Origin of the sequence: uncultured Algoriphagus sp. (assembly GCF_963974835.1) — a bacterium.
GTDB lineage: Bacteria > Bacteroidota > Bacteroidia > Cytophagales > Cyclobacteriaceae > Algoriphagus.
On sequence record NZ_CAXBET010000004.1, the window covers coordinates 57672 to 115342 of the forward strand.

The 57671-nt window shown below is 39.9% G+C and carries 48 protein-coding genes (2 of these 48 cut by a window edge); 28 read left to right on the top strand and 20 right to left on the bottom strand.

Annotated features, from left to right (window positions below):
- Positions 1 to 773 carry the 5' portion of a cystathionine gamma-synthase gene (locus AACZ73_RS10250; protein ID WP_339877561.1) on the bottom strand. Its footprint begins 373 nt before the window's first position, so 773 of the gene's 1146 nt are visible here — the first part of the coding sequence; its start codon is at positions 771 to 773; its stop codon lies beyond the left edge, outside the window.
- Positions 774 to 900: 127 nt separating this feature from the next.
- On the opposite strand from AACZ73_RS10250, the gene AACZ73_RS10255 reads away from it, so the two are divergent.
- Positions 901 to 1596, top strand: a complete 696-nt coding sequence (locus tag AACZ73_RS10255) for a VTT domain-containing protein (protein WP_339877562.1) — start codon at positions 901 to 903, stop codon at positions 1594 to 1596.
- Between the two features lie 201 nt (positions 1597 to 1797).
- Here the strand turns inward: AACZ73_RS10255 and AACZ73_RS10260 are convergent, their stop codons facing one another.
- A complete protein-coding gene (locus tag AACZ73_RS10260; RefSeq protein WP_339877563.1) occupies positions 1798 to 2547 on the bottom strand; it encodes a DeoR/GlpR family DNA-binding transcription regulator in 750 nt (249 codons plus the stop codon).
- Positions 2548 to 2733: 186 nt separating this feature from the next.
- Here AACZ73_RS10260 and AACZ73_RS10265 point away from each other — a divergent pair, with 186 nt between their 5' ends.
- The 5 genes from AACZ73_RS10265 (at position 2734) to AACZ73_RS10285 (ending at position 8455) form a co-directional block, all read left to right on the top strand.
- Positions 2734 to 3417: a peptidoglycan recognition family protein gene (locus AACZ73_RS10265; protein WP_339877564.1), complete on the top strand. Its 684-nt coding sequence runs from the start codon at positions 2734 to 2736 to the stop codon at positions 3415 to 3417.
- A gap of 10 nt (positions 3418 to 3427) precedes the next feature.
- Positions 3428 to 5059 carry a family 10 glycosylhydrolase gene (locus tag AACZ73_RS10270; RefSeq protein ID WP_339877566.1) on the top strand — a complete coding sequence of 544 codons (1632 nt, stop codon included), beginning with the start codon at positions 3428 to 3430 and terminating at the stop codon, positions 5057 to 5059.
- 10 nt (positions 5060 to 5069) lie between these two features.
- The gene (locus tag AACZ73_RS10275; protein WP_339877568.1) at positions 5070 to 5549 is read left to right on the top strand and encodes a GNAT family N-acetyltransferase; all 480 of its coding nucleotides are present in this window, start codon (positions 5070 to 5072) and stop codon (positions 5547 to 5549) included.
- Complete coding sequence (locus AACZ73_RS10280; RefSeq protein ID WP_339877570.1) at positions 5546 to 6811, top strand: MFS transporter; 1266 nt, start codon at positions 5546 to 5548, stop codon at positions 6809 to 6811. The genes AACZ73_RS10275 and AACZ73_RS10280 overlap by 4 nt, the downstream gene beginning before the upstream one ends.
- Positions 6812 to 6946: 135 nt before the next feature.
- A complete protein-coding gene (locus tag AACZ73_RS10285; RefSeq protein ID WP_339877572.1) occupies positions 6947 to 8455 on the top strand; it encodes a glycoside hydrolase family 3 N-terminal domain-containing protein in 1509 nt (502 codons plus the stop codon).
- Positions 8456 to 8702: 247 nt separating this feature from the next.
- Here the strand turns inward: AACZ73_RS10285 and AACZ73_RS10290 are convergent, their stop codons facing one another.
- From AACZ73_RS10290 to AACZ73_RS10305, 4 genes are all read right to left on the bottom strand, one after another.
- A complete protein-coding gene (locus tag AACZ73_RS10290) occupies positions 8703 to 9293 on the bottom strand; it encodes a DUF4142 domain-containing protein (protein ID WP_339877574.1) in 591 nt (196 codons plus the stop codon).
- 555 nt (positions 9294 to 9848) lie between these two features.
- Positions 9849 to 10913 (bottom strand): aldose epimerase family protein, encoded by a 1065-nt coding sequence (locus tag AACZ73_RS10295; protein ID WP_339877576.1) that lies wholly within the window; start codon positions 10911 to 10913, stop codon positions 9849 to 9851.
- Positions 10914 to 11020: 107 nt separating this feature from the next.
- The gene (locus tag AACZ73_RS10300) at positions 11021 to 12391 is read right to left on the bottom strand and encodes an amidohydrolase family protein (RefSeq protein WP_339877578.1); all 1371 of its coding nucleotides are present in this window, start codon (positions 12389 to 12391) and stop codon (positions 11021 to 11023) included.
- Positions 12392 to 12529: 138 nt separating this feature from the next.
- Positions 12530 to 13024 (bottom strand): gluconokinase, encoded by a 495-nt coding sequence (locus AACZ73_RS10305; protein ID WP_339877579.1) that lies wholly within the window; start codon positions 13022 to 13024, stop codon positions 12530 to 12532.
- Between the two features lie 409 nt (positions 13025 to 13433).
- Between AACZ73_RS10305 and AACZ73_RS10310 the strand changes: the two genes are divergently transcribed.
- Positions 13434 to 15761, top strand: a complete 2328-nt coding sequence (locus AACZ73_RS10310) for a glucosamine-6-phosphate isomerase (RefSeq protein WP_339877580.1) — start codon at positions 13434 to 13436, stop codon at positions 15759 to 15761.
- 90 nt (positions 15762 to 15851) lie between these two features.
- Positions 15852 to 16718 carry an ROK family protein gene (locus AACZ73_RS10315; protein WP_339877581.1) on the top strand — a complete coding sequence of 289 codons (867 nt, stop codon included), beginning with the start codon at positions 15852 to 15854 and terminating at the stop codon, positions 16716 to 16718.
- 231 nt (positions 16719 to 16949) lie between these two features.
- On the opposite strand, the gene AACZ73_RS10320 is transcribed toward AACZ73_RS10315, so the two are convergent.
- Positions 16950 to 17600 carry a bifunctional 4-hydroxy-2-oxoglutarate aldolase/2-dehydro-3-deoxy-phosphogluconate aldolase gene (locus AACZ73_RS10320; protein WP_339877582.1) on the bottom strand — a complete coding sequence of 217 codons (651 nt, stop codon included), beginning with the start codon at positions 17598 to 17600 and terminating at the stop codon, positions 16950 to 16952.
- 206 nt (positions 17601 to 17806) lie between these two features.
- Positions 17807 to 20284 carry a DPP IV N-terminal domain-containing protein gene (locus AACZ73_RS10325; protein ID WP_339877584.1) on the bottom strand — a complete coding sequence of 826 codons (2478 nt, stop codon included), beginning with the start codon at positions 20282 to 20284 and terminating at the stop codon, positions 17807 to 17809.
- Between the two features lie 265 nt (positions 20285 to 20549).
- On the opposite strand from AACZ73_RS10325, the gene AACZ73_RS10330 reads away from it, so the two are divergent.
- Entirely contained in the window at positions 20550 to 21425 is an 876-nt protein-coding gene (locus tag AACZ73_RS10330) for a UDP-2,3-diacylglucosamine diphosphatase (protein WP_339877585.1), read from the top strand.
- 5 nt (positions 21426 to 21430) lie between these two features.
- Positions 21431 to 22546 (top strand): glycosyltransferase family protein, encoded by a 1116-nt coding sequence (locus AACZ73_RS10335; protein WP_339877586.1) that lies wholly within the window; start codon positions 21431 to 21433, stop codon positions 22544 to 22546.
- 167 nt (positions 22547 to 22713) lie between these two features.
- Here AACZ73_RS10335 and AACZ73_RS10340 read toward each other — a convergent pair whose 3' ends face one another.
- Together AACZ73_RS10340 and AACZ73_RS10345 are read right to left on the bottom strand one after the other, a co-directional pair.
- Positions 22714 to 25101: a M56 family metallopeptidase gene (locus AACZ73_RS10340; protein WP_339877587.1), complete on the bottom strand. Its 2388-nt coding sequence runs from the start codon at positions 25099 to 25101 to the stop codon at positions 22714 to 22716.
- Positions 25098 to 25466: a BlaI/MecI/CopY family transcriptional regulator gene (locus AACZ73_RS10345; RefSeq protein WP_339877588.1), complete on the bottom strand. Its 369-nt coding sequence runs from the start codon at positions 25464 to 25466 to the stop codon at positions 25098 to 25100. The genes AACZ73_RS10340 and AACZ73_RS10345 overlap by 4 nt, the downstream gene beginning before the upstream one ends.
- Positions 25467 to 25772: 306 nt before the next feature.
- Between AACZ73_RS10345 and AACZ73_RS10350 the strand changes: the two genes are divergently transcribed.
- The 4 genes from AACZ73_RS10350 to AACZ73_RS10365 all read left to right on the top strand — a co-directional run bounded on the left by AACZ73_RS10350 (position 25773) and on the right by AACZ73_RS10365 (position 31544).
- Positions 25773 to 28448, top strand: coding sequence for a glucosidase (locus tag AACZ73_RS10350; RefSeq protein ID WP_339877590.1), 2676 nt, complete (start codon positions 25773 to 25775; stop codon positions 28446 to 28448).
- The gene (locus tag AACZ73_RS10355) at positions 28420 to 29022 is read left to right on the top strand and encodes a ribonuclease HII (protein WP_339877591.1); all 603 of its coding nucleotides are present in this window, start codon (positions 28420 to 28422) and stop codon (positions 29020 to 29022) included. The genes AACZ73_RS10350 and AACZ73_RS10355 overlap by 29 nt, the downstream gene beginning before the upstream one ends.
- Before the next feature lie 107 nt (positions 29023 to 29129).
- On the top strand, positions 29130 to 30992 hold the full coding sequence (locus AACZ73_RS10360) for an Nramp family divalent metal transporter (RefSeq protein ID WP_339877593.1): 1863 nt from the start codon (positions 29130 to 29132) through the stop codon (positions 30990 to 30992).
- A gap of 222 nt (positions 30993 to 31214) precedes the next feature.
- The gene (locus tag AACZ73_RS10365; RefSeq protein ID WP_339877595.1) at positions 31215 to 31544 is read left to right on the top strand and encodes a multidrug efflux SMR transporter; all 330 of its coding nucleotides are present in this window, start codon (positions 31215 to 31217) and stop codon (positions 31542 to 31544) included.
- On the opposite strand, the gene AACZ73_RS10370 is transcribed toward AACZ73_RS10365, so the two are convergent.
- From AACZ73_RS10370 to tsaD, 7 genes are all read right to left on the bottom strand, one after another.
- Positions 31536 to 32267, bottom strand: a complete 732-nt coding sequence (locus AACZ73_RS10370) for a DUF502 domain-containing protein (RefSeq protein ID WP_339877597.1) — start codon at positions 32265 to 32267, stop codon at positions 31536 to 31538. The two genes, AACZ73_RS10365 and AACZ73_RS10370, sit on opposite strands and share 9 nt — an antisense overlap.
- Positions 32268 to 32358: 91 nt before the next feature.
- Positions 32359 to 32523: a DUF1328 family protein gene (locus AACZ73_RS10375; RefSeq protein WP_339877598.1), complete on the bottom strand. Its 165-nt coding sequence runs from the start codon at positions 32521 to 32523 to the stop codon at positions 32359 to 32361.
- Between the two features lie 345 nt (positions 32524 to 32868).
- A complete protein-coding gene (locus tag AACZ73_RS10380; RefSeq protein ID WP_339877599.1) occupies positions 32869 to 33303 on the bottom strand; it encodes a hypothetical protein in 435 nt (144 codons plus the stop codon).
- Between the two features lie 89 nt (positions 33304 to 33392).
- On the bottom strand, positions 33393 to 33902 hold the full coding sequence (locus tag AACZ73_RS10385; protein ID WP_339877601.1) for an HNH endonuclease: 510 nt from the start codon (positions 33900 to 33902) through the stop codon (positions 33393 to 33395).
- 3 nt (positions 33903 to 33905) lie between these two features.
- Complete coding sequence (locus AACZ73_RS10390) at positions 33906 to 34703, bottom strand: hypothetical protein (RefSeq protein ID WP_339877602.1); 798 nt, start codon at positions 34701 to 34703, stop codon at positions 33906 to 33908.
- The gene (smpB, locus tag AACZ73_RS10395) at positions 34666 to 35133 is read right to left on the bottom strand and encodes an SsrA-binding protein SmpB (protein ID WP_339877604.1); all 468 of its coding nucleotides are present in this window, start codon (positions 35131 to 35133) and stop codon (positions 34666 to 34668) included. Before smpB ends, AACZ73_RS10390 begins: the two co-directional genes overlap by 38 nt.
- A gap of 2 nt (positions 35134 to 35135) precedes the next feature.
- Positions 35136 to 36149, bottom strand: coding sequence for a tRNA (adenosine(37)-N6)-threonylcarbamoyltransferase complex transferase subunit TsaD (tsaD, locus tag AACZ73_RS10400; protein WP_339877606.1), 1014 nt, complete (start codon positions 36147 to 36149; stop codon positions 35136 to 35138).
- A gap of 77 nt (positions 36150 to 36226) precedes the next feature.
- Between tsaD and AACZ73_RS10405 the strand changes: the two genes are divergently transcribed.
- From AACZ73_RS10405 to AACZ73_RS10430, 6 genes are all read left to right on the top strand, one after another.
- The gene (locus AACZ73_RS10405) at positions 36227 to 40753 is read left to right on the top strand and encodes a translocation/assembly module TamB domain-containing protein (RefSeq protein WP_339877608.1); all 4527 of its coding nucleotides are present in this window, start codon (positions 36227 to 36229) and stop codon (positions 40751 to 40753) included.
- Between the two features lie 39 nt (positions 40754 to 40792).
- Entirely contained in the window at positions 40793 to 42091 is a 1299-nt protein-coding gene (locus AACZ73_RS10410) for a deoxyribodipyrimidine photo-lyase (RefSeq protein ID WP_339877610.1), read from the top strand.
- Complete coding sequence (locus AACZ73_RS10415; RefSeq protein WP_339877612.1) at positions 42088 to 43038, top strand: Smr/MutS family protein; 951 nt, start codon at positions 42088 to 42090, stop codon at positions 43036 to 43038. Before AACZ73_RS10410 ends, AACZ73_RS10415 begins: the two co-directional genes overlap by 4 nt.
- A gap of 3 nt (positions 43039 to 43041) precedes the next feature.
- Positions 43042 to 43875 carry a hypothetical protein gene (locus AACZ73_RS10420; protein ID WP_339877614.1) on the top strand — a complete coding sequence of 278 codons (834 nt, stop codon included), beginning with the start codon at positions 43042 to 43044 and terminating at the stop codon, positions 43873 to 43875.
- A 38-nt stretch (positions 43876 to 43913) separates the two neighbouring features.
- Positions 43914 to 44243 (top strand): PIN domain-containing protein, encoded by a 330-nt coding sequence (locus AACZ73_RS10425; protein ID WP_339877917.1) that lies wholly within the window; start codon positions 43914 to 43916, stop codon positions 44241 to 44243.
- A gap of 162 nt (positions 44244 to 44405) precedes the next feature.
- The gene (locus AACZ73_RS10430; protein ID WP_339877616.1) at positions 44406 to 45041 is read left to right on the top strand and encodes an MOSC domain-containing protein; all 636 of its coding nucleotides are present in this window, start codon (positions 44406 to 44408) and stop codon (positions 45039 to 45041) included.
- A gap of 109 nt (positions 45042 to 45150) precedes the next feature.
- Here AACZ73_RS10430 and AACZ73_RS10435 read toward each other — a convergent pair whose 3' ends face one another.
- Positions 45151 to 46947 carry a right-handed parallel beta-helix repeat-containing protein gene (locus AACZ73_RS10435; protein WP_339877618.1) on the bottom strand — a complete coding sequence of 599 codons (1797 nt, stop codon included), beginning with the start codon at positions 46945 to 46947 and terminating at the stop codon, positions 45151 to 45153.
- 181 nt (positions 46948 to 47128) lie between these two features.
- On the opposite strand from AACZ73_RS10435, the gene AACZ73_RS10440 reads away from it, so the two are divergent.
- The 5 genes from AACZ73_RS10440 (at position 47129) to AACZ73_RS10460 (ending at position 52145) form a co-directional block, all read left to right on the top strand.
- Positions 47129 to 47605 carry an acyl-CoA thioesterase gene (locus AACZ73_RS10440; protein ID WP_339877619.1) on the top strand — a complete coding sequence of 159 codons (477 nt, stop codon included), beginning with the start codon at positions 47129 to 47131 and terminating at the stop codon, positions 47603 to 47605.
- Positions 47606 to 47885: 280 nt separating this feature from the next.
- The gene (locus AACZ73_RS10445) at positions 47886 to 49217 is read left to right on the top strand and encodes a GntP family permease (RefSeq protein ID WP_339877621.1); all 1332 of its coding nucleotides are present in this window, start codon (positions 47886 to 47888) and stop codon (positions 49215 to 49217) included.
- A gap of 99 nt (positions 49218 to 49316) precedes the next feature.
- Positions 49317 to 50102: a polysaccharide deacetylase family protein gene (locus tag AACZ73_RS10450; protein WP_339877622.1), complete on the top strand. Its 786-nt coding sequence runs from the start codon at positions 49317 to 49319 to the stop codon at positions 50100 to 50102.
- 177 nt (positions 50103 to 50279) lie between these two features.
- On the top strand, positions 50280 to 50903 hold the full coding sequence (locus AACZ73_RS10455) for a 2OG-Fe(II) oxygenase (protein ID WP_339877623.1): 624 nt from the start codon (positions 50280 to 50282) through the stop codon (positions 50901 to 50903).
- A gap of 252 nt (positions 50904 to 51155) precedes the next feature.
- Positions 51156 to 52145 carry a hypothetical protein gene (locus AACZ73_RS10460; RefSeq protein ID WP_339877625.1) on the top strand — a complete coding sequence of 330 codons (990 nt, stop codon included), beginning with the start codon at positions 51156 to 51158 and terminating at the stop codon, positions 52143 to 52145.
- 157 nt (positions 52146 to 52302) lie between these two features.
- Here the strand turns inward: AACZ73_RS10460 and katG are convergent, their stop codons facing one another.
- Complete coding sequence (gene katG, locus AACZ73_RS10465) at positions 52303 to 54567, bottom strand: catalase/peroxidase HPI (RefSeq protein WP_339877627.1); 2265 nt, start codon at positions 54565 to 54567, stop codon at positions 52303 to 52305.
- A 555-nt stretch (positions 54568 to 55122) separates the two neighbouring features.
- Here katG and AACZ73_RS10470 point away from each other — a divergent pair.
- From AACZ73_RS10470 to AACZ73_RS10480, 3 genes are all read left to right on the top strand, one after another.
- Positions 55123 to 55641, top strand: coding sequence for a DUF1648 domain-containing protein (locus AACZ73_RS10470; protein WP_339877628.1), 519 nt, complete (start codon positions 55123 to 55125; stop codon positions 55639 to 55641).
- Between the two features lie 37 nt (positions 55642 to 55678).
- Entirely contained in the window at positions 55679 to 56344 is a 666-nt protein-coding gene (locus AACZ73_RS10475) for a hypothetical protein (RefSeq protein WP_339877629.1), read from the top strand.
- Between the two features lie 63 nt (positions 56345 to 56407).
- Entirely contained in the window at positions 56408 to 56941 is a 534-nt protein-coding gene (locus AACZ73_RS10480; RefSeq protein ID WP_339877631.1) for a dihydrofolate reductase family protein, read from the top strand.
- Positions 56942 to 56943: 2 nt separating this feature from the next.
- Here the strand turns inward: AACZ73_RS10480 and AACZ73_RS10485 are convergent, their stop codons facing one another.
- Positions 56944 to 57671, bottom strand: partial view of a 3-oxoacyl-ACP reductase family protein gene (locus tag AACZ73_RS10485; RefSeq protein WP_339877632.1) — the 3' portion only. It continues 55 nt past the right edge of the window; only the last 728 of its 783 coding nucleotides appear in the window; its start codon lies off the right edge, out of view — the gene reads right to left on this strand; the stop codon is at positions 56944 to 56946.

Below are 57671 nucleotides of genomic sequence, written 5' to 3' on the forward strand. Positions count from 1 at the left end.
GTTTTACCATTTTGGGAATGGCGCTCCATTCTTAGGTGAAGTGTTTTTATTCCTCTTATTACTAAGAAACAGTCCTGGGGACCTGGAGTAGCACCTGAAGCATTTTGAATAAAAACCAACTTTTCAGCCAGCTCATCATCATTTACTACCAATGCTCCCATCACTACATCAGAGTGTCCACCAAGATACTTAGTCACGGAGTGCATTACGATATCTGCTCCCAGATCCAGTGGAGTCTGCAAATAAGGAGATGCAAAGGTGTTATCCACTGCTAGGATAATCTTATTTCCCGAGCTCAACTTTGCCACAGCAGCAATATCAATGATATTCATCATTGGATTTGTAGGCGTCTCCACCCAGATCATCTTCGTATTTTCAGTGATATGATCTGCGATAGAAGAAGCGTCTGCCATAGGCACAAACTTAAACTTGATACCGTACCGCTCATATACTTTCGTGAATAGACGATAGGTGCCACCGTAAAGATCGTTGGTGCTGATGATTTCATCACCAGGATTGAAAAGTTTGATCACTGCGTCAATGGCTCCCAAGCCAGATGAAAAACATATTCCATGTTTACCATTTTCCAGTGCAGCGAGATTATTCTGTAATGCAGTGCGGGTAGGATTATGGGTTCTGGAATATTCATATCCTTTGTGCACTCCAGGTGATTTCTGTACATAAGTGGAAGTCTGGTAAATCGGAGTCATGATTGCACCTGTGGTAGGGTCAGGCACTATTCCAGCATGTATGGCTTTTGTTCCAAATTTCATTCGTAATTGTTTTAGGTTTTTTGGCTCGTCAGAAAATAAAAATCAGTTTAGATTTTCAGGGTTATTTTAAGCTGTGCATGTTAAACTTGCAGACATTTCCAATGAATCAATGTAAGATGAACCAAATATGACAAAAAAGGGCAGGATTTTCAAAACTATCCGTTCCTACTTCGGTAAGCATCCCTCAGGTATATTTGCGTGGCTTTGGGTTACCGTTTTGCCATTTGTTGGAAGTTTGGTCTTTGCGGCTTACTATGATTTCCTTGAAGCCTACCAATTGCATACTGGTATGGATTTTTTTATTTATACAATAATAGGGGCATTATTGATGGGTTTGGCGATACTTCCCACCACACTTATTGCGCTGGCTTCGGGGTTTTACTTTGGGTGGCCATCACTTCCATTTTTGATATTGGGATATTCTTTAGCTTCAGCAATCGGTTATATATTGGGCAAAATCACCAATATGGGCCTGACTGAGAAACTCTTTAAAAAAAATCCAAAGTTTCATGCAGCCCTGGAATCACGGAAGGAAAAGGAAGGTTCATTGGTGTTCTTTGTGCGAATCTCACCAGTTGTTCCCTTCGCTGTATCCAACTTCCTATTTGCAAATCTTAATATCAAACTCTGGAAGGTACTGGTGTATGGGATTCCAGGAATGCTGACCCGTACTGTTATCGCCTTTGCTGCTGGCGTCGCTGCAAGTTCTTATATAGCTGCCAAAGAATCCATGAACACTCCATTGCAATGGGGAATCGGAATTGCGTTGTTGGTGATCGGAGTGGGAGGAATTTATAGATATGTGAAAAAGTCAAGAACCTAGTCAGAGAAAAATTGGACAATAGTCAGGTTGAAAAAATCTCCCAGATTAGATCAAGTTTAAATTTCACTTAAATATTAATTTCGAATTAATGTAATCGAATAGTGATGTTTAGCCCAATATTCAAATCAATTTCCACTTGATCAAAAACTGAATTTGCAAACACACCATGGTAACCCAGCGATCAGATTACTTTTCATGGGATTATACCAACACCAATTCAAACGGCCTAAAGGAATCAAGCAACGGATCGGATGGATCAAGTTCCGTTACCAGCGTATGGACAGCAGTCATATCACAAGTCTTATATTTCTGCACTGAGTGAAGCTTGTCGGATACAGTTAAAATCACAGTTTTTTTTGCTGCACGAATCATTGCCTGCTTGACTTGAATAACTTCCCAATCGAATTCTGTCAACCCAAACTGCGCATCCAGATAACCTGTTCCCAGAATGCACATATCCACTCGAAGTTGAGAAAGCGCATTCACAACTGTCCCACCTACCGCAAATTTTGCATCGTGCAAGAGTTTACCTCCTAAGAAAATCACCTCCACATTCTCGTGATCCAGCAATGCCATTGCTACATGAAGACTTGGAGTAAATACCGTTAGCACCAATTTCTTTGGAATCAACTTCACTACTTCCATATTGGTGGTTCCTCCACTCATCAGAATGACCTGCCCGTCCGAGAGCAGGGAAACGGTTTTCTCCGCAATGGATATTTTCTTCGACTTCAGATAGATATTCCCGTCATCCTTTGTGAAAGTCATAAAGCCAAAAGAAGTAGCACCACCATGTACTTTCTTGAGCTTTTTTTCCTTATCCAATTCCTTTACATCCCGTCTCACCGTGTCTATTGAGACGTTTAAGGAATCTGATAAATCATTCAATAAAACCCGGTGATGAAGATGAACTTGATCTAAAATATACTTCTGTCTTTCTTCTTTTAGCATTGGATAAAAGTGGTTGAGTTTGGGAAACTAACGAAAACAGCAAAAACTTGCAAAAGTTTTAAGTGTTTGAAATTTCTGGCAAAAAATAGCTGGGCATCATTCCTTATCCTGCAATTTTCTGGGTAGTTTAGCTGTGAAAATCAAATTTGAAACCATTGCATCTGCAGTTCAAATTCGCCCAAGCCCATGAAGTTCAGACCATTAAAAAGTTCTTATTACCTGGCAGGACTCGTATTTTTATCCTTTTGGCTATTTTCCTGCAGCCCTGAATCCACCTTCAGAATAATCGATAAACCAATCACTTGGAATCAGGAGCGAGAGGATCTTTCCATTCAATACCTCAAAACCCGTCATGGTCTAGACCAAAAAACCGCTTCCATTGACCCCAAGATGGTAGTTGTTCACTGGACAGCTATAGATAATATCGAGGTAACTTTTGATGTATTCAACCCACCCACTATAGCCGGAAGAGCTGATCTGACTGAAGCAAGCAACTTAAATGTCTCGAGCCAGTTTCTGATTGATCGGGACGGCACGATTTTTAGACTATTGCCAGACACTACTTTTGCCAGACATACTATAGGGTTGAATTATTTGGCAATTGGGGTCGAAAACATCGGAAGCGATGAAATGCCTTTGACTAAGAAGCAGCTGAAAGCCAATGAAGAACTTGTACGATACCTGGAGAGAAAGTATGAAATCGATTATGTGATCGGTCACCATGAATACCAAAATTTCCAGAGTACAGATCTTTGGAAAGAAGCTGATCCTGACTATCGCACCGTCAAAACCGACCCCGGAGATGCCTTTATGAATAAACTCCGAAAAAATCTGGAAGACTTAAACTTGAAACCTGTACCAAAGCTCTGATTACCCATTTATGCAATTCCTTTCTAGGTATCTCTTTCTCTTTTTGGCCTTTTGCCTCCTACTTTCTGCCTGTAAAACTCAAAAACCTACCACTACTGGAACCAGACCTTCCGGTACGATCGGTACTAAACCGAATACTTCCAACGGTGCCAATCTTCCTGTCAAATCTTTACCGATGACCCCAGTGGCTTTGCAGCCTCTAACCTACCAAATGCAGGAAATGCCTCGGGAATTCCGTGGAGTTTGGATCGCAACTGTAGCAAATATCGATTGGCCGATTTCTCCGGATGACACCTACACCAAGCAAAAGCAGGATTTTATCAACCTATTGGATTATTACAAAAACCTGAACTTCAACGCCGTAATCGTCCAAGTCAGGACAGCGGGTGATGCTTTTTACCCGAGTAATCTAGCTCCATGGTCAAAATATCTGACCGGAAAGCAAGGACAAGCTCCAAAAACTGATGAAAATCCGCTCACATGGATGATTCAGGAATCCCATGCCCGAGGTTTGGAATTTCACGCTTGGCTGAATCCATATCGGGCTACTATGAACCTGAGCACGGAAGGACTCAGTCCAGACCATGCTTATAACCTTCATCGTAACTGGATGCTGAAATATGGCACTCAATACTATTTCAATCCTGGACTGCCTGAGGTAAAAGCTCATTTGTTGGCTGTAATCAAAGAAATCGTGGACAATTATGACATAGACGCGATCCACTTTGATGATTATTTTTACCCGTATAAAATCGCAAAACAGGACTTCCCGGATAAGGCCACCTATGACAAATACAAGAAGCCTGGTCAATCTCAGGCTGACTGGAGACGGGACAATGTCAATCAATTAATATTGGCGCTAAACCAAACCATCAAGCAAAGTAAGCCTTGGGTACAGTTTGGGATTTCACCATTCGGAGTGTGGCGAAATCAAAGTATGGATCCAAATGGCTCACCTACTAGGGCAGGACAGACAAACTATGACGACCTTTACGCGGATGTCTTGCTATGGATGAAAAATGGATGGGTGGACTACATGATCCCTCAGCTCTATTGGAGCATGGACCACAAACTTGCTTCACATAGAATACTAAATGACTGGTGGGCAAGAAACCACTACAACACTAATATTTATATAGGAAATGGTCCATATAAAATCCGTGAGGATTCGGATGCTGCGTGGGACAATCCCCGCGAGATAAACACACAGATCTCCTATACCCGGACGCTACCGACTATTCAGGGAAATGCATTTTTCTCAGCAAAATCGATGAAGATCAAGAATCAGGATGTAGCTCAGTTGCTGAAAAGTGAATTGTATAACGAACCTACTTTGCCTCCGGCATTCCAACCTAAAAGCCCATCAATCATAGATACTCCAGTTGTATTTAGTGTGGAAGCCAATTCAGAAATGACTACCATTCGCATGGCCAATCCTCTGGATCCTGCTATTCGCTATGCCTTGATTCAGGGGGCTAATGAACTGGGCCAACTTGCAGACTCAGAAATCCATCCGGTTTGGGTAGGTGGCCTACGAGCAAGAACTTTGGAAGTAAAAAGTGTAAATACTGAATATCTTGCCATTCGGTGGATCGACCATTATGGTAGAATCGTCCAAACTCAAGTTTATAAGATCCCTTAAGTCAGAACTTATGCAAGACATGCTAGTCCGATTGATCGGTTTGCCGGATATTTCTCTCGAAGAAGCGCGCCTTTTAAAAAAGGAGAAAATTGTCTTTAGAAGGTCTATCGTTCCAGAGAAGCACCTGATCAGTTCATGGGTATTGGAGAATTTCGGAGAATACTGGCAATCAGAAGTGGAAGTAGCTTTCAGCAGACAGCCAGTTGCCTGTTGGCTGGCGCAAAGAGAAAATGAAATCCTGGGATTTGCCTGTTACGAAACCACTTATAGAAATTTCTTTGGGCCCACAGGTACATTAGAATCGGAGCGTGGAAAAGGAATTGGTAAAATCCTCCTGATAAAATCACTCCAATCCATGAGGGAAATGGGCTATGCATATGCAATTATTGGAGGTGTCGGGCCGGCGGAATTTTATGAAAAAACAGTCAGCGCAAAAATTATAGATGGATCAGAGGTAAGTATTTACAAAAATCTGATTCGAAAATCATGAACAAATCCCCCCAAAGAACTCCGTGGATCTGGATTCCTTCCTTGTACATGACCGAAGGAATCCCCTACATAGTCATCATCGTAGTATCTGTGATTATGTATAAAAAGCTTGGTGTCTCCAATTCTGATATCGGATTGTACACGAGCTTACTGTATTTACCATGGGTGATCAAGCCTATCTGGAGCCCAATTGTGGATCTCTTTGGCACAAAAAGGAAGTGGTTTTTGGCCATGCAGTTTATCCTTTCATTGGTGTTTTTGGCAGTAGGACTGACCACATCAGGCAGTAACTTTTTCTTCATGACCTTGGCTTTTTTCTGGATGGGGGCATTTGCTTCTGCGACGAATGATATCGCTTCGGATGGCATGTATTTGATAGCACTAAAGCCAGAGCAGCAGTCCTTCTTTGTCGGACTTCGAGGCACTTTCTACCGAATCGGTATGATTACAGGACAAGGATTAATCGTGATGGTGGCTGGATACTTAGAGACTACTTTAGGAGATAATACAAAAGCGTGGTCCTATACCATGATAATTGTCGCACTGCTAATGCTTTTGCTAACGTTGATTAATTCTTTGGCTACGCCAAAAATCGAGGAAGAAACAGCGGAAAAAACTTCTCGGGAAGCGAGTTTCGGAAAGGTGTTCACCACCTTTTTCACCAAGAAAAACATTGGAATCTCGCTGGCTTTTGTGCTACTCTATAGGCTCGGAGAGTCTCAGTTAGTAAAAATGGCCTCACCTTTTTTACTTGATGTGAAAGAAAAAGGAGGATTGGCCTTAAGCACTTCCGAAGTTGGTTTTATGTATGGAACTATCGGCGTGATCGCTTTGCTTTTGGGAGGAATTTTAGGTGGAATCGCTATCTCCCGAGATGGATTAGGTAAGTGGATGATCCCGATGGCACTTTCACTCAATCTTCCAAATTTACTTTACATCGCTTTGGCGCACTTCCAACCAGATAATATTGTCTTCGCTGGAGCAGTCGTCGTGATCGAGCAATTTGGTTACGGATTTGGTTTTGCTGCCTACATGATCTTCCTAATTTACCTTGCAGAGGGCCCTTTCAAAACTTCCCATTATGCTTTGGCTACCGGATTTATGGCGATGGGAATGATGTTTCCAGGAATGCTTTCCGGGTACATTCAGGAATGGCTTGGCTACACTGGCTTTTTCATATGGGTGGGAATTGCGATGATCCCAGCCTTGGTGGTCGCTGCAAGCGTGAAGTATCCAAGGGAGTTTGGAAAGAAACTCGATTAACTATTGACCTCTGAGTCTCTACAATTCGATATTCACCTTCTGCGTTCATCATCCATTATTGAAGTTTTAATTTCCAATGACGAATGATGAATTTAAAATAATGAAGTATAAATACTCCCTTCTAACTTAGAAAGAATGAACAAACACCAAAAAATCGCTCAATGCTTTTCCCCAGCAGCATTTATTCATGATACGGAGGAAAACTACCAAGCCATAGAGAAGCTAATCCTAGAGCAGGAAATAGGTGGATTGACATTTTTTCATAGCCGACATTCTGCTGCGGCTAATTTCGAAAAGCGAGCGGAAGTATTGGACGTGAGTGGGACTTTGGAGAAAATGATTGCCCTGATCAATCGCTATCAGGCCATTGCAAAGACACCGCTACTAATCAGTATAGATGGAGAATATGGTTTGGCTATGAGGATAGAAAAAACACCTCAATATCCTTTTGCGATTACTCTCGGAGCTATTAAGATAAATTGGCCAGAACTCATTGAAGAGGTTGGCTATAGAATTGGTCTGGATATGAAAGCTGCCGGCATTCATTTGAATTTAGCTCCATGCTCCGATGTGAATACAAATCCGAACAATCCCGTGATTGGCTACAGGTCATTCGGCACATCTACTAGGAAAGTTGCTGAGCTCTCACTTGCTATGTATCAGGGTATGAAAAGAGCTGGAATTGGAGCTTGCTTAAAGCACTTTCCGGGTCATGGTGATACACAGACAGATTCTCATTTGGGATTGCCGGTAATTCAGAAAACAAAGGAAGAGCTGGAGAAAGAAGAACTTTTACCGTTTCAAGTTGGAATAGACCATGGTGTTGAAATGATTATGGTTGGTCACTTATCCGCTCCAGCCTTGACAGGTGGGAAGGAAATCGCTTCAAGTATTTCCCGTGAGATCATTACTGATTTACTGAAAACCGAGATGGGATTTGATGGAATTGTGATCTCAGATGCACTGAACATGAAAGCGGTGGCAGACTTATTCCCAGAAGCGGGACAACTCGAATGGGAAGCCTTCCACGCTGGCAATGACATTCTCTGCTTTTCGGATCATGTGAAAGAAGGAATTGATAAAATAGCCGAACATGCCTCCGATGAGGAAATTGTAGTTGTATTTGAGAAGGTTTGGAAGCTAAAGAAGAAGCTAGGAGTATTTGACTTTAAGAAATTGAAAGCTCCAACATTAGATTGGAAAAGTCATGCTGAACTTCAAACAAGGCTTGCAAATGAATATGTATCTGTAATTTCTGGAAAAATTGATTCTGGGGAATTAAAAAGGCAGGCTTCTCAAGGGAAGCTTTCACATCAGTGCTTTTTTGGAAATAACGACACCCCCTTTTCAAAAATTCTAAATCAAAAATACACTTCAGATTTAACTGAAATTCCAATCGATAAGGCAGAGAAAGTAATCATCTCTCTTTTTGTTCCTTCTCACAAACCGTTAAATCAATTCGGAATGGATGAAGAATCATTGGCTGAAATCAAAAAACTGGCTCAGAACAAGCCGTGTATTCTAGTTCATTTTGGCAACCCTTTGGCGTTAAGACATCTTGGAGATTTGGTAATCTTTGAAGCGGTGATTTGTGGCTATCAGGCTTTTGAGGAAACACAGGAGGTTGCTAGTAAATTTTTCTGAAAGGTTTTTTTAACCGCAAAGTCCACTGAGGTATTGCGGAGATTCGCAGAGATACTTTTATCCAAGATTATTCAAGACTCTTTGCTTTCAAACTGTTTTATCCTGCTTCTGGAGAAGCAGGTCAACTATAATGCATCTGCTGTAAAAACAAAAAAAGCCGGCTTCCTTTCGGAAAACCGGCTCCAAAGAAATCATCACGCATTTGCAACTGGGTTAATCAGCTACATATACATTCTGACTTCCTAGATTAAATATCTTCAATCTCTATTTCAGCTTTCACAAGTAAAGCATCTTCTCTTTGATCCTTAACTCTTTCCAAAGTCTTGTCAGAGAAAGCTTTTAGATTATTGTTTTCTCCGTTGTTATTTTGATTTTCAAACATTGAGATGTTGTCATTCAACAATTCAAGTTGGAATTCAATGTAAGCTTCATCAAAGTCCTCTCCACTTAGAAGAGAAAGTTCGTCCATTTTAGCCTGCATAGAAGTAGATATTTCATCCGAAATCTCAACATCCGAATCGGCTACTAAACCTTGCAATTCTGTACTGCTCTCTGTGTTCTCAGAAACGAGCATAGTTCCATATTCAATTACGGAATCATCTTCACCTTTATCAAGTGCCAATTGACCGAAATCAACCTGTGCGTTTAGATATTGGGAAGAAGTCAATGCAAAATTTCTGTCTTGCTGATTGTAGCTGGTTAAAATTGGGTCATCATCGTCATCTTCACATGAAGTCATTCCGACTAGACAAAATGAAGAAAGCAGCACTGCTCCAGTAATCCTTGCTTTTCTACTGAAGGTTTTTGCTGCGGGTTGGTTAACGTTACTTGTTCTCATAAGAAATTTAGTTGGTTTAGTGTACTATCCCCAAACTTGCAAGTACCATTCCCATGTGGATTGGAGCGAAATAGAAACGATTACTATTTTATCCCTGTGTAAAGCATACTCAGTCTGTTGAAAGTTTTACGCTTTTAGACAGAAAATATTTCTCCGCCAGTTCCCAAGGGATAATAGTCCCTAATTCCTACTTCTACTAGACTTTCGACACGGATTTCCCTTACTTTTTGAATGTATAATTCTGAGCAGAAAGAGTGCATGATAAAAAAGTGGCGCTTAAGGAAAGCGCAGTTTTAATAAGAATGTTTTTCATGGGCTATTATTTGAAAAACAAGCTAATAAAATAGTTTAATACGTATATCCGCTTTTCTATCAGTAAGTTGGCAAAAGGAATATATGATATTTTATACTTAAGGATTGAGGCCACTTCTGCCTGTCCCGCCACTGCGGGAGTCTTCGGTCATCGGTCTTTCAACCTGATAAGCAAAGAATCTAAGTTGACTGGCATCATTGCGGAAAATCATTTAGTTTAATTAATTAAGCCTAAATCCGCGCTTATTCTTCTATGCCAAACTCATACACAATCTCATGCACGTATTTCCCGCCTGGAGCCAAACTAGTTGAGGGAAAGCTTGGTTTGTTTGGGCTATCCGGCCAGGCTTCCGGTTCCAAGCACAGTGCCCAATGCGGTTGATAGGTCTTGCGATCTGCTCCAGCAAAATTCCTAACATGATTTGCAGTGTATAGCTGAACTCCCGGCGCAGTTGAAAATACTGTCATCACTCGCCCGCTTTCTGGATGGGTGACGACCGCAATTTTTTTGAGCTCAGAAGAATTTTCTCTTTTCGTAACATAATTATGATCAAAGCCTTCACCCAACGCATCCAACTGAGCCCCTAGATTTTTTGGAGTTTGGAAATCAAAAGGGGTGTCTGCAACGGGTTTTATTTCCCCAGTAGGAATTTGTCCAGGCCCAGAAGGAGTGATAGCATCGGCAAAAATCTGCAACTCATGATCCCGCACATCTCCGGTCATTCCATTCAGATTGAAATAGGAATGATTGGTCAAGTTCACGACAGTTTTCTTATCGGTAGTTGATTCAAATCTGAGTTTCAGTTCATTGTCCGAGGTCAATTCCATCCAGAGAGTCGTTTCTAGATTTCCAGGAAAACCTTCCTCCCCATCTACACTTAAGTAAGTCATCTTCACTCCTACTGCATCGTCTCTTTTATAAATTTCCGGTTTCCATACTTTCACTCCAAATCCTTTGTTCCCACCGTGAAGTGTGTTTTCTCCATTATTTCTAGTGATTTGAAAAGTCTCCCCATCCAACCTAAAGGAAGCCCCTCCAATTCTATTTGCATATCTTCCCACAGCGGCTCCTAGATAAGGACCGTTTTTAGTGAAATAATCCGGAATTTCTTCCAATGCTAAAACGACATTCTCAAGTTTGCCATTTTGATCAGGAACAATAATCCTTGATATAATTCCACCATAATTTGTCAACTCCACTTGCATTCTACCATTTTGTAAAGTGTAGTGGAATACATCCTTGTCCTCCCAAGTCCCTACTTTTTCGCCTGTGATAGAAAGTGAAGAAACATCTTTATTTTCCTTCATTTTTGATTGGGCAAGGCTGGATGACACTATTAACAAGGAGAATGAAAGGGCGAGTAGATTATATTTTAAGAACATGGTTTTCTTTGGGGAATTGTTAAGGTTATTGATCAATCTCTTTTATGATTGCCTTCTATTCTATCCAGTTGTTTTTGTATTTCATTCCTGTCGTATATTTTCCCTTTCATCACGACCATAAAAGGCTTTTGCAACGTGTTAAGATTTTGCAATGGATTCTCGGAAACCAATACAAAATCAGCCGAAGCTCCCGTTTTTATCACGCCCCATTCCCCTTCCTCATCAAAATATTTGGCTGGATTTACAGATCCGGATTTTAGAATCTCATAATTGGACATCCCTGCCTCAGACATCAATTCTATCTCATGGTGAATGGAAAATCCAGGTACATTGAATACCTGAGGGGAATCTGAAGTCATAAGAACGGGGACATTGGCTTTATGTAAAGTCATAAAAAGCATGTTGCGAAATTCCAGGTATGGCTGCACATTCTCTGCTGTCAACACGCCTGATTCTTCATAAGGAGTTTTGGCGTTAATCCAGTTTTGTACCTGCTCGGCAGACATGTATTTCATCTCCGGGATATTTCTATATTCGTCGGCGGGCTTTGAACCAAAATACCGATCAAAAAGTGTTAAAGTTGGAGCAATCCAAGCTTTCGTCTCCAACGTCAAATCCACTAATGCTGGCAGCTTGGTTAAATCCGCCTCCTTAACCAATAACATGGTGAATGGTCCAGCCAATTTGGGATCTAATACCTTTGAATAATCTGGAATCATGGCCTCAATATAACCATCCATATGCTCTATGGATTTATAGCCATTTTTCAAACTAGCCTCCAAGCCAACATTCAAGGAAACATGACCTCCAAAAGGAATATCCAATTCTTTGGCTGTTTTGGCAATTGCCAAAAACTCGTCCATTTCCAGACCTGGGTGGAGTTTGAGATGATCGTAGCCCGCAGCTTTTTCATCCCTGACCATTTTCTCGGCTTGTTCTACAGAAGATACAGAAGTGCCGCTGAAAGAGGGACCTGAGAGAAACAACCTCGGACCGTCCAATTCACCGGAATCTATTCTAGCTTTCAAAGGCAAGTGCGACGCATGTCCTATCATACCACGTACCCGTAAAACCCCATTTGCCAAATAAAGCCACATCGCCTCTTCTTGAAGTTGGGTATTGCCATTCTGAGCAACAGGAATATGTGAATGAAACTCCGCCAAACCAGGGTAAACAAAGGAGCCATTCCCATCAACAACTTGGTTTCCTTCATAATCAAGTGATTCTGAAGCAGGAACTATTTTGATGATTTTCCCATCATCTACTAGAATGGATTGGTTGTGAAGAACCTCATCGCTTTCCATAGTGACGATATTTACATTGGAAATCAGATAAGTCTGCGAGAATAAAGGAGATGATGAAAATAGAAAAAACAGGAAATTGGCGATAATGAAGTTTTTCATTGAGAAGGTCATTTGTGAGAAGAATTCAATTTCGTCTATTAAATGACTCCATGCAATCCTTCTAAAAAATAACCAGAGGAACTAAGGCAAAAAAGATGACTTGAAAAAGATATAGATACTAAACGGCAAGTCCAAACATCATTTGGGATTGCTCTTGATCCCCACATATCTGAGTGCCTCTACTAACATCTCTTCAGGCGTTTGATAAATATTCAATTTCAACCCGTACTTAGGTTCTTCCCAAGTTGCAAACTGAGAATCCAGCATAGTCGCCTTCATGTAATGATTTTTTCTGGCAAGCATTCGTCTCCATATTAATTCCCTATCCCCTTTAAGATGAATCCAGTGCATATTTTCCTGCACCTGCAATATTTCCCGATAACTTTCTTTCAAGGCAGAGCATGCCAATACTCCACCGCCAGTCTTCTCAGAATCAATTAAAATTTGCGCTAACGCCTCTAGCCATGGCATTCTATCCACATCATCCAATGGAAAACCCTGGCTCATTTTTTCTATATTCTCCTTTGGATGGAAATTATCTGCATCAAAAAACGGTAATCCCAAACTAGTGGCAATACCAGATCCGATTGTAGTTTTTCCAGTTCCGGAAACTCCAGTGACTATAATTAGCATGTGTGAAAGTTAAGAAAAAATAGCTTTTTGTTCTTATTAAAAATAGGGGATCCCTAAATGATAAATGCCACTTTTTAAACTAGTAAAGTGTACAATAAAATATTCCTGCAAGGAGAAAGTTTGAATTTGAAATAAGCTGCAAAAATCCGGGGATAAACTCCTAAAAACTTACTTCGATTAATTTTTAGAGAAAACTTTTATAAAATTTTTATTAAAGTCCATTTTATTAAAAAACATTTTTTAAATTTGTTTAAGTAAAGTGTAGGAGAAAATTATGTTCTTCTTGCAATATTTATCTAGATTACTAGGTAAAATTTGCCAGCAAATAACTATTGTAATCTGTTGATTTATCTATTCTTATAAATACCATTTCACAAAAAGTCCCATAAAATAAACCTGTCCGAACAGTATGTTAAGTAAGTATCCGCTTTCAGAAGTCGAAAAAAGTTTTCTTCAGGAATCTGGTGTAGAAAAGATCAGCACCCTCATTCCTTACCTTCAAGTTGACAATTTTCCCAAACTTGGCTTGCTCACTGCTTGCCGTTTTTTAGAATGGGCAGCAGCAAATCCACAAGGTGTTATAAGTTTGCCTACAGGTAAGACACCGGAATTTTTCATCAAATGGACGCAGTTTTTACTGGAAAACTGGGACAACAAAAAGGGCAAAGACGTAAGGGAAAAATACGGGTTGGGAAACACTGCAAAACCAGTTTTGAAAGATTTGACATTTGTACAGATCGATGAGTTTTACCCTATATCTTCAAAACAGAACAACAGCTTTTACGACTACGTCAATAAGTTTTATATCCAAGGATTTGGCCTTTCTAAGGAGAAGGCAATTCTGATTAACTCAGACGAAATTCCACTGGCAAATGGTCTTCATTTCAGCAAGGTATTTCCAGACTTGAAGGTAGATCTTTCTTTAAGATTCCGTGATCCTCAAAATGAATTGGAAAAGCTACAGCAGCAATCCATCTACTTGATCGATCAATGGTGCGGGGAATACGAGCAAAAAATCAGAGATGCGGGAGGAATAGGATTCTTTTTGGGGGGAATTGGTCCGGATGGTCATATCGCATTTAACACCAGAGGTTCGCATTTGTTCTCTGTCACTAGATTGACAGAAACCAATTTTGAAACCCAGGCTGTAGCAGCCGGTGATTTGGGAGGAATTGAAATTTCTTCTAACCGTCTAGTGATTACTATTGGACTGGATACCATTGTGTACAACCCTGAGGCAGTGGCAATTATTATTGCAGCGGGTGAGGCCAAAGCAGGAATAGTTCGCGATTCTCTGGAGACTCCACTAAGTAACGTATTCCCAGGAACTGTTTTACAAAAACTGAAAAACGGTAGGTTCTATTTGACCAAAGGAGCTGGAGTCAAATTGACTGATTCCGTAGATTCTTACTACCAAAAGGGAGAATGGACTTGGGAAAAAACTGAAAGATCTGTAATCGATCTCTGTAAAAAACTAGGGAAATATGGTCACAGAATAAAGCTCTCAGACCTTAAAGCTGATAAATACACCAAACTGATCCCGGATTTATCTGAGGACACAGTAAAGCAGGTGATGACTAGCATAGAAAATAAGCTTTCCAAAGGCTTGGAGCAAGAGCGAAATGAAGTGTTGCTTCACACTGGTCCACACCACGATGATATCTCTCTAGGTATCTTGCCTCATATCACTAACCAACTTCATGAGCCTAGCAACGAAGCCCACTTCTCCGTGTTGACTTCTGGTTTTACTGCCGTGACGAATACTTTTGTGATCGATACACTTCAGTTGACTAAAAAACTTCTGGATAACGGAAAGATTCAAATGGTTAACTTTGAAGACTTTTTTGAGGTAGGCTATAGCCTGAAAACAGACAAAGACGTCTATCATTACCTTACCAATGTAGCTTCAGAAGATGCAGATGAGCGACTAAGAGGACTTTGTCACAGAGTAGTCAGAGCTTTGATTATTGTATATGAAATCAAAAACAAAACTCAACTCAGAGAAACTATCAACGATGTCATCAGCATTCTCAAGAATAGCTATGACGGAGAGAAGAATTCCTCCAAGGTCCAAAAACTGAAAGGAATGATCCGTGAGTTTGAGGAAGAATTGGTATGGGCACACTTTGGGGTGCAAGTGAAAAATGTACATCACCTCAGACTCGGATTTTACACGGGAGATATTTTCACAGAGCAGCCTGACAAAGACCGCGACGTAGAACCGATCGTGGAAATGTTTAGAAAAATCAATCCTACAAAGATTAGTTTAACACTCGATCCAGAAGGATCAGGACCTGACACTCACTACAAAGTACTTCAGGCGACTGCAGCAGCTGTGAAAAAGTGGGGAGAAGAGAAAGATATCAGTGATTTGAGAATTATCGGTTATAGAAACGTATGGTTCAAATTTGAACCGCACGAGGCAAATGTAATCGTACCGGTTTCTTTGGGGGATATGTCTGTGATGGAAGATTCCTTTGCCAATTGCTACATGAGCCAAGTGAAAGCTTCTTTCCCTAGCTACTCTCATAATGGAAAATTCAGTACGGTAGCCAAGAGAATCTGGGTAGATCAGCTGAACGCTATTCAGTTATTACTTGGTAAAAATTACTTTTACCAGCATGAGCGCGCGAAAGTGCGATCTAGCCACGGATTAATTTTCTTCCGTGATATGAACGTGGAAGAATTCTTGGCCACGGCAAGAGAGCTGGAGAAATCCATAGAAGGAATGCTTTAATAGATAAGATCAAGCTAAACTCTGACTGACAGGATATTCTGTCAGTCTTGGTTTTTATAATAAACCTATCAACCTTATTATTTGTAGCGAATGGAAAAAGCCATTTTAGGATTAGACATTGGAGGCACCGGAATTAAAGGTGGTGTGCTAATTAATGGACATTTAGAGGATATACGATCCATTGCTACGCCTGCAAAGGAAAGCAAAGAATTCATTCTTGAAACTATTGCGAATTTCATTGAAGGTTATATTTCCTATGACCTGATAGGAATCGGTGTGGGAATACCTGGATTAGTAGACGTGCGTGAAGGCATAGTTCTAGGACTTTCAAACATTCCGGCTTTTCAACATGTAGAGTTGAAAAAATTCCTGACTGACAGATTCTCCAAACCTGTTTTCATAAATAACGATGCCAATTGTTTTGCTTCTGGTGTTCATAAATTCGGAGTAGGTCGCAAGTTCAATCACTTGGTCGGGCTGACTTTAGGAACTGGTGTCGGAGGTGGTATTGTGATCAATGGTCATCTTTACAGTGGAGTTAATTCCGCAGCGGGAGAATGGTGCTCATCACCCTATTTGGATTACGACTTTGAGCACTATTGTAGTGGTAAGTTTTTTGAAAAATACTATCATAGCAAGCCAAAGGCGCTGGCAAAACTTGCACTAGCAGGCGACGCTACAGCCATAAGAGCTTTTGATGAATTTGGTCACCACCTAGGTGAACTTGTCAAACATATATTATACGCACTGGCTCCTGAAGCTGTAATTTTGGGTGGATCGATCAGAAAGACCTACCCTCTTTTCAAAAACGCTTTATTCCAGTCCATTTCCACTTTCAAATACCCAACTGTCATTGAAAGGTTTGAAATTTTACTTTCGGAAATGGATGAAACCGCAATACATGGAGCTGTCGCTTTAGTGGAATTAGAAAAAGAAAATGAAGTTGTAAACAATTAGGTATAAATTGGTTTGTAGTTTTAAAAAGGTGGCTTTCTTGCAAGGCCACTTTTTTTGTGGACTACCGTCTGTCTCTTAACTTTTTTACACACAGAGAGCATAACTTTTTGATTCAACCCTATGTAAACTTTGTCACTTTGTGCTAAAAAACACATCAAAAACTAGCTACTCTTTAGCCTTGAACATTGAATTTGATTATTGAACATTGATCATTGATCATTGAACATTTCTTCAGCCAATTATAAATTCTTTGATTTCAGATTTAAGGCTTTCAAAATGGTTTTTCAACCCCTCAAAATCACCTGCTTCTACAAGTTTGCTGTCAATTAACGAACTTCCCATTCCTACTCCATAAGCCCCAGCTTGAAAAAATGACTTGATATTAGTCTTAGAAACTCCACCTGTAGGAAGCAATTTGACCTCATCGAAGGGTCCCAATATGTCTTTGATAAACTCCACTCCTAGATGAGTAGCCGGAAAAAGCTTGACGGCTGATGCCCCTAGAGACCATGCTTTATAAACTTCAGTTGGCGAAAAAGCTCCAGGGAAAATCGGAATATTTTCGTCGACAGCGTGTTCAATAACAGTTTCATCTATAATCGGAGTTACAATAAATTGAGCTCCAGCATCAATCGCTTCTCTGAGATCAGTAAGATTACATACTGTACCTGCGCCGATATTGAGGGATGGAAATTTATTTCTCAAGATTGAAATCATGGACACTGCTTCAGGCGTATTCATGGTCACTTCTAGTGTAGTAAGTCCTGCTTCTTCGAAGGCTTTGGCTATTTTCAGCACCGCATCAAGAGATTGCCCTCTAATGATTCCTATAATTGGTGCCGCTTTATACCGTTTCCAAAAAAGCGAAGTTGAAGTTTCCATTTGAATTTAATTGCGTTTGAATCGATACATGATTGATAATACAAGGTAATGCCTGCTTTGTAAACTTCAAGTAATATCGATGCAGATCAGCCGCAGGACAAAACTATCTTTAATAATTACTCTATCCCTATTAAAAGAAAGAGCCCGAATCCTTTTAGAATCGGGCCTTAATCTCAAATCTCTAACTCTCTAATCTCAAATTTCCCTCACTTCGTCAAAGGCTTTTCCCGCTGCATTTCGACCATATCAACTGGCGGCGGCGTATTGTCCCCCAATAAATGCTGCACAAAGTAATCCCCCATTTTCCAGAAGAAATACTCAGTCATATCTCCATAGCCATGTCTCTGATCCGGCAAAACAACTAATTCAAAGCGCTTTCCTGCCTTGATCAATGCACTCGCCATTCTCGTAGTATTCGCAGGATGTACATTATTGTCAGCGCTACCATGAGACAGCATCAAGTGACCTTTAAGGTTCTTTGCCAAGTCAGGATTCTTATCTATTTGGTACATAAATGTAGTGTCACCTTTTGCATTGATCTGCTCTTTCACACCATGATGCTTTTCAGACCACCAGCGGTTGTATACACTATTGTCATGATTTCCCGCTGAGGAAACAGCCACTTTGAAAAAGTCCGGATAAACCAACATTGCTGCAGTGGACATAAAACCTCCTCCGGAATGTCCATGAATACCTACTTTTGATTTATCGATGAAATCGTATCGGTCTGCTAATTGCTCTATCGCAGCTTTTTTATCAGCCAAACCATAATCTCTTAGATCTCCGTAGCCATAATTATGATACCACTTCGAGCGACCTGGATGACCTCCTCTATTCCCTAGCGTGATAACTACAAAACCAAACTGAGCCAAACGATCCGTCCTGTCCAATCTCGCTGAGAAAGCCTTGTCCACCGCTTCAGTTTGTGGACCAGGATAAACATATTCTATAATCGGATATTTGCGCGCAGAGTCAAAATCGTAAGGCTTATACATCACGCCATATAGATCTGTGACACCATCATCTGCTTTAAAGGTGAAAGGTTCGGGAAATTGATAGCCAGTGGCAAAAAGATTGGAAAGATCAACGGTTTCCAAATCCATAACTTTATTTCCCGATTTATCCTTCAGCACGGCAACCGGGGTAGTATTCACTCTGGAATAATTATCAACAAAAAATGTAGCACCATCATTGATTTCGCTGGCGTGATTGAAATCTCCGGAATTTAAAAGTGAAATGGCGCCGCCATCCAAGCTCACACTATACAAATGCTCGTAATAAGGATCTTCTGCTTTTTCTCGACCATTGGCCACGAAGTACAACTTTCTACCCTTTTCATCAACTCTAGCTACCCGGTCAGTATGAAATGCTCCTGAAGTCAATTGACGCTTGAAGGTCCCGTCTTTTCCATACAAATAGAAATGGCCCCAGCCATCTCGCTCGGACCACCAGACAATTTCATTATCCAATATTTCCGGTTTTAAGAAATCGATGTAGGTATTGCTTCTCTCTTCGATTACCACTTCCTTTTCATTTGTTTTCATATTCCAGCGGCAAATATCCACACGCTTCAAATCCCTGGAAGTAATAGAAAAGTAAAACTCATCCATGTCCCCTAGCCAAGTCACTGGACGGAAATCATCATCTCTGGAGCTTTCTAATGAATTCGAATTACAAACATTCAACGACTGATCCTTGAAAGTCGCTACTGGAAGATTGGCTAACTCCTGTTTGTCAAAGGAATAATGCAGCAAGTAAGTGATTGGCTGATCTTTATCTCCAGGCATAGCATATTTGTAGGTCTCCAAAGTAGGACGTGGATTCTTGGTACTATGAATCACCCAAAGGTCTTTTACCTTTCGCTGATCCGTTCTAGTCATCACAAATTGCTTGGAGTCTGTACTCCAGTACGCGCCGACACGCTTTCTCTTATCCTTATTTTTCTCAGTTTCCTCGTTGTCCTCGCCTCTTCCGCTGAAGCCATATTCGAAGTTCTCTTCCCCGTCTTCCGTCAATTGGTGCTCTACGATGGTACTGTCTTTTTCGTCTTTTACTGCTTTCAGGAAGTTCTCCTTGTCCATCCAATAGAGATTATTCTCCTTTCCATAAATCACTTTGGACGAATCCGGAGATATATTTGCCCAACTCAAACGTTCGGGATCTTTGGGAGAATCAGTAATTTCAGTCAGCTTTTGGTTTCCGATATCATAGTGAAAAACGAACGTTTTTTTCTCCATCGAATCCTTCTTGGTTTTGTCCTTTTCCTTGATTTCTGCCCAGTCTTTTTTTAGCACATCTTCTGTACCTTTTACTTTGAATTTGATGGTATTTTCATCCTGGAGAAACTTCAAGTCTTCCAGTTTCAAGTGAAGGCCGTCCACTGGATCCTTTGTGATTTTGGTGATTTCCATGGCAAGCTTATCTCTGTCAAAAAGTTGATTCTTTGTTTTTCTCACCGGATCCACGATGTACCAGTTTTTCCCTTGGCTGGTTTCAAACTCGTACCAAAAACGGTCTGATTTTTTCATCCAATGTGGATCCACTCGAGTAGAGAAAACCAGTTTTTTCATTTTCTCAGGTGAAAATCTAGCTGCCAATTCATAATTACCCTGATAAACCTTGTCTTGGGAGAAGGCTGTGTGCAAAGTCATTAAGAATACAAATGCGAGTAAAGTATGCTTCATAATTGTTCTATTTGGGAAAACGAATCTAAATCAATCTTCTTCTTTAGAAAGAACCACTAGTATAAATTCTCACATGCAACTCCTGCATTTATTCCACTTCTCCACCCTGAACTCCTTATATTTACGGCTAGAACAGTGATTTTCACATCTTTTTAACATTAAGATTACATTAGGGGAAAAATTCAAAGTATTGTTACTATTTTTTTAATAATCCACTGACACTGAGTTCAATTGAGGGTTTTACCTTTCATCCAAAACCAGAATAGTGAAGACCCAATTCAAAACGATAGTCGTATCCGATGTACATTTGGGTACAAAAGGCTCAAAAGCTAAAGAGATCGCTCGGTTTCTGAAGCAGTATGATTGTGAAAATCTCATTCTAAACGGAGATATAATCGACGGTTGGCAACTCAAAAAGTCAGGGTCTTGGAAAAGAAAGCACACACGCTTTTTCAACAGAATTCTGAAAATGATTGAAAATCACAATACTAAGGTCTACTACCTGAGAGGAAATCATGATGATTTTTTGGACCAGATCCTGCCCTTTCAAATGGGGAATCTTTCGATACAGAAAGACTTGGTGTATGAAAGTCACGGTAAAAAGTACTTTATCACGCATGGTGATGTGTTTGACAGCATCACCACCAACCTCCGCTGGATCGCCTATCTGGGAGATATCGGCTACACTTTTCTTCTTTGGCTTAACAGTGTGGTGAACCACCATCGCATCAAACGTGGTCTCCCCTATTTTTCGCTTTCCCAATATGTGAAAGGAAAAGTAAAGTCAGCTGTTTCCTACATAGATCAATACGAAGAAGAATTGGCGAAAATGGCCAAAGCCAAAGGATGTGACGGAATCATTTGTGGGCATATCCACAAGCCTGAGAACAGGGATATTGAGGGTATTCACTACCTGAATTCAGGAGATTGGGTGGAGACTATGAGTGCTTTGGCAGAGGATCACGATGGCAACTGGCAGCTGATCTATTACAATGAGATAAATTTCAAAGAAGCCAAAGATGACAGTTTGCAACAATTTTTCATCGGCAAACCGGAACCTACCATTATTCCAATGAGAGAAGTTTCTTTTGAAGCATCAAAGGATGACCTCGAACCACCTTCTATTACTATCATTCAATGAAATCGATGAAATTTTTATTTTTAGTACAGGGCGAAGGTCGGGGTCACATGACGCAGGCTATAGCATTTTCTAATCTACTGAAAACCCAAGGGCATGAATTAACTGGTGTAATTCTCGGAAAAAGTAAGCGAAGGGAAATTCCCGAATTTTTCTCCAGAGAAATATTGGCTCCTATCCATTTGGTGGAAAGTCCAAATTTTGCCTGTGATAACGATGAAAAGAAGATTTTGATAGGTAAGACGATCCGCCAGAATGTAGCGAAATTTGGCACCTTTTGGAAAAGTTTAATGCAGATTCACGAAATAGTCAAAGCCGAAGAACCTGACATTATTCTGAATTTTTACGATTTATTGGGAGGAATCTATAATGGCATTTTTCGACCAAAAGCAGCGCATTGGGTGATCGGACATCAGTATTTGATTTACCATCCGGAGTTTAATTACGCAGCCAACAAAGGACTGAACAAGTTCCTTTTCAGGCTAAATACAAGAATGACTGCCATAGGTTCGTCAGAAAAATTGGCGCTATCATTTTACGAATTGGAATCAACAAAGGACATTACTGTAGTGCCTCCACTGCTTAGGGAGGATTTAAAAAAACTAACTCCAACTTCAGGCGACTTTTTCCTCACTTATATAGTCAATTGCGGATATGGCAAAGAAATTTTGGAGTTTGCCCGAGCCAACCCACATCTGAGAATAAGAGCTTATTGGGATAAAAAAGACGCCGCAGAAATTGAGGAGCCACTACCAAATTTGAGCTTTCACCGCGTTCATGACAAAAACTTCCTTCGGGATATGGCTGCATGTAAAGGTTTGGTAAGCACTGCAGGGTTCGAATCCATTTGCGAGGCGATGTATCTCAAAAAGCCTGTGATGGTAATTCCTGTCAATGGACAATATGAGCAAGCTTGCAATGCAGTTGATACAGTTCACTCAGGTGCTGGAATAGCCTCAGACAACTTTGACTTCAGCAAATTGGAAAATTTAATTCAAACTAAATTCAACCCGGATAATTCCATGAAAGCATGGACCAACATTTGGCCTTATGCTTTCCAGCAGCTCACCTTGGAAACAAAAATGACTGAGCCGGATTTTGTCCTGACACAGTCATTTTCATAATTTATTAACATGGTTATAGGGAATGATGCTAATAACCAATATTTCTTTGCTCACCGGGCCAGAAGACCGATGACCGAAGCGGCCTAAATTATAGTGTTAGTCAAAGCTTGTAAAGCTTTTGCCTCTTTACTGGTAAAAAAGCGGATAAACATATTTGTTGTTTCAAACTAGCAATTGTTCAAAGCTCTTTGCTCTGGAGAGAGCTCAGATACTGCTTTGAATACAATTTTTCCATCTTCTTCAACTTGGTAATACGGAAAATTGACCATTTTGACTTGTCTTCGTTCAGGAGCATCCATATTCAGGAATATAACTTGGAGCTCATTGTACATAAGAAACAAATTATTTCGCTCCTCCATGGACAAGGAAGCATCGTTTCTACCTTTATTACGCATCAATTCATATTGGTAGGAGACCTTTTTGTAGGACTCTAAGAGTTCTCCAGGAGTAGGTGGAGTAGGTGGAGGAGGTGGTGGACCTAATATACTACGCTCTTCAGCAGTTAAATCAATTGCCTTTTTGTAATAAACTTCGCCTTTGGATGTCAATTTAATGTAAGGAACATAAGGAATCACTGGACGCCTGACCTTTGGCTTGTCATGGAATGCAACCTGGAAGTACATACTACCAAGTTCAGAAAACATCTTGGTTAACTTCTCTTGCTCCGCTTTGCTTCTGTTTACAAAGTGAGGAGCTTGCTTTCGAAGCTTTTCGTAGGCTGCATAAGTATCTATGTATGCTTGAAGATCATTCTTAATCTGAGCAGCTTTTACTGCTGGAGGCCATTTGTCTGCAGTTTCTACTTTCTGTGCGGCCACAGGATCCTTTTCTTTTTTTACCCAAGGCTTGCCAAAGTTGATTCTTTTGTCTTTTGGATAAATGTAAAATTTATCATCCTTATCCAGCGGATTTCCTTTTCCGGATTTTGCTCCAAAAGCATTTTCATAAGCTTCATCACTATACATATGAACCTGATGTTCCTGTGGGAAACGCTCAGAACGGGCATTTAGATGGACAAAACTGTTAAAGAAAAAAACGACATCTGAAATACTCATATTCTCTAGTTGAGAATTTGAAATAACCTTACCATCCAGCCATAGCGCAAAATCTTTCGGATTTTTCCAAGCTTCAAATTCACTACTGCTTGGTTGTTTTTTGGCAGGTGCTTTTGTAGGGGGCATCAAATGTATTTTTTCAGATTCAGATAGCTCATCATAAGATTTGGCTATTAATTCTCCAGCTTCATTCTCCACAAAAAATGAAGCATTCTTGTAATACTTTTCTTTCTCTTCAATTTGTTCGGCTGAAAACTTAGGTAATTGATCTTGGTTCACATCCTGATACTTATCTTCTTCACCATTTTTTCTTCCATGATCAAAGGAAACATAATGAATCTTCCTAATATCAAGATCTCTCAACAAAGACTGAAAATCACTCAAATCTCCCATAGAAATTCCTGACTCAGTGACTAAGTTAATCTTTACAGCATTTTTAAAATTTTTAGCCTCCTTAATCAATTCCTTTACAGCGTCCAAGTCATAATTCTCATTTTCATATTGAATTAATCCATCTGGCTTCAGCGTAAAACTCAAATCAAAATCTATAGGCTCGAGATATTTTTGATTTGCAGTATTTAAATACACTTCACTCTCAATATTTTCATTTTCTTGTTTTGCCGTCACTCTTTCACTAAAAAAGTAAACTAACGCTCCCAAAACAGGAACCAAAGCAAGCACTTTGATCCAGGTACTGGAATTCTTTGATTTTCTCTTCATCATTTCAAATCGTTTTTTGGTTAATGAAAAATTCAAACTGCTGGCCAAGCCATATTTCTGCTCAGAAACCATCATAGCAAGTAGTTGACTTTCATACTTCTCTATGGGAGTGCTGCGCAAAGCTATCTCGTCAGCTATAAATTCATGATTGAGTTTGATGCTAGTTTTTGCCCAGTGCAACCCAGGATGAAACCACAGCGGCACAAGCAATGCCTCAATAAAAAGGTTATCCCAGCTATGCTTTTCAGCCACATGTGTACATTCGTGAGTAAATACAGCATCGGTAAATGTCCCATTTTCCAGGTCTGATTCTGCCACGAAAATGTATTTGAGAAAGGAAAATGGAAGGGAATCTTCTTGCAGTAATACTAAAGTCTGCCCGCGGTAATTGATCTTAATATTCCGCTGAATCTTATTGACCAGAACCTTGATGTTCCGCCCAAATCGATATAAGAAAACAAGTGAGATAAATCCGTAAAGCCCAATTAAAAGATATTCCCAACTGAATTTAGACTCAGGAACTGCGTCAAATACCTCCTCTTGAGATGAATTTGTACTTTCCGCTTCAAAATAAACTGGCTCAGAAATCTTATCAGCTGGTTGTGCTACAGTTTCCGCAGGAACTTCAATCGTATATAGCGGAATCAGAAAGGATGCGACTACAGAGAATAACAGAAAAAATCGGTTAAATCTGTGTAGTACTTCTTTCTGCAAAAGCACTCTGTGAACTAAAAGTAACAGAAGTAAGCAGGCTATGGATTTGAGTAAGTAGACGATCATTTTTTCTGATTTAGCTGGTCTTCGATAATACGCTTAAGTCCTAATAACTCCTCTTCGGAGAGCTCCGTCTTCTTTGTGAAAAAAGACGCAAACTGTGCTGGCGAATCGTTGAAGAAGTTTTTGATCAAGCCTTTTAGGTGCTTTGAGAAATAACTTTCTTTTGTAACCAACGGATAATATTCACGCAACTTTCCATTGGCCTCATAGCTAACAAATTCCTTTTCCTGCATACGCTTCAGTAAGGTGGAAATAGTGGTGGTAGCAGGCTTGGGTTCGTCATACGCATCCAATAAATCCTTCATAAAAGCTCTCTTCAGCTTCCATAAATGGTTCATAAGTTCTTCTTCAGCTCTGGATAGTTTCATTACCTTTGGATTAAATTATATCTACAAATGTAGAACAATTATTTTCATCTACAAGTGTAGATGATAATTTAACATTTATTGGGGACCTAAAGCGATAAAACAAAAACTGTTTGATTCGGATTTTTGCTTTACATAGGATTAAATCATGAAATAGTCTGATTTTCAGATTATACTTCAATTGAACAGAAGGGATATTTAATTGAAAATTCAAAAAAATAACTATCCAATCCTTAAACGCATTTGGGTTTTTCGAGCTATAATTAGTAGAAATTGATAATTTCGAGAATTGCCCATACAGAGATTTACATGTCAGCTGAAAATATACGATTACAAGAAGATAGAAATTTCACCAAACACTGGAAGAAATGGGGTCCATACCTCACCGAAAGACAATGGGGAACGGTACGTGAAGATTACAGTCCTGATGGTTCGGCTTGGGAAAACGTTACTCATGATGATGCCCGAAGCAAAGCCTATCGCTGGGGTGAAGAAGGTATCGGTGGGATTTCAGACCATAAACAGAAATTTTGCCTGGCCTGGGCCTTTTGGAATGGTAAAGATCCTTTTCTCAAAGAGCGTCTATACGGCCTGACAGGCAACCAAGGAAATCATGGTGAGGATGTAAAGGAAATTTATTATTACTTGGACTCCACTCCTACCCATAGTTATATGAAGATGCTTTATAAGTATCCTCAAGCCGAATTCCCCTATCAGCAGCTGCTCGAAGAAAACTCGAAAAGAGGCAAAGCAGATGGAGAATATGAACTCATCGATACGGGAGTTTTTGATAAGGACGAGTACTTTGACATATTTATAGAATACGCCAAGCAAGATGTAGAAGATATCATCGCGGTGGCAACTATTCATAACCGCGGTCCCAAAGAAGCAAAAATATGGGTGATGCCTACACTTTGGTTTCGAAAAACCTGGTTTACAGGCCACGAACCATTTATGCCCAAGCTTTCCAAAACAGGAGATAATACCATTAAGGCTTTTAATCCTAAATCCGGGAACTACTCGATCACCTTTGATGGAAATCCAGATCTGAAATTTTGTGATAATGAGACAAACAGAGAGCGGATCTATGACATTGGGAATGAGAAAAAATACCTAAAAGATGCAATCAATGACTTTGTTGTAAATGGAGACTCCAAACATATAAATCCTGCAAATAAGGGCACAAAAGCAGCAGCTATTTATGAAATCACAATTCCTGCAGGAGAAAGCAGACAAGTAAAACTTCGACTACAGCATCAAATTGACGAAAATCCCCTGGAGATCTGTGACACTTGCATGGAGCAGAGAAAAAATGAAGCAGATGAATTCTACTCTGCTCTCCAAGAGCGGGTAACAGATCCTGACTTGATGAATATCCAGCGCCAAGCCTACGCCGGAATGATGTGGTCCAAGCAGTTTTACTATTATGATGTAGAGCGCTGGCTAGAAGGTGATCCGGGTAGGTATAAACCTCCTGTAACCAGAAAAAAAGGCAGAAATAGTGACTGGCGGCACTTACAAAATTATGATATTATTTCCATGCCGGATAAGTGGGAGTATCCTTGGTATGCAGCTTGGGATCTTGCTTTTCACACCATTCCAATAGCCAGAATAGATCCTGAATTCGCAAAGAATCAACTGATCATCATGCTGAATGAATGGTACATGCACCCAAATGGGCAGATTCCGGCATACGAGTGGAATTTTTCGGATGTGAATCCTCCAGTACACGCCTATGCAGTTCAGCGTGTCTATCAGATAGATAAGAAGGCAAATAACGGCGTAGGAGACCACGAATTCCTTGAGCGATGCTTGCATAAATTAATGCTTAATTTCACCTGGTGGGTCAATCAAAAGGATAGTGATGGCAAAAACATCTTCGAAGGCGGATTCCTAGGTCTTGATAATATTTCGGTATTTGATAGAAGTCATGCTCAGAGATACCAAGGGAAACTGGAGCAAGCAGATGCTACCTCGTGGATGGCTATGTTTTCGTTAAATCTTCTCAGGATTTCTCTGGATCTCTGCGAATTCAATACCGTCTACCAGTTCACTGCGACCAAATTTCTAGAACACTTTCTTTATATCGCCGGAGCCATGAGCAATATCTCTGAAGAGCATATTTCTCTTTGGGATGATGAGGATAATTTCTTTTATGATGTTTTTCACATTCCTGGCAAAGATCCTAGGAAAATGAAGGTGCGCTCCATTGTTGGTTTGATTCCATTATTCGCAGTAGAACCTATTCGTGAAGATCTTTTTGACAAACTTCCTGAGTTCAAAAAGAGATTGGCTTTTTTCCTCCGTGAAAAGCCAAAACTGGCGGCTTTGGTTTCAAGCTGGATTCAGCCTGGCTATGATAAACGAAGATTATTCTCCCTTCTCCGTGGGCATAGAATGAAGAGTGTGCTACAAAAAATGTTGGATTCTGATGAATTTCTAAGTGATTACGGAATCCGATCTCTTTCCAAATACCATGAAAAGAAGCCATATTCTATGAAAATTGGCGGAGAAACGCTCTCTGTCCGTTACACTCCGGGAGAGTCCGACACAGTAATGTTTGGGGGTAATTCTAATTGGCGCGGTCCGATTTGGTTCCCAATCAACTTTCTGCTGATAGAATCTCTGAAGAAATTTGACTTCTACTACGGGGGAGACTTCTCTATCGAATATCCCACAGGATCTGGCAAATTCATGACCATGGACATCATAGCTAAGGAGCTATCTATGCGCTGTATGAAAATTTTCATGAAGGACAAAAATGGATATAGACCTGTGTATGGTTCCAAAAAAACAAAGTTTCAGGAAGACCCTCACTTCAAGGATTATATTCTTTTCTACGAATATTTTCACGGGGATAGCGGAGCAGGACTAGGCGCTTCTCACCAGACAGGATGGACAGGTTTGGTGGCTGAGATGATTCACAAATTTTACAAAATCAGAGAAGAACAGCATCATGATTCTAAAACCCTTTTTAGAAGCTAATCGAATAGAAGCAGGATGTGATGAAGTAGGGCGAGGATGTCTGGCAGGACCAGTGATGGCCGCGGCTGTGATTTTACCTGTTGATTACTCGAATCAATGGATCAATGACTCTAAAAAACTTGGTAAAAGGCAGCGTGAAGACTTGATCGAAGAAATAAAAGGAAAAGCGCTGGCCTGGCAAGTTGCCGAAGCAAGTGTTGAAGAAATTGACCGGATAAATATCCTGAATGCTTCTTTTCTGGCTATGTCCAGAGCTGTACAAGGTTTGAGGATCAGCCCAGAACACCTCCTGATTGATGGAAATCGCTGGAGATCCACATTAACTATTCCGCACACCTGTGTGATCAAGGGAGATGGATTATATGCAAGTATTGCTGCAGCATCTATTTTGGCTAAAGTATATAGAGATCAGTTTATGGAGAGAATGGCAGAAGAATTTCCTCACTATGGATGGGAGCGAAATGCTGGCTATCCCACTAAAACTCATCGATCTGGAATAGAAACTCATGGGCCATGCATCTGGCATAGAAAGAGTTTTCGACTGATGAAAGAAGTGATTCAGTTAGAATTCTGAATAAGAAAATTTGCCTATTGTTAGGGTACTCTAACTTTTTATTTAAAGCGACTCATATTTTTTCTTAGATTTCTTTATTATTTGACAAGCAAACTAAATCGCCACTTGTGAGCTCAGAATCCCTCAGTGAAGTACATGGTTCGGTGCAGACCAACAAGAAAGGTTGGAGGAAGATTTTTGCATTCCTTGGCCCAGCCTATTTGGTAAGTGTAGGCTATATGGATCCTGGGAACTGGGCAACTGATCTTGCCGGTGGATCTGAATTTGGATATCAATTGCTATGGGTGCTATTGATGTCAAATCTTATTGCGCTACTACTTCAATCTCTAAGTGCAAGGTTAGGTGTAGTTGCTAAGCTGGATCTGGCTCAGGCTTCAAAGCATGCCTATCCTAAGTGGGCTAATATTCCACTTTACATTTTGGCAGAAATAGCCATAGCTGCTTGCGATCTGGCAGAGATTGTAGGGATGGCAATAGGACTTAATTTGCTATTTGATTTACCTCTAATCTGGGGAGTCGCGATCACAGCTTTGGATACGTTGCTTTTGCTTTTTCTTCTGAACAAAGGCATGCGTACAATGGAGCTCTTCATTGTTTCTTTGGTATCCATTATAGGCTTTTCATTCGTTGCTGAAATGTTTATAGTAGGTCCGGTATATGGAGATGTGATCCATGGATTAGCACCTTCTGCTCTTAGCGGAAACGCGTTATATATTGCAATTGGGATTATCGGGGCCACGGTCATGCCTCATAATTTATATCTGCACTCCTCACTTGTTCAGACACGGAAAATCAATTCTTCTCATAAAGGAATAAAAAGTGCAATCCGTTTTAATTTTATAGATTCAGCAATTGCTCTGAACCTCGCATTCTTTGTAAATGCCGCGATTCTGATTTTGGCTGCAGCTGCCTTTCACGTGAATGGCTATTTAGATGTAGCGGAAATTCAAGACGCTTCCAAATTGCTGGAAAATCTTTTCGGAAGCATCGCTCCCACATTTTTTGCAATTGCACTGATCGCTGCGGGGCAAAGCTCTACTATCACAGGAACTTTGGCAGGGCAAATCGTGATGGAAGGACATCTCAATATCCGGATTCAGCCATGGGTGCGGAGGTTGATTACTCGATTGATCGCGATTATTCCTGCGATGATTACCATTCTTTACTTTGGAGAAGTTGCTCTGGGAAAACTTCTTGTATTAAGTCAGGTCGTTTTGAGTCTTCAGCTGGGCTTCGCGGTCATTCCACTGATCCATTTTAATTCGGACAAAAAGCTGATGAAAGCATTTACAATCAAGCTATGGGTGAAAATTTTAGCTTGGACTAGCGCGGCAATTATTGTTTTTCTTAATGTGCAATTGGTGATCAATGAGATTCAAGGTTGGTTGGCAGAAGCAGGTGAAAATGCAATTTACATTTACACAGTAATTCTGCCGATTATTATAGCCTGCTTTGCCTTGCTGATTTACATTTTTATCCACCCTATGCTGTCGGCTTCCGAAAAGAAAAAGAATTTGATACCACATGGAAGGGCATTGGAATTTGAGGAAGGAAACCCAATAGTTTATGAGCGGATTGGTATCGCTATTGACTTTGCGGAAAATGATCAAGCCATTATTCAAAATGCATTAAAACTAGGTGGGAAAGATGCCCAATACACATTAATACATATTGTGGAAAGTGCGGCTGCCAGATATTTAGGGAAAAACACCTTGGATCATGAAACTCAAGAAGATGTGGATAGTCTCAAGCTATATCAGGAAAAACTAGTGGCGCTTGGCTACAAAGCGGAAAATGAAATTGGCTTCGGAAATGCGGCAGGCGAGATAGCAAAAATCACAAATACGAAGGGTTTAGATCTCTTGATAATGGGCGCCCACGGACATAAAGGATTTAAAGACTTGCTTTTTGGTACCACGGTAGACAAGCTTAGACATCAAGTGAAAACACCAATATTGATCGTGAAATAACCGATATTTCCTTAATTCTTGAATTTCAAAAGCGAAATTTATTAGAATGGAAAAGACAGTCTTCTTTTTTAAAAATAATACTATTAAGAGCTATTCATTTTTGTCAACTGCTATCAACCTTTTTCTAAATAAATAAAAAATTCGTTACTACGCTTATTCAGCATCCATTGATAGAGCTTGATATCTTTGATAAACATTTAATGTGTCACAAACAATTTATTCATGAACTGGATACTATTAATCTTGGGAGGTTTATTCGAAGTAGGTTTTGCCTCCTGTCTTGGCAAAGCAAAACATGCAACTGGTATAGAAGCTTATGGATGGTATGCAGGATTTATTGTGTGCCTGACATTCAGCATGCTGCTTCTCATCAAAGCAACTCAAACCCTGCCTATAGGTACAGCCTATGCAGTCTGGACTGGCATCGGTGCTGTTGGAACTGTACTGGTAGGAATATTGGTATTTAAAGAATCAGCTGAGTTTTGGAGAATTTTCTTTCTCATCACCCTCATCGGATCCATTATTGGGTTGAAATTCGTCTCTTCACACTGACTGAACTGGAGACGAATCCACTGTATCAAAAGTGTTACTGACATCATTCTTTTTGATTTCCTGCAAACTGCCTTTTGTCAGTATTTCGGTCAGGTTTAAACCAGCAAGCATATCCGCTGTACCTGTTCCCATTCCCATTACTGTGCGCATAGCATCTTGAGTGCTAGCACTTAAAAAGGTAATAAGCTCTTTAGGTACGTGATAAATATTTCCATTGGTGGGATTTGGCGCTGTAGGAACAAAAACAGTATAGAGGGTTTCATCTACTTGGTCTGTGATAAATCCTGTCATCATAGTTCCTGATCGAAAAGGATCCAAAAGCACCACTTCAGAAAAAGGTAATTTTTTTAAGCCCACAAACTGATAAACAGTTTGATGTATAAGGCTGTAAAGGGGAATTTTTGTTAGGTATTTATGCTCAAATTTTTTGAAATGAACTCTACCATATCTGTTTCTTACGACCACCCCGATCATGAAGACAAAGACTGCAAGAATTCCCAACGAAAGAATATTTATTATCCAATGAGGCTCCTCAGTTCCAGGATCAAGTATAGAACTCAGAGGAGTTACTATTTTAAAAATAAAATTGAAAATAAAAGATAGAAGAATGAGTATTATAGAAAGTGGAAGCAGAATCAAAAATCCCTGCAATAAGCTATCTAATATAAATCCTCTTTTAGAATTTTTTTTTATTACCGTTGGAGCTGATGTTTCTGAGTTCATGGAGAAAATTAGTTTTTTCCAAAATCGCACGAGACCTTATCGGTTCGTGCGACTATATGGAATATGGTTTTTTAGAAAAACTTAATTCAACTTAAGCTTTTCTCACCAGGTGCATGATCAAGGAGATGACAAGCAAAACCAAGAAAATGTAGAAGATAACTTGGGCGATAGAAGCTGCCCCAGCAGCTATTCCTCCAAATCCTAAAACGGCAGCAATCAAAGCGATTACTAAGAAAATTAAAATCCAGCGTAACATATATATATTGGTTAATGGTTCGATTAATAGAACTTCAAAATCATACCAACACCCTATTTTCCCCTTAATTGCGCTTAATCCTCTATTATTAATTTTTAGATAAATTTGATGGGGAATTTAAACCCCGTAATCAGCAAGGTTTATATAAAAAACCGGGATTATCTTAATGATTGTTTTCAATAGTGAAAGAGGGCCAATTTGCAGTAGAAAAATGAGGATTCGCATTATTTTAAAAAAGCATTACTTTCTTCAAATATCACTAAACCCACTATTCACCACTTCAAAAAAATAAGCTCTCAGAATATCTGAAAGCTTATATTAATCTGGTGATTGATTACTACTTTTCTATTCAATTTTTTCAAATACGAGTTTTCCAGAGCCAGGATTCTTACTTATAGGTTCAAGCACCATGTGATTGCTGTCTAATTCTACAATCTTGGCTTGTCTGATCTCGGATCCTGATTTGATCGTCATTACACTATCCTCAGTTATTTCTATAAGGGCTTGCTTCTGCACTACCTCTTGATTCGCATAGTCTGTATATAACAGTGAATCCCCGGGCACAAATTTATAAACCGTATTTTCTAATCTGTTTTTGATTTTGTATTCGATTCCACCACGCATAGCCGGATTAGAGTTCTGATATTGTGGAGATTTTCTTATTTCATCCATAGCATCGAAGTGTACCAGCTGCCAGGTGCCTATTAGCTGTTGAAAGTTTATCTGGCTGGATTGCAGCACTAAGGCAAGTAAAATAGTAGGGATAATCGAAAGATACATTGCCTTAGTTACGCAATTATTTTGCCAGAAAGAATTAAGGATTTCTTAAAAAACTAAAGCTATTTCAGGTGTTTTAATTCTAATTCATCTCATTGCATTAGCTTACTTGCCAAATAAGGTAACCACTCCTCCGCTTGTTTTTCAGCATATTCAGAAAGGAAATAGGCAAGTGAAGGTTTAAATGGCTGAGTTTGCATAGTCAGTCCAACTTGTTCCGGACTTTTATCGCCTTTTAAGACATTACACCTATGGCAAGCTGTGGTGAGATTTGTCCAACTGGACTTTCCTCCTTTGGATCTTGGTATCACATGATCTATGGTAAGCTGTCTTTTGCTTCCGCAATATTGACACTCGCCTTTATCACGACGAAAAATATTTGCCCGATTAAGTAAAACTCCACGATAGGGAATATTTTTAAAGTGATTCAGGCAAATTACTGCAGGATATTCAAAGCTTCTACTAACGGTACGAATGTGTAACAAATCGTAAACTGAGAGGCAGTTCGCTTTCTCCAAAAGAAGTAAGACGATGGCTTTTTGTGGAGAAACTACTGCCACGGGAGAATGATCTAAATTCAATACCAATACCCTCTTTTCCATAGTTTAACTTAATATCGACCGAGTTTCCAACTCCACCTGTTTATCCTTATTACTTCGTAAGAAATCTTCCCATTCACTCAAGTCAGAAACTTTTATTCTATTATCCATCCAAAATACTTCCTCAGCTCCAAGATACAAGGCGTATTTGACTTGCTTTCTTTCTAACTCCCTGAAAATAAATAAATCGCCTGGCAAAACGAGTTCAGGATCGATTTTTCTACCTGGAATTTTTCCTGATGTCAATGAATAACCGGCAATGTTAAAAATCAATTCAAATCCCTGGTGCTCGTCCAATCCGAAGATACTTCTCCCACCCGCTTGATAAGGTGCATTTACATATTTAATTGCAATTTCGATCAATTGCTCCCTATCGGCTTTGACCGCATGACTACGAACAGATCCAGTAAATCCAATGTGGTCCTGCCAATTAAAAAGCTCCAATTCTGAGAAATGGAGCCTGCTACCTGGAAGTAAATATAAATTCGTGCCTTGATATTCTATCGCTGCGATAGGACTCGTGACTACTTGAAAATCTGTGTTGAGGTAATTGTAATAATCAGCTTCCGGAATTTCTTTGAGTGCTTGAGTGGTGATCCATCCCTGAATCCCTGTGTCTTCATGAAGTATTTTGAACCATTGCTGATCCGATGTCATCGCTATCGTCTGGTAACATTCCCCAAAAAGTAACTGGGTAACCATGGCGGAGTCAAAAGTAGGTCTGCGGTATAGCGGTAAAATCGTTTGCCTGCAGATTCCATAAGCATCAATCAAAGGCCATACGCTGGATTTCTCTTTTTGCATCTTTTTCTTTCAGATCCTGTCGTTTATCGTGTGTTTTCTTTCCCCGACCAAGTGCAATTTCCATTTTCGCCATCCCACGGTCGTTGATAAATATACGAACAGGAATGATAGTCAGGCCTTTTTCCTGAGACTTAGTTTCAAGTTTTTCCAGTTCCTTTTTACTCAGCAATAACTTCCTATCCCGAATCGCTACGTGATTATAACTGGCCGCCATGGAATACGGGGCGATGTGCATCTGCCGCACATAAAGTTCTCCATCCAGAAAAATACAGAAAGCCTCAGTCAGGGAAACTTTAGACTCACGAATAGACTTGATCTCGGTTCCTTTCAGCACCATGCCCGCCACATGAGTATCTATGAACTCAAACTGGAAACTAGCCTTTCTATTTTTTATGTTGATGACTTTGTCAAATCTATTATCCTTAGCCATGCTTAGATTTTCATTTTTGCGAGAGGAGTGACATCCATTGATGAGAATTCTCCTTTCAAATATTTATAATGTGCTGCCATGGCAATCATGGCTGCGTTGTCTGTACAGTATTCAAATTTTGGAATGTACAAGTTCCATCCTTTTTGTGTGGCCAACTGGGTCAAAGTATCCCTCAAACCCGAGTTTGCTGATACACCACCGGCAATTGCTACATCTTTCACGCCATACTGCTTTACTGCAGCTTTTAATTTGATCAATAACATTTCCACCAGAGAGTATTGTATGCTGGCGCAAAGGTCAGCTAAATTCTCCTCAATAAATTTTGGATTTTCTTTAAGCTGATCCCGAAGGAAATACAAGACAGCAGTTTTAATTCCGCTAAATGAATAATTCAAATCTGGCATTCTGGTTATTGGAAATTGAAAAGCTTTAGGATTTCCTTCCTTAGCATACTTGTCAATGAGCGGACCACCAGGATAAGGCAATCCTAATAGCTTGGCTGTTTTGTCAAAAGCCTCTCCCACCGCATCATCCTGAGTTTCGCCGATCACTTCCATATTGAGATGGTCTTTTACCAAAACCAACTGAGTGTGTCCCCCACTCACAGTGAGACAGATAAATGGAAAATCAGGAGTGGGATCATCGATAAAGTGAGCCAAAATATGGGCATTCATGTGATTCACCTCGATCAAAGGAATATTGAGTGCAAAGGCAAATGCCTTGGCAAAACTCACGCCTACCAAAAGTGATCCCATCAGGCCCGGACCTCTGGTGAAAGCTATTGCCGATAATTGATTTTTTGAAATCCCCGATGATAAAATCGCCTCCTGAACTACAGGAATGAGGTTTTCCTGATGAGCGCGGGACGCAAGCTCAGGAACAACTCCCCCATATTTTTCGTGAACAGATTGCGTAGCGACAATATTATTAAGTACTTTGCCGTCAGCTATTACGGATGCGGAAGTCTCGTCGCACGAGGATTCAATTGCTAGAATAAAGATATCGTTGGTACCCATTGGAAAAGAACGCGAAAGTTAAGGATTTTTTGCACAAAGCGTTTCGGGTGGTACTATGGACTGTCTTTTCATTGATAATGCTTTTTATCCTATTGGCGGTGAGTTTGCAGATCACCTGGGTTCAAAATAAGGTAATCACATCTGTAACAGGTATTCTTAATAATAATTCAAATTTTCACACGGAGATAGGTAAGATCAGACTTACCTGGTGGGATGCGCTCGAGCTAGATGATGTGATTATCCGGGATCATCGGGATAGTCTGATGATCGGCGCCAAAAAGGTTAACGCGGATTTTGAATTGCTCTCTCTCATTCCACCTGGTATCACTACGATTAATGCTGTGAGGATGGAGAATGCAAAACTGCACCTACTAACTCATGACGGAGACTCTGCCATGAACATCAACATTTGGGTGGAAGAACTTTCAAATATGTTCAGTACTGGCGGATCCAGCTCCAAGCCAACTCAGTTAAAAATAAATACAGTAGAGCTAAGAAATTCTGAAATCTTCATTGTAAATGAAATAACAGATGCAATCACCAAAGGCCTGGATTACAATAGGCTTCGATTTTCTGGTATTACCTTAAATGCCTCGGACTTTTACTTGGAAGGACCTGAGATCGGGGCTGACATTAAAATGCTGACTGGCATAGAACTCACTTCCGGATTTGAGATCATGGAGCTCAAAACCAACATGAAATACGGTAGAGAATTCATGGAGTTTGACAAGTTAAGTCTTAAGTCAGAGAAAAGTCATATCAAGAACTTTCTCCGATTTGAATACGCCACTCCCGCAGCGTTCTCCAATTTTGATGAAGAAGTGGTGATCATTACCAACTTTGATGAGACTAAACTTGACTTGGGGGATTTAAAGCTTTTCGCATCTTCCTTACCGGATATTGATGATCAAATATATTTATCAGGGAAAGTAGCAGGACCTGTATCTGATATTAGGTCAGAAGAGCTTTTGGTTAGGATTGGGGAAAAGACGGCCATTTTTGGAGCTTTCAGACTGGATGGCTTGCCAAATCTCGAGGAGACCTACATCAATCTCTCTCTTAAAAATTCTACAATTTTCTCCAAGGATCTAGCGCCTTACTTGCCAACAAATATTTCCCATGAAATAGAAAAATTTAACACAATCAGGCTCACAGCCGATTTTGCTGGATACTTACGACGGTTTGATACCAATGGAGACTTCAAAACTTCCATAGGAAATATTACGGGCAGAGTCAATTTTGATATGGTGGATGGACTTCCAAAGACGGTATCGAATATCACGACACAAAACCTTGATTTAGGGATAATAGCTGAAGACAGAAAACTTCTCCAAAAAATAAGCCTCAAGGGGCACGTAAATACGACCGGCAATTCCATAAATAATCTGCTGATCGATGTAGATGCCGATGTCTCAAAATTTGGTTTTAAAAATTATGTGTACACCAACATTAAAACGGATGCTACATACGGCCGGGATTTATTCAAAGGAAACCTTACAGTAAAGGATCCAAACTTTAAAATCAATGCAAATGGAGAGCTAAACCTACGTGAATCAACTGATTCTGTGCAGATGAGTCTTCAAATCGACACTGCCTTTCTTGACAGGATGAACCTTACTGAGAAGGCTACTTTCATCAGTGGAAATCTGGATATTGACGTCAAAGGAATTGAACTTGACGATATCCAAGGAATTGCCAGATTTCGGAATATCAGGGTCGGCTATGAAGATAGATTTCTGGACGTGGGGGATTTTAATTTCCAGTCCTTATTTGCGGGAGGCACACGGACCATGTCAGTCAATTCCGACTACTTGGTGGCAGCGGCTTCAGGACAATTTGATCTTGAGCAGATGGGGCGGGATCTGGACATCCTTATAAAACAATACATAGCCATTATCCTAAACGAAGATCAACCCATAGCTGATCTACAGAGGAATTTTTCTGAAATATATAGCCTGGATCTTAATCTAAGATTGATCAATATCAATCCGATTGTCCAGCTTATAGAGCCCGATCTAAGTCTTTCTAAAAATATGGTTTTGGAAGGAGCTTTCTATCAGACTCAGGAGAATACCGTCTTTAACTTTTTCACCAGTATTGACACGCTGAAGTTTAAAAATAACTCAGCACAGAATATCAATATTGACTTTAACACCTCAAAACTCATCAATAGCCCTGATATTTTGTCTTCGTTCTATGTTTATTCGAAAACTCAGGAAATAGGCGAATCTATCCAATTCACAAATTTTGGTTTTGAGGCGATTTGGGACAAGGATGAAATGGATATTGATTTTACGCTGGATCAAGATTCAACCCAAAGTGCAGCAAAGATCAACGCTACTGCCCGCTTTTCTAACCAAAACACACAGCTTGCCTTCGAGCCATCTTCTGTCAAAGTGCTGGACAGGGAATGGAAATTCGACTCACTGAACTTAATAACAATCACTCCTGGCTTAATTCAGGTCGATAACCTGAAACTCTTCAATGAAAATCAATCTATCTCTCTACAAGGCAAGGCAAGTAACCAGGCGGAGGATAGCTTGGATTTGGCAGTAAACAATGTGAACATTGATTTACTCAATACGCTCTTTCCCCAAGATTTCGATGGCACCGCTAATGGCTTAATCACTTTTGATCACTTGCTGGACAAAGCAATGATGCAGGGAGAATTCAAATTAAATGATTTTGCCATAAATCAATTTCCCATTGGAGACATGACTGCTAAAGCTAACCTGAACTTGGATAGCTTAAATCTTTCTTTAGTAAATATTAGCCAAGGCAAGGAAACAATAAACCTTGGTGGGTACATGCTGATGTCCAATCAGGAATTAGATATGGAAGCTTCGCTGAATGAAGCCAGCTTAATTATTTTGGAACCATTTTTATCCAACTACCTATCCGATATGGGAGGTACCGTTTCGGGAAAAATGGATCTGGGAGGCACCATGTCAAATCCTCAAATAGATGGAACTGGCAGACTGAATGATGGAAAACTTACGGTAAACTACCTCAAAACCACCTATCTGCTAAATGGAAATATTCTATTCAAACCCACCCAGATCACCTTGCAGCAAGTTTCGCTGGTTGATCTTTTTGGTAATCGGGCTACCCTTACCGGAGGCATTACTCATCAGGGATTTGATAATATACAGCTGAATATCAAGGCTGCATTAAATAATCTTCAGGTAATGAATACAACCGAAGATGATAATGAGACATTTTACGGTAAAGCTTTCGTAACCGGTACTGCCGAAGCAATAGGTACTACCTCGAATTTGGATATCAACGCCCGTGCGACCAGTCAACCCAATACTGAGATCTACATCCCTCTGAGTAGTTCCAGCTCCCAATCTCAGGAGGATTTTATTCACATGATCAATATCCAGGATACTGTGCGAATCAAGCAAATAGCGGAGGAGATAAACAGACTGGAAATAGAGAATGTAAGGATGAATTTTGTATTGGACGTCACTCCGGATGCGTATGCAGAGATCATCATAGATCCCCGTACAGAGGAAGGAATCTCCGGTCGTGGCCGCGGAGTCCTGACCTTAAATGTAGACACTCAGGGTAATTTTACCTTAAACGGCACTTACGAAATCACAGAGGGAAAATATAATTTCTCTCTCTACAATGTGGTCAAAAAACAATTTAACATAAAGCCCGGTGGCAGAATAAGCTGGTATGGCGATCCATATACGGGCGTAATGGACATATCAGCAGAATACATTGAAAGTGTCTCTTTACAGCCACTATTGTTGAATACGGCCTCCACACAAACCCAAAGTTCTAATACTGCCCGAAGATATCCTGTCAAGGTTTTACTGAATCTTGACGGGCAGTTACTTTCTCCGGATATTAGTTTTGGCTTTGACTTCGCAGAATTCCCATCCAGCGGTGATGCCCAGACCACTATTTCCTCCTTTCAAAACAAGATAGCCAATGACGAGCAGGAGATGAACCGACAGGTTTTCTCAGTGATAATGACACGTTCTTTTTCTCCAGAAGGACAATTCTCAGGGGTTTCGAATATTTCCTCCAGCTTGGGGCAATTACTCTCCTCACAGCTTAATAGCTTTCTTGGTCAAGTGGATAAAAATCTGGAAGTAGATCTTGATGTGGCTAGCTTGGACCAAAATGCACTGGAAACTTTCCAGCTCAGCGTAGCTTATACTTTTCTCGACGGACGACTACGCGTATCCAGAGACGGAGGATTTACAAATAATCAGGGAAATGCAAGTGCATCATCTATCATCGGAGATTGGCAAGCCGAATACAGGCTTACTGAAGATGGCGTTTACAAAATCCGAATCTTCAACAGGAATAACTTCAATACATTTACCTCTCTTTCACTTTCTAAAAATGTAGCCACTTACGGTGTAGCAGTTTCCCAAAGTGTAGCTTTCAATTCTTTTTCTGAGCTGTTCAAAAAAATCACCAGAAAGAAAAATGAAAAAATGATCATCAACGACCAAGATGATTTTTTGCGATACCAGTTTGAAAACAAAGATTGGAAACCGATAAAACTCGATAATATTGAGGAGAGGTTGGACTCCTTGGACCAAGAACGAAAAATTAAACTATTACAAGAGGGAAGTTTTTAAACAATTGGGATGTTTTTTATATTAGATCTATAAAAACAAATGAAGAAAGTCAGTATTTTTTGGTTTCGTAGAGACCTTAGATTAGAAGATAACCACGGATTATTCCAAGCCCTCAATGAAAGTGAAAATGTTTTACCTCTTTTCATTTTTGACAAAAATATACTTGACAAACTAGGGAACAAAGCTGATGCGAGAGTGGAATTTATCTACGATGAAATCACTAAGATCCATAAGCAGTTAGAAAGTAAAGACTCCTCCCTATTAGTCAAATACGGTGATCCAGAAGCCATTTACAAAGAGCTAATGAGTGAATATCAGATTGAGGCAGTGTTCACCAATCGGGACTACGAGCCCTACGCCAAAAGCCGCGATGAAAAAATCGCCAGACTACTTCAAAAGCATGAAATTCCACTTCACAAATTTAAAGATCAACTCATTTTTGAGCCTGGAGAAATCCTAAATGGTTCTGGAGAATTCTATAAAGTCTTTACGCCTTTCAGCAAAGTCTGGCTAAGTAAGTTTAAACCGGAAAAGCTTGAAGAGTTTAAACCTATGCATTGGAAAAACCTGCTTAAAACTTCCGCTTTTAAGCTTCCGACTTTGAAGGAAATAGGTTTTGAGAAAAGTGACATCACCATTCCTTCTAAAACAGCAGATGAGGAAATCATCTCTCACTACGATAAAACCCGTGATTTCCCTGCCAAAGACGGAACTTCAAGATTGGGAATTCACTTGCGTTTTGGCACTATTTCTATTCGGAAGTTGGCTCTCAAAGCATCTGAACTCAATGCCACCTATCTGAATGAATTGATCTGGAGGGAATTCTATATGATGATTTTAGCCTACAATCCTCAGATCGTCGACAAATCATTTAAACCAGCTTATGACAGGATCCCATGGAGAAATGATGAGGAGGAATTTAAAGCTTGGTGTGAAGGTCGAACAGGATATCCAATAGTGGACGCAGGAATGAGAGAGCTTAATACTATTGGCTACATGCACAACAGAATTCGAATGGTGGTCGCTTCCTTTCTCACTAAACACTTGCTGATAGACTGGCGCTGGGGAGAAGCTTATTTTGCGGAGAAACTGCTGGACTATGAGCTAGCATCGAATAATGGTGGATGGCAATGGGCTGCTGGCACTGGCACGGATGCCCAGCCGTATTTCCGCGTGTTCAATCCCACCTCCCAGCAGGAGAAATTTGACAAGAACTGGAAGTACATCAAAAAATGGATTCCTGAAATAAACTCAGATAAGTACCCAAAACCGATAGTAGATCATAAATTTGCAAGGCAACGTGCAATCGACACTTACAAATCAGCCCTGAATCAATGAATATCGGAGACCGAGTAAGATTACTACATGGAAACGAAGAAGGAATCATCCGCAAAATTTCGTCCAGTGGTAGAATGCAGATAGAAATCGAGGATGGGTTCATCATTCCCGCTCTCAAATCAGAACTGGTTCTTATCCACGAATCTGAAAAACAGCATTTTGGTGAGAAGCCTGTAGAAGAGAAGGAGATTGACACTCCCCTACCAATTTCTGCTCCAAAAGATCAGGGACTTTATCTGGCTTTTCTTCCCATTAACGACCAAAGTCTCAGCCTTTACTTGATCAATGACAGCCGTCAGTCGTATTTAGCCCATGCATCAGAAGTCTTTGGCACCAACCAACGCACCTTGCTTGCCTCCACTTTGAATCCGGGTGAAGCGAAGAAATTTGATGATAGACTACTGAAGGAAATGGATGAGTGGCCGGCATTTTTGCTTCGCTTTATCCCGATTCATAATACACTGGAGAAAGCAATTCCAGCTTTTGAGCGGCAGCTAAAGATGAAACCGACTCAATTCTTCAAACATCTGAGTAAGGCCCCCCGACTTGACAAAACCGCCTATATTTTTGGTCTTGAGCAAACTACCAAAGAACTTGACATACGTGCGCTTAATCAGGAGCTTGGCGAAATAATGCCGAAATCAGAATCTCCCAAAGCTGTAAAACCATCGAGATCAGTTGATTTGCATATTGAAAAGTTAGCCACCGATCCCAAAGGGATGAGCAATTCAGAAATGCTGCGGGTGCAGTTGGAGACTTTTGACAGAAATCTCGATCAGGCGATCGCTTCGGGAATGGACGAAATCACGTTCATCCATGGTATAGGAAATGGTGTTCTTCGTAAAGAAATTCACAAGCGCCTCAGTCAACATCAAAATATTAAGTACTTTCAGGATACTCAAAAAGACCAGTGGGGCTACGGTGCCACACTGGTCAGAATCTCCTAATCTATGCAGGCAAAGGTATCCCCTGTCTTTCAGCTTTTCGAATCCCAACACCAGGAAGCCAAGGCTCTTTTCTTGGTGTTAGGAAAGCAGATCAAGTCAAAAAAAGCTATTGAGCTTCTTGGGAAAATGGACTTTCTCGAGCTTTATGCAGATTTGATGGCAAAAGTTCATTTCCAAGTGGAAGGTTTGAATTTTGATATTTTCAAGGATTTCAAAGAAATGAAGAAAATTCTTCGCAAGATTCATCATTTCAAATTAGCGGAGAAAAGTCTGAATGATCGGGAGCTGAAATTGGGAATAAAGTATAACGGATACAGAATCCATCTCGATAAATATAAAAAGCAACTCTACACCGAGGCTTTTGATCTTATGGTGGGGAGCACACTAAAGAGCTGGGATGATTTTCATCAAAAAGCGCAAACCGCCAGTAAGGGAATCAAACCCTTAACTATCAATACAGCCGTAAATCAAATTATTCAGGAAGAACTTGAATTTTTTCAATTGGACAAAAAAGGTTCAATGGACAGTAAGGCTTTGAAAGACACCTTTGAAGGCTTGCGGACCATCATCATGTTGGAAAACTTACTGATTTACCTAGGTTTCAATCCAATTTTTATAGATTCCATCCATGAGGAAATCGCAGCGTTGAAGGACAATCTAAAACCTTGGTATTCCAACCAACTTTCCCTGCAATCCCTCACCCATTTTCTTCGCGACAAACCTGAGGCTGGTAAAAAATACCTGGACTGGCTCAAGGAGCTCAAAGAGCAAAAAACCTCTCTAGCCTCCCAAGCGGAAAAGCAAGCACATCAGTTGTTTGATAAGATTTTGGGGTGATCTGATGTATTTTAGATGAAAAGTTATACGCTACAGAGATTTTTCATCGCTGCGAATCAAAACAACTCGTTGGGTTCACTACGCCTGTCATCATTTCCAATGTATATTATCTATTGAGCAAAATCGCAAAACACGAGCTAATCATAATTAAGCTGAAACAGCTTTTAACTATGATTGAGATCACTTCCATGGACAAGAAGGTCGTAGACGCTGCTTTAAATTCTGGATTCAAGGATTTTGAAGATGCTCTGCAAAATTGTGCAGCACTAAACCAAGGTGAAATATCAGTTATTCTAACTAGGAATCTAAAGGACTTTAAGAAAAGCGAACTGGCAATATTGTCTCCTGAAATGTATCTCAAGATGTAGTTCGATTTACTTTGTTATAAAGTAAAATTTGAAGGTGAGATATTTCAAATTGATTGTATTGCTAAGCTATATTTCAGGCCACTTAATACACAGTGAATTGTTTGAGATTTTCCACAAAACCATGATATATTAGCTTAAACATCAATCAAGCACTTTTTTAATATGAAAATTATCTCCACCAATATTGGAAAGCCGACTACCTTCATCTGGAATGGAAAGGAAGAAACAACAGGTATTTTTAAAAAGCCTACAGGCAAGCCTATCTATTTGACTAAAAACGATGTTATAAATGATGAGGTCTCAAATAGACTTAACCATGGTGGGTATTATAAAGCTTGCTACATCTTTTCGGCTGAGCAATATCCGTATTGGAAAGCATTGTATCCAGATTTGGAATGGTCTTGGGGAATGTTTGGTGAGAATCTGACAGTTTCCGGTTTCGATGAACATGAAGTGTATCTAGGTGATATTTATAAAGTCGGAGAAACATTGGTTCAGATATCCCAATACCGTGAACCCTGTTATAAATTCGGATATAAGTTTGGGACTCAACAGGTCATCAAGCAATTTATCGAGCATGGATATGGAGGAAGCTACCTTAGTATTTTGGAGGAAGGTCATGTGCATGTAAATGATGAATTCATTCTTGTCGATCGACCTGAATCAACTCTCTCTGTTGCTGATTTATTTCAACTGGTTTTTGCAAAAGAAAAAGATCAGGAACTCCTTAAAATCGCTGCAAGCAGCAAAGCCATCCCTCCCAAAAAACGATTTTGGTTGAGCTCTTACATCAAATAAAGTCAAGTGAAAAAAGTTTCATTCAGGGTAAAAGCCGCTAATGTGCACCTAAGAAATCTTCCATGTCAAGTTGAGAAATTGCGGAAAATGCTTTGCTCTGTGAGTTTGTTCAGAAACAGTCTTCATCCGATTCCGCAGATTTGGATTTGATAGGATCTGGATCAGGAATTGGAATTTTGGTGGTAGGGTCGGTAGATGAGTTAGCATCATACCCATAGGCTTTCGTCCATGAAGCAATTGAAGAATATTTATCCCCTCCATAATTAACATCAAAAAGATCGCCTCCAGTGGGCTTGACATATCTATTTCTATTAATAGTCCCAATGTTGGTTAAGTTATTTTTGCTAACCAATCGAACCCCGCATCCTGAAAAAAAGTGAAATTCATTATCCGTAATAGTATTTCCGGTAGAAGCTTCTGTTTCGTTATTAGCTTTCACATATAATCCAGAATAGGTTGTGTTATACACTTTATTGAAGCGAATCTGATTATTCTTAGCAGCATGTAGGTAGATGCCGTTCACTGCATTAATCACCGTATTGTTTTCAACAATCACATTCTGGCAGTCTTCATCCAGATAGATAGCGTATACTTCCTGCGCTTTCCACCCATTTGGAACTGTCAATGCCAAGGTATTTACAATTGTGTTTTCGCAAATCTGTCTGTTCACATACTTTTCCCCGCCTCCCTTACCAAAACAATAAATGGCGCCACCATCTTCTTTAGTGAGGCAAGAACTGTATATTTTATTGCGTTTCACAGAGACATCACTCATCGAGAAGTGGATAGCATCGTATCCCGAATCTTCAATAAGATTGTCTTCAACAATATATTTTCCTCCCCTGTAGTTATCTATACCTAAAGCGATTGTACTCCCATTTCCATCCCCATTTCCGGCGGTACCAGGGTGAATGTAATTTCTACTGATTGCGCAATTCTTTATAGTAATGCTGAAGTTGTTATTTGCTTTTATGGCATTGTTAAACGTGTCTTGAATTGTGCATCCTTCAATGGTAGTGCCGTCAGAGAAACCACCCAAATCATAATGTTGAAATCCATGAGCTCCCGCATAGCGGATATTGCAGCATTTGAACGTATTATCCTTCGCATTGGTCAGTGCCACACATTGCTTGTGACCATAGATTATATCGATATTTTCAAACCTTAAATGGTTTACTCTTTTTACATCAACTACGGAAACACTATTAGCTACTTTGATCACATGTGCTGATGGATACTCTTCGCCAAAGTGCATGAATAACTTCTTTGCTGAACTGTCAAACCACCAGTCACCGAATTCGGTGAGACAACTCGCGTGATTCTGAACAAAAAATCCCCAGCCTTCACTTGCAGGATATTTACTTGTCCCTGCATAAGTCAGTGTTCCGTTGGAATGCCCGGTAATCTTACCTTTATCCTGTATCCAGGAGTTTTTAGTAACCACTATTTCTCCCCCTTTGAAATCAAGTGAGGAAGGAAACTCGGCAGACTTAGTAGTTACGGAAGCATTTCCAGATGCCGAAGTTGTGGTCAGGTAAGTTTTTTTAGGAAATCTGCCTTTCTCCCGTGTGTTCCCATCGATCGTGAGCAACTCTAGGTTTTTAAAATCAGGATTGGTCTTTGAATAAATATTATTGCCTTCATTAACCCATTCAGTAATTTCTATTTCCCCAGTTAAGATGGGAGGTGCCCCTTCACCATAGGGTTCAATTACTATAGGATTTTCTGCTGTTCCAGAGCTAGTGGGTATTAACGTTTCATTCCACTTTCCGCCACGCTCAAACCTAATTCTGTCTCCGGGAAAAAATTTGGAGCAATTAACCTTTTCACAAGTTTTCCATGCAGTATCCTGAGAATTCCCACTTCTGGAGTCATCCCCATTTGGTGATATGTAATAGACAGCCATGTAATTAAGTTAAGAAAGTAAGGATAAATTTGGAAGAGTAGTATTTGCAAAAGAGTAGTATGAGCAAATATAATATTTTCGTGTAAAGTAGCTGAGTAGATAAGACCTTAAGTCTTACCCAAAACCCTGAAAACCACAAAATATCCCTTAGCTTAGCAGACTTTAAACAGACATCGCATCAATGGAAACTTCACATAAAACCTCATTTCAGTTTATCTCCGAGCCTTCAGACATCAATTTCGGAGGAAAAGTACATGGCGGAGTAGTAATGAAATGGATAGATCAGGCCGCGTATACCTGTGCGAGAACCTGGGCTGAAACTTACTGTGTCACGGTATATGTGGGTGGTATTCGATTCTACAAGCCAATTAATATAGGTGAGGTGATTAAGGTCGATTCCACAGTAATTCATACGGGTAGCTCGAGCATTCATATCATGGTGGAAGTCTATTCCAGAGATTTCTCGCATCAGGAATTTGAGAAAAAAACGCATTGTATCATAATCTTCGTTTCGGTGGATGAAAATGGGGAACCGCAGAAAGTAAAGCCTTGGATTCCAAAGACTGATCAGGAGAAAAAATTGGAGGAATATGCAGTAAGATTGAAATCTCTGAGAGAAGATATTCATAACGAGATGAAGCCATTTTTTAATGAATAAAAGAGGCTGCAGTTCAGGATGAAGTTACTCCAAAAGACAGGGTGATATCGTTTGTACTTGCCCGCGATTTGCCTGAGATAAAAATCAGGTTTGGTTTGGTAAAAGATTTTTAAATAAGCTTAAACACCCAATATTCACCCGAGGAAAAGCCGCTCAACAAACAAATCATAAGCTAATACTGAATCAGGGTTTTATATTCCTTTTTTTTCCCTAATTTTTAGCTTGAAGGCAATAGAATTTATAATTGTTTGCTTTTTTTTCAAACCCAACTTAACCCAAAATGCTAACACTTCTGATTATCCTTTTTGCCTTGGCAGTGATTCTTCTTGCCATTGTCAAATTTGACATTCATCCTTTTCTCGCGCTTTTCTGCGGAGCCATTCTATATGGCTTACTTTCAGGAATGTCCGGCGAACTGATACTTAAATCAATATCAGAAGGATTTGGGGGAGTCTTGGGAAGTATTGGTTTACTGATTTTGCTAGGTGTGATGATGGGGACATTTTTGGAAAAAACCGGGGGAGCAATCGTAATTGCAGAGAAAATTCTGTCTTGGATAGGAGAGAAATCCGTCACACTAGCCATGATGATTTCAGGATACATTCTCTCCATTCCTGTTTTTGGAGATAGTACGTTTATCATGATGAATCCCATCAGCAAGTCGCTTTCTCTGAAAGGCAAAGTACCTTATGCTGCCACCACTATTGCATTGGCGTTGGGAGCGACAGCTTCCCACTCCCTTGTACCTCCTACCCCAGGACCTATAGCCACAGCTGGAATCTACGAAGCTGATCTAGGAATGATCATTTTCTATGGACTTATCGTCAGCTTAGCCACGTTGGTACCCAGTTATATTTTCGTTAAAAAAGTTGCCTATAAAATCCCCTTGATGCCAAAAATGGCAGCGAAAACAGAAGAAATAGAAGCTAAAAATAGACCTTCCGCTTTTGCTTCCTTCTTGCCTATACTTATTCCTCTACTTCTGATTATTATTGCATCCATTGCTAAATATCCCACATACCCTTTTGGTGAGGGGACTTTTTATACCTTCATCCAATTTGCAGGAAGTCCAGTGATCGCATTGCTATTAGGGTCTTTTATGGCGTTTGCTCTACCCAAGAAATTCGATGCTAAATTACTTTCCTCCTCTGGCTGGATTGGAGAAGCGATTTTGATCGCGGCACCTGTGATTTTAATCACAGGCGCGGGGGGAGTTTTCGGGAAAATGTTGCAAAACTCAGGAATAGGTGATTTGGTAAGCTCCAGTATGAGTGGTGCTAGTTGGGGGATTTTCCTTCCATTCTTGATTGCCTTTGCATTGAAGACGGCTCAAGGTTCGTCCACGGTAGCAATGATTACTACTGCATCGATTATCGCTCCCCTTTTGGGGTCACTTGGATTGGATTCCGAAACGATGCGGGTGTTTGCCGTTTTAGCTACAGGCGCTGGAGCTATGGCTATCTCCCATGCCAATGACAGTTTCTTCTGGGCAGTGACTCAGCTTTCAGGTTTGTCCATTAAGCAAGGAAACCAAACCCACAGTGTTGGTACCCTGATTATGTCTGTGACGGCGATCTCTGTTATTTATTTGATTACGTTGGTGGTAGGATGATAAATGATAATATTGATCTCGGCTAAGTTTTAGCGTTAGCTACCATAATGCTTGTATCAGCACAATTATATAAGAGGATTAATATTTAAAGAATGATGTATGAAAATCACTCTTCTTTTTTGCTTGATTCTATTTACCCATCATATACAGGCCCAAATACTTAAACAGCCAATTCCTGATAAGTTGGTGGTTCTCACATTTGATGATGCTCCCGCAAGTCAGTATTCGGTAGCTGCACCTTTGTTGAAGAAATATGGATTTGGTGCGACATTTTTTGTGTGTGAGTTTCAACCCAATTATTCTGATAGTACATTGTATATGAATTGGCGTCAGATTGCGGAGCTGCATAAAATGGGCTTCGAAATCGCAAATCACACGCATACTCATGCTAACGTCAGTAAACTATCCCAAACGGAATTCAATTATCAGCTCAATTACATAGAAGCCAAATGTGATTCTCTAGGCATTCCTCTGCCTAAAAACTTTGCCTACCCAGGCTATGGATTAAATCCTCAGTCTTTGGATTTTTTACAGAAGAAAGGATATGTTTTCGCACGTGCGGGTGGAAGTAGGTCCTATGATCCTATGAAGGATCACCCTTATCTGATTCCAAGTTGGGCCACGGAAGAAACCAATAAGAAAACTATACTCGCCTCTTTTGATGAGGCTAAGGATGGAAAAGTTGTAATCCTGACTATACACGGTTTACCGGATCTAGAACACCCTTGGGTCAATACACCTCCTGAGCTTTTAGAAGAATACCTGACTTATCTCTCAGAGAATGATTTCACTGTCATTTCCTTGAAAGAATTAGAAGAGTATATAAATGTAGAAAATGCTAAAAAAGCCATTTCCCCAGATTTCGGTAAGAAATTATCCAACTGAATTTGTATAACATCATGTTCGTTCAGCAAGCCTAATACAGTTCTCTAAGAAACAAATTTCAGCATATAATTTTTCTTTTCATCCACCTAAAAAGAAAATGAAAGAATGAGCTAAAGAATGATCTTCTTGTATGAAATCCGAATTGTAAATCTATACAGCTAGGCTATAACTAGCAAAATGGACAAAGGCCAAGAAGAAAAAGATGAGCAAAATCAATTCGAAGAAATGATTCAAGGATTGATTGATAATAAGTATGGCTGCAGCAATGATTTCGTAAATGCTACGACAGTCACTGGCCTACGGGAAAATATTAAGCATGCCGACCAATCCGGTGTACTTAAAGCAGCTGGCATCGGAAATCAGAAAAACTTAATCCAAAATTCCCAGATCAGAGGGGACAAAATCAAATGGATAGATGATAAAAGTCTCAATCAATTTGAGCAGATCTATCTGAAGAAAGTCGGAAATTTTATAGCACACTTAAACAAAACTTGCTTTACTTCAATTAAAAGTTTTGACAGTCATTATGCCAATTATGAGCCTAACAGCTTCTATAAAAGACATGTAGACCAATTCAAAAATGAAAAAGGAAGAAAGTATTCGCTGGTTTTATTTTTAAATCAGGATTGGCAAAAAGCTGATGGAGGTTTGCTTTCATTATATCCTGAGGGCGCCCCTCAACGGGATATTTCGCCTATCGGAGGCAGAATGGTGTTCTTCAAAAGTGATGAAATGGAACATGAAGTACATCCATCCTCTACGCGTGATAGAAGGAGCATCGCCGCTTGGCTTAAGGATTAAGACTGGATCCAGGAAAAATATTTAACGTCAAAATCAACTGAGGAAAATTTTAATAAGTTCTCTTTCAGTTTTTATTCTGTTCCCCTCCCCTTCCTTTGCAAGATCACAATTAGGAATATTAAGATTTAAAAATAATTTTTGAATCTTAATAGATGCAAGCGATTGTAAAATCTCTAATTAAACATTCATCTCAGAATTAATAACCCCTCAAGGAGATACATTTCAAATAAATAATTTCAAGCGCTTTTTGTAATGAAAGTATACATTGACCCTTCTTGCGACATGCTTTATTCCTCTTATTATATTAAGGGTTTGGAAGAGAATTTTGGAAGAAAAAACATCAAATTCGATAACCGATATTTCCGGAAGTTTAATCACAATAATGATTTTTTTGCTCTTGTTCTAGCAAAGAATAATGAACTTCGGAGGATTGTCATTGACTTTTCAGATTCAGAAAACACACAGGATGATGCTTTGATTTGGTGTGATACGTATGCCAAAATAAATATTAGCAATAAAGAATATAGCTACCCTGAAAAAATAATCCCAATCGGACCAGCCTTTGGAATCAAACTTTACTCTCCTCTGAAAACTAAAGTCATGGCTTTTTTAAACTATTGGAAAGCCAAGGATAGAATACCGGACAAGCGACGCTTTTTTGATGATTATAAAGCCCAGGTAAACCGGATGAACATTGACGAATATTATCCCAATGAAAACCTTGACAATTATGTGTTTTTCACATCAACTATATGGAAAGACGAAAAGAATACGAATGACTTTCGCGCCAATTTCATCAAAGCTTGCAAGGAAAATCAGGAAATTCTATTTGATGGTGGCTTTGCACCAAGACCCGACAATGATGTACCTGGGTATGAGGATATAACGGTAAACAAACGATACAGCATCGAAGAGTATATCGCCAACATGAAGAAATCCAGCATTACGTTTAATACTCCTGCTGTATTGGATTGCCATGGTTGGAAACTTGGGGAGTTTTTGTGTTTTGGTAAAGCTATTATTTCTACCCCTCTATCACGAAAATTACCGGCAGATTTATTAGACGGAAAACATTTACTAATTACAGATGGAACTCAAGAGGATATGAAACATAAAATCCAACAATTAATAGCAAATCCTGATCTGATCACAGAGTTAAAAGCCAATTCCAGGCGATACTATGAATCAGAACTCTCCCCGAAGAAAGTCATAGAAAGAATCACCAAAGCTGCATTTTCATAACAAAATCCTATCTCAATACTGAAGTGCATTGATCTTACTTAGTTTTTATTACTTCGGCACGTTTCTCATTCAGAGTCGTAAAATAGCTACTAAAAAAATGGCAATAAAAAAGGTGATCTGTTTCCAGATCACCTTTCACTTTTATTAAAGCTTTATGTTAAGCTAAATCGTAGCGATCTAGCATCATTACTTTATCCCAAGCAGCTACAAAATCCTTTAAAAATTTGTCTGAAGAATCAGACGCAGCATACACTTCAGCCAACGCTCGAAGCTCAGAATTGGATCCGAAGATCAAATCCGCTCTTGTTCCTGTCCATTTCATCTGACCAGTTTTTCGGTCTGTACCTAAGAATGCATGCTGTCCAGAATCAGCGGCTTTCCATGAAGTCCCCATATCCAGAACATTTATAAAGAAGTCATTGGTCAAAGCTCCTGGAGTTTCAGTAAACATGCCATGCTTAGAATTATCATAATTCGTCCCAATCACTCTCAATCCACCAATCAAAACAGTCATTTCCGGAGGCGTAAGTTTAAGTAACTGAGCACGATCTACTAGCATTTCTTCAGCAGAAGCTTTGTGTGTTGGTCGGAAGTAATTCCGGAAGCCGTCCGCTCTAGGTTCCATGGCGGCAAAAGAGGCTACGTCAGTTTGTTCCTGAGAAGCATCTCCACGTCCCGGAGTGAATGAAACAGTGATATCCTTACCAGCATTTTTAGCTGCTTGTTCCACACCAGCGCATCCTGCCAACACGATTAAATCCGCCAAAGAAATCTGCTTTCCATCGGACTGAGCGCCATTGAATTCCTTTTGGATTGTTTCCAGCTTTTCAATTACTTTTCCTAGCTGTGCAGGATTATTAGCTTCCCAATATTTCTGTGGGGAGAGTCTAATCCTTGCACCATTTGCTCCTCCACGCATATCTGATCCACGGAAAGTCGAGGCTGAAGCCCAAGCTGTAGAAACCAGTTCAGAAACGGAGAGTCCTGATGCCAATACCTTTTCTTTCAAAGAAGCTACATCTGCATCATTTACCAAACTATGATTTACTGCAGGAATTGGATCTTGCCAGATTAACTCTTCTTCCGGAACTTCAGGACCTAAGTATCTCTGGATCGGACCCATATCCCTGTGAGTCAATTTAAACCAAGCTCTGGAAAACGCATCAGCAAACTCATCAGGATTTTCAAAGAATCGTCTGGAGATTTTTGCATATTCCGGATCTTCTTTCAATGCCAAGTCTGTAGTCAACATATTAGGGGCATGCCTCTTGACGGGATCATGTGCATCAGGAACAGTCCCTGCTCCACCGTCACCTTTCGGCTTCCACTGATGTGCACCTGCCGGGCTTTTGGTTAATTCCCATTCAAATCCAAAAAGGTTCTCGAAGAAATTATTGCTCCATTGAGTAGGAGTTGTGGTCCAGGTAACTTCAATTCCAGAAGTGATGGTATCTCCGGAATGGCCTTTGCCAAAGCTATTTTTCCAACCTAAGCCCATCTCTTCAATACCAGCTCCTTCAGGCTCGTGCCCTACGAATTCACCTGGATCTGCAGCACCATGAGTCTTACCAAATGTGTGTCCTCCAGCAATCAAAGCGACTGTTTCTTCATCGTTCATAGCCATTCGCCCAAAAGTCTCGCGAATATCATGTGCTGCTCCGATAGGATCTGGTTGACCTTTTGGTCCTTCTGGATTCACATAGATCAAACCCATATGAGATGCTCCAAGTGGGTTTTCCAGGGTTCTCTCTCCTTCTTCACTTCCTGCATATCTTTCCTGATCCCCAAGCCATTCTCCCTCAGAACCCCAGTAAATATCCTCTTCCGGCTCCCACACATCTTCACGACCGCCAGCAAATCCAAAAGTCTTCAATCCCATAGTTTCCAAAGAAACATTTCCGGCTAGAATCAACAAATCCGCCCAGGAAAGCTTTCGACCATATTTCTGTTTAATCGGCCAAAGTAAGTAGCGGGCTTTGTCCAAATTCGCATTGTCAGGCCAGCTATTTAATGGTGCAAAACGCTGAGATCCTGATCCTGCTCCTCCTCTACCATCTGCAATACGATAAGTTCCCGCACTGTGCCAAGCCATTCGGATAAAAAATGGTCCATAATGTCCAAAATCTGCTGGCCACCAGTCCTGGGAATCTGTCATTAGATCAGCCAAATCCTTCTTTACCGCTGCCAAATCCAATTTCTTAAATTCCTCAGCATAATTAAATTCTGGATCCATAGGATTGGACTTAGAGGAGTTTTGGCGCAGAATATTCAAATTCAGCATGTTTGGCCACCAGTCCCGGTTTTTGGTTCCGCCTCCGGCAGTTTTGTGGATTGCTCCACTGGTAAAAGGGCATTTTGCTTCACTGTCATTGACGTCCCATACAGGATCTGTATAGTTATGTCCGTTTTCTTTGTTATCCATATTATTAGGGTTTGTATTTAATTTTTTAATAAAGCTAATTTAGCCATTGGTTTGTTTATTCAATAAAAAATTCAATTGATAAAAACTATGACTGTTGCGGAATTAGGAATAAAGCCATTGCACTTCCCTGAATAAAGTGCTTTTTCAAATTATTAAATATTCTGCAAACATGCTACTCTTTAGGAGCATGTAGCCTTAGTTCAATTTAAATAATTGGTTGAAATTTCCCCAAAAAACAGTATTTTGATAATGTTAACTTATTAAACTCAAGGCCTTTTATAGTTCTTAGTTCTTTATATTTATTGATCATCAACCGGTTTGAAGTAAATAAAATCTACTAAGGGACAGTAATACGATCTGAATTGGATGGCTTCAAACAGTATATGAAAGTAGCTGAGGTGAACAAACTCAAAATGCTTCCTGAAAATATGTCAACTATTCTGAATCCATCGTGAGCTATTCTTTAGCCTTCTGGATGTTTCATAATGGGCCAAGAAATTTGGTGCCTTAAATTTATAACCACGAATGGCGATTAACTTTTTCTAATTTCAACTTATGGAAGATAGACCAAAAATCAAACTACAGCTAGGAGTCACTGAAATAATTCTAGAATCACTGGGATGGTTGGCGATTCTGGCAATTTGGGGATTGGTTATCGTTAACTATTCAACCCTACCAAACTCTATCCCTACACACTTCAATGCTGCTGGAGTGCCAGATACCTATGGAAGTAAACCTGAATTGTTTGTATTGCCTATTATTGCCACATTAACATTTTTGTTAGTCACATTCCTAAACAAATTTCCTGAGATATTCAATTACCCAACGGACATCACAACTTCAAATGCTTCAGCTCAATATCTAAATTCAACCGGAATGATGAGGTATTTGAAAATGATATTGGTTGTCATCTTTGGCACAATTGTCTATAATAAAATACAACTTGCCCAAGGAATTAGCGAGGGATTAGGGGTCTGGTTTCTCCCCATAAATTTGGGGTTGCTTTTCATTCCTTTGATCTACTTTATTTCAAATTCATTTAGACTCAGTAAGAAATTTCAGGTTAATGAATAGAGAACAACTACAAATAGATTTTTTTCCAACCGAGTTAATGCTCAAACTCTACCGAGACATTCCTGAGTCTGAATATGAAACTAAAATCAAACTGGTCAATGATTATATCGAAGAGGTGCGTTATTCCTATGATGAAGATGTGCTGAAAATCAAACAGCAAAATCAAATAGCCCATATTTACTGGACGTCCGAACTCTATCAGCAAGCTATCAACCATTTTGAAATTGTGGTTAAGAGTATGGAACCTGAAGACTATCCTTCTATCTATTTCCTTGCGCTAAATCTGTTAATCAGAGGAAATATACTTCTTTCAAACTATGAAGAAGCTGAAAAATGGGCAGAATTAGCTTTCGAAAATCACCATCTAGCCGATGCGATTTCCAACCTTCATATTTTAAACGACTACTGTAATGTCATCACCAAAACTGAATTTTTTTTAGATAAAAAGTATCACCCGCTGATCCAATCGATAATTGATGAATATGGTTTTCCTGAGAAATTGGGAGATCCTGTTGAGACTATTCGATCGATGCAGAAGAGATATAAGTTTTGGGCCAGAAAAATGGGTGAATTGGAATTGGCATCAGTTAGTCCCGATTTAAATGATACTATTTTAGCCTATGAGAATTATATTAATTCTTGTGAAATTGAATGGTTTAGAAAGTACGCACTTAAAAGTATTGAAAACATCAAAAATAAATAGAGCGAGATTTTTCCAAAATTAATCGAAACATTTTTTTGCCTTTGAAAAACAAATGATAGAAGCATGAAAAACAGTGTATTTATTGCCACCAGCCTAGACGGTTTCATCGCAGGAAAAAACGATGAATTAGACTGGCTATCTACTTTTCCGGAAATCGACCACATCGACACTGGATTCAATGAATTCATAGCCGGGATCGATGCGCTACTAATGGGTAGAAACACTTTTGAAGTTGTAGCTGGTTTTGAGGGAGAATGGTTTTACAAAAAGCCTGTTTTTGTCTGGAGCAATTCTTTGACAGAGATTCCTGAGAAATTCAAAGAAAAGGCTTTTCTAGTCAAAGGTAGTCTCTCAAAAGTGCTTAACGAAATACATGGCAAAGGCTTTCAAAAATTATACATAGATGGAGGAAAAACAATTCAGAGTTTTTTGAAAGAAGATTTGATTGACGAAATGATCATTACCACCATTCCAGTATTGCTGGGATCTGGTATTCCAATGTTCGCAGATTTACCCAATCAGCTAGTCTTTGAATGCGTCAAATCAACCCGATTTTTAGATAAGGTCGTCCAAAACCATTACGTTAGGGCGAGATAATTTTATCTCGCTGTCCAGCCTCCATCCACAGTCAGCATAGAACCAACCATGTAGCTTCCAGCATCTGAAGATAAGTAAATCGCAGCTCCCTGTATTTCTTCAAGCTTACCCCATCTACCAAGTGCTGTAGCTCCGACGACGAACTTCTTCCCTTCTTCTGTATCGGCAATTGGTAAGTTCATTTCTGTTAAAAAAGGACCTGGACAGATGGCATTTACCGTAATATTGAATGGAGCGAATTCCAATCCGAGTGCTCTTGTCATCTGCACTACTGCACCTTTGCTCGACGCATAAGGAGTTCTATTCGATAATCCTACCAATCCCAACGTACTCGCCAGATTGATTATTCTTCCTTTACCAGCTTCCTTCATATAAGGAGTAACAGCCTTGCAACAAAGCCAGGTCCCGGTCACGTTGATGTCCATCACCTTGCTGAATTCCTCCAGTTGCAATTCATCAATTGCTCCGCGAATATTAATCCCTGCACTGTTAATTAAAATATCGATTCGGCCAAAAGCTTCGAAAGCGGCTTTTGCCATGGCTTCTGTCTGGGCTTTATTCACTACATCTGCTTCAAAAGCAATAGCCTCCACACCATAGAGTTCAGTGATTCTCTGAGCTGATTCCTCTCCCTCTTTCAGCGTTCTACTGACCAACATCACATTTGCGCCAGCCGAAGCAAGTCCCTCTGCCATGGCTAAGCCTAGTCCTTTAGAGCCGCCAGTGATGA

Coding starts and splice junctions, on each gene's coding strand:
- AACZ73_RS10255 (WP_339877562.1), top strand. CDS start 901: ATGACAAAAAAGGGCAGGATTTTCAAAACTATCCGTTCCTACTTCGGT.
- AACZ73_RS10260 (WP_339877563.1), bottom strand. CDS start 2,547: ATGCTAAAAGAAGAAAGACAGAAGTATATTTTAGATCAAGTTCATCTT.
- AACZ73_RS10265 (WP_339877564.1), top strand. CDS start 2,734: ATGAAGTTCAGACCATTAAAAAGTTCTTATTACCTGGCAGGACTCGTA.
- AACZ73_RS10270 (WP_339877566.1), top strand. CDS start 3,428: ATGCAATTCCTTTCTAGGTATCTCTTTCTCTTTTTGGCCTTTTGCCTC.
- AACZ73_RS10275 (WP_339877568.1), top strand. CDS start 5,070: ATGCAAGACATGCTAGTCCGATTGATCGGTTTGCCGGATATTTCTCTC.
- AACZ73_RS10280 (WP_339877570.1), top strand. CDS start 5,546: ATGAACAAATCCCCCCAAAGAACTCCGTGGATCTGGATTCCTTCCTTG.
- AACZ73_RS10285 (WP_339877572.1), top strand. CDS start 6,947: ATGAACAAACACCAAAAAATCGCTCAATGCTTTTCCCCAGCAGCATTT.
- AACZ73_RS10290 (WP_339877574.1), bottom strand. CDS start 9,293: ATGAGAACAAGTAACGTTAACCAACCCGCAGCAAAAACCTTCAGTAGA.
- AACZ73_RS10295 (WP_339877576.1), bottom strand. CDS start 10,913: ATGAAGGAAAATAAAGATGTTTCTTCACTTTCTATCACAGGCGAAAAA.
- AACZ73_RS10300 (WP_339877578.1), bottom strand. CDS start 12,391: ATGAAAAACTTCATTATCGCCAATTTCCTGTTTTTTCTATTTTCATCA.
- AACZ73_RS10305 (WP_339877579.1), bottom strand. CDS start 13,024: ATGCTAATTATAGTCACTGGAGTTTCCGGAACTGGAAAAACTACAATC.
- AACZ73_RS10310 (WP_339877580.1), top strand. CDS start 13,434: ATGTTAAGTAAGTATCCGCTTTCAGAAGTCGAAAAAAGTTTTCTTCAG.
- AACZ73_RS10315 (WP_339877581.1), top strand. CDS start 15,852: ATGGAAAAAGCCATTTTAGGATTAGACATTGGAGGCACCGGAATTAAA.
- AACZ73_RS10320 (WP_339877582.1), bottom strand. CDS start 17,600: ATGGAAACTTCAACTTCGCTTTTTTGGAAACGGTATAAAGCGGCACCA.
- AACZ73_RS10325 (WP_339877584.1), bottom strand. CDS start 20,284: ATGAAGCATACTTTACTCGCATTTGTATTCTTAATGACTTTGCACACA.
- AACZ73_RS10335 (WP_339877586.1), top strand. CDS start 21,431: ATGAAATTTTTATTTTTAGTACAGGGCGAAGGTCGGGGTCACATGACG.
- AACZ73_RS10340 (WP_339877587.1), bottom strand. CDS start 25,101: ATGATCGTCTACTTACTCAAATCCATAGCCTGCTTACTTCTGTTACTT.
- AACZ73_RS10345 (WP_339877588.1), bottom strand. CDS start 25,466: ATGAAACTATCCAGAGCTGAAGAAGAACTTATGAACCATTTATGGAAG.
- AACZ73_RS10350 (WP_339877590.1), top strand. CDS start 25,773: ATGTCAGCTGAAAATATACGATTACAAGAAGATAGAAATTTCACCAAA.
- AACZ73_RS10355 (WP_339877591.1), top strand. CDS start 28,420: ATGATTCTAAAACCCTTTTTAGAAGCTAATCGAATAGAAGCAGGATGT.
- AACZ73_RS10365 (WP_339877595.1), top strand. CDS start 31,215: ATGAACTGGATACTATTAATCTTGGGAGGTTTATTCGAAGTAGGTTTT.
- AACZ73_RS10370 (WP_339877597.1), bottom strand. CDS start 32,267: ATGAACTCAGAAACATCAGCTCCAACGGTAATAAAAAAAAATTCTAAA.
- AACZ73_RS10375 (WP_339877598.1), bottom strand. CDS start 32,523: ATGTTACGCTGGATTTTAATTTTCTTAGTAATCGCTTTGATTGCTGCC.
- AACZ73_RS10380 (WP_339877599.1), bottom strand. CDS start 33,303: ATGTATCTTTCGATTATCCCTACTATTTTACTTGCCTTAGTGCTGCAA.
- AACZ73_RS10385 (WP_339877601.1), bottom strand. CDS start 33,902: ATGGAAAAGAGGGTATTGGTATTGAATTTAGATCATTCTCCCGTGGCA.
- AACZ73_RS10390 (WP_339877602.1), bottom strand. CDS start 34,703: ATGCAAAAAGAGAAATCCAGCGTATGGCCTTTGATTGATGCTTATGGA.
- smpB (WP_339877604.1), bottom strand. CDS start 35,133: ATGGCTAAGGATAATAGATTTGACAAAGTCATCAACATAAAAAATAGA.
- tsaD (WP_339877606.1), bottom strand. CDS start 36,149: ATGGGTACCAACGATATCTTTATTCTAGCAATTGAATCCTCGTGCGAC.
- AACZ73_RS10405 (WP_339877608.1), top strand. CDS start 36,227: ATGCTTTTTATCCTATTGGCGGTGAGTTTGCAGATCACCTGGGTTCAA.
- AACZ73_RS10410 (WP_339877610.1), top strand. CDS start 40,793: ATGAAGAAAGTCAGTATTTTTTGGTTTCGTAGAGACCTTAGATTAGAA.
- AACZ73_RS10415 (WP_339877612.1), top strand. CDS start 42,088: ATGAATATCGGAGACCGAGTAAGATTACTACATGGAAACGAAGAAGGA.
- AACZ73_RS10420 (WP_339877614.1), top strand. CDS start 43,042: ATGCAGGCAAAGGTATCCCCTGTCTTTCAGCTTTTCGAATCCCAACAC.
- AACZ73_RS10430 (WP_339877616.1), top strand. CDS start 44,406: ATGAAAATTATCTCCACCAATATTGGAAAGCCGACTACCTTCATCTGG.
- AACZ73_RS10435 (WP_339877618.1), bottom strand. CDS start 46,947: ATGGCTGTCTATTACATATCACCAAATGGGGATGACTCCAGAAGTGGG.
- AACZ73_RS10440 (WP_339877619.1), top strand. CDS start 47,129: ATGGAAACTTCACATAAAACCTCATTTCAGTTTATCTCCGAGCCTTCA.
- AACZ73_RS10445 (WP_339877621.1), top strand. CDS start 47,886: ATGCTAACACTTCTGATTATCCTTTTTGCCTTGGCAGTGATTCTTCTT.
- AACZ73_RS10450 (WP_339877622.1), top strand. CDS start 49,317: ATGAAAATCACTCTTCTTTTTTGCTTGATTCTATTTACCCATCATATA.
- AACZ73_RS10455 (WP_339877623.1), top strand. CDS start 50,280: ATGGACAAAGGCCAAGAAGAAAAAGATGAGCAAAATCAATTCGAAGAA.
- AACZ73_RS10460 (WP_339877625.1), top strand. CDS start 51,156: ATGAAAGTATACATTGACCCTTCTTGCGACATGCTTTATTCCTCTTAT.
- katG (WP_339877627.1), bottom strand. CDS start 54,567: ATGGATAACAAAGAAAACGGACATAACTATACAGATCCTGTATGGGAC.
- AACZ73_RS10470 (WP_339877628.1), top strand. CDS start 55,123: ATGGAAGATAGACCAAAAATCAAACTACAGCTAGGAGTCACTGAAATA.
- AACZ73_RS10475 (WP_339877629.1), top strand. CDS start 55,679: ATGCTCAAACTCTACCGAGACATTCCTGAGTCTGAATATGAAACTAAA.
- AACZ73_RS10480 (WP_339877631.1), top strand. CDS start 56,408: ATGAAAAACAGTGTATTTATTGCCACCAGCCTAGACGGTTTCATCGCA.